The organism is Pseudomonas sp. 91RF, assembly GCF_003576265.1.
Taxonomy (GTDB): domain Bacteria; phylum Pseudomonadota; class Gammaproteobacteria; order Pseudomonadales; family Pseudomonadaceae; genus Aquipseudomonas; species Aquipseudomonas kribbensis.
Map to the genome: position 1 here is coordinate 1 of NZ_QWFC01000044.1, position 55,550 is coordinate 55,550.

Annotated in this window: 54 protein-coding genes, 1 other RNA gene and 1 pseudogene (1 of these 56 running past the window's edge); 30 read left to right on the plus strand and 26 right to left on the minus strand. The window is 61.8% G+C overall.

Annotated features, from left to right (window positions below; all coding sequences use genetic code 11):
* A pseudogene (locus DXT77_RS30435) lies at positions 1 to 641 on the plus strand (transcriptional regulator); the annotation flags it as partial.
* Here the strand turns inward: DXT77_RS30435 and DXT77_RS22530 are convergent.
* Positions 638 to 1,099 (minus strand): TIGR02444 family protein, encoded by a 462-nt coding sequence (locus DXT77_RS22530; protein WP_119429246.1) that lies wholly within the window; start codon positions 1,097 to 1,099, stop codon positions 638 to 640. The pseudogene DXT77_RS30435 and the gene DXT77_RS22530 sit on opposite strands and share 4 nt — an antisense overlap.
* Positions 1,100 to 1,149: 50 nt before the next feature.
* Between DXT77_RS22530 and DXT77_RS22535 the strand changes: the two genes are divergently transcribed.
* From DXT77_RS22535 to DXT77_RS22545, 3 genes are all read left to right on the plus strand, one after another.
* Entirely contained in the window at positions 1,150 to 3,060 is a 1,911-nt protein-coding gene (locus DXT77_RS22535) for an ATP-binding cassette domain-containing protein (RefSeq protein ID WP_085708944.1), read from the plus strand.
* Positions 3,060 to 3,641 carry a mechanosensitive ion channel family protein gene (locus DXT77_RS22540; protein ID WP_119429247.1) on the plus strand — a complete coding sequence of 194 codons (582 nt, stop codon included), beginning with the start codon at positions 3,060 to 3,062 and terminating at the stop codon, positions 3,639 to 3,641. The genes DXT77_RS22535 and DXT77_RS22540 overlap by 1 nt, the downstream gene beginning before the upstream one ends.
* A 157-nt stretch (positions 3,642 to 3,798) precedes the next feature.
* On the plus strand, positions 3,799 to 4,431 hold the full coding sequence (locus tag DXT77_RS22545) for a LysE family transporter (protein WP_085708946.1): 633 nt from the start codon (positions 3,799 to 3,801) through the stop codon (positions 4,429 to 4,431).
* A gap of 60 nt (positions 4,432 to 4,491) precedes the next feature.
* On the opposite strand, the gene DXT77_RS22550 is transcribed toward DXT77_RS22545, so the two are convergent.
* The 5 genes from DXT77_RS22550 to DXT77_RS22570 form a co-directional block, all read right to left on the minus strand.
* Positions 4,492 to 5,235, minus strand: coding sequence for a penicillin-binding protein activator LpoB (locus DXT77_RS22550; RefSeq protein ID WP_119429248.1), 744 nt, complete (start codon positions 5,233 to 5,235; stop codon positions 4,492 to 4,494).
* A gap of 3 nt (positions 5,236 to 5,238) precedes the next feature.
* A complete protein-coding gene (gene lpoB, locus DXT77_RS22555) occupies positions 5,239 to 5,826 on the minus strand; it encodes a penicillin-binding protein activator LpoB (protein WP_007951848.1) in 588 nt (195 codons plus the stop codon).
* 36 nt (positions 5,827 to 5,862) lie between these two features.
* Complete coding sequence (locus DXT77_RS22560; protein ID WP_119429249.1) at positions 5,863 to 6,237, minus strand: YcfL family protein; 375 nt, start codon at positions 6,235 to 6,237, stop codon at positions 5,863 to 5,865.
* Positions 6,238 to 6,252: 15 nt separating this feature from the next.
* Positions 6,253 to 7,647 carry a COG3014 family protein gene (locus tag DXT77_RS22565; RefSeq protein ID WP_119429250.1) on the minus strand — a complete coding sequence of 465 codons (1,395 nt, stop codon included), beginning with the start codon at positions 7,645 to 7,647 and terminating at the stop codon, positions 6,253 to 6,255.
* Positions 7,648 to 7,853: 206 nt separating this feature from the next.
* Positions 7,854 to 9,254 carry a COG3014 family protein gene (locus DXT77_RS22570; RefSeq protein WP_119429251.1) on the minus strand — a complete coding sequence of 467 codons (1,401 nt, stop codon included), beginning with the start codon at positions 9,252 to 9,254 and terminating at the stop codon, positions 7,854 to 7,856.
* 152 nt (positions 9,255 to 9,406) lie between these two features.
* Here DXT77_RS22570 and DXT77_RS22575 point away from each other — a divergent pair, with 152 nt between their 5' ends.
* Entirely contained in the window at positions 9,407 to 11,302 is a 1,896-nt protein-coding gene (locus DXT77_RS22575) for an FTR1 family protein (RefSeq protein ID WP_119429252.1), read from the plus strand.
* A 4-nt stretch (positions 11,303 to 11,306) separates the two neighbouring features.
* A complete protein-coding gene (locus tag DXT77_RS22580) occupies positions 11,307 to 11,762 on the plus strand; it encodes a YaiI/YqxD family protein (RefSeq protein WP_119429304.1) in 456 nt (151 codons plus the stop codon).
* Between the two features lie 117 nt (positions 11,763 to 11,879).
* Here the strand turns inward: DXT77_RS22580 and elbB are convergent, their stop codons facing one another.
* Positions 11,880 to 12,548, minus strand: coding sequence for an isoprenoid biosynthesis glyoxalase ElbB (gene elbB / locus DXT77_RS22585; RefSeq protein WP_085731453.1), 669 nt, complete (start codon positions 12,546 to 12,548; stop codon positions 11,880 to 11,882).
* Positions 12,549 to 12,664: 116 nt separating this feature from the next.
* On the opposite strand from elbB, the gene DXT77_RS22590 reads away from it, so the two are divergent.
* Positions 12,665 to 13,900 (plus strand): sterol desaturase family protein, encoded by a 1,236-nt coding sequence (locus tag DXT77_RS22590; RefSeq protein ID WP_119429253.1) that lies wholly within the window; start codon positions 12,665 to 12,667, stop codon positions 13,898 to 13,900.
* On the opposite strand, the gene DXT77_RS22595 is transcribed toward DXT77_RS22590, so the two are convergent.
* Positions 13,881 to 14,537, minus strand: a complete 657-nt coding sequence (locus tag DXT77_RS22595) for a DedA family protein (protein WP_119429254.1) — start codon at positions 14,535 to 14,537, stop codon at positions 13,881 to 13,883. The genes DXT77_RS22590 and DXT77_RS22595 overlap by 20 nt on opposite strands.
* Positions 14,538 to 14,745: 208 nt before the next feature.
* On the opposite strand from DXT77_RS22595, the gene hemB reads away from it, so the two are divergent.
* Together hemB and ppk1 are read left to right on the plus strand one after the other, a co-directional pair.
* A complete protein-coding gene (hemB, locus tag DXT77_RS22600) occupies positions 14,746 to 15,759 on the plus strand; it encodes a porphobilinogen synthase (protein WP_007951836.1) in 1,014 nt (337 codons plus the stop codon).
* A gap of 18 nt (positions 15,760 to 15,777) precedes the next feature.
* Positions 15,778 to 18,003: a polyphosphate kinase 1 gene (ppk1, locus tag DXT77_RS22605; protein WP_119429255.1), complete on the plus strand. Its 2,226-nt coding sequence runs from the start codon at positions 15,778 to 15,780 to the stop codon at positions 18,001 to 18,003.
* Between the two features lie 66 nt (positions 18,004 to 18,069).
* Here ppk1 and ppx read toward each other — a convergent pair whose 3' ends face one another.
* The 5 genes from ppx to DXT77_RS22630 all read right to left on the minus strand — a co-directional run bounded on the left by ppx (position 18,070) and on the right by DXT77_RS22630 (position 22,640).
* A complete protein-coding gene (gene ppx / locus DXT77_RS22610) occupies positions 18,070 to 19,572 on the minus strand; it encodes an exopolyphosphatase (RefSeq protein WP_119429256.1) in 1,503 nt (500 codons plus the stop codon).
* A 209-nt stretch (positions 19,573 to 19,781) separates the two neighbouring features.
* Positions 19,782 to 20,519 (minus strand): amino acid ABC transporter ATP-binding protein, encoded by a 738-nt coding sequence (locus tag DXT77_RS22615; RefSeq protein WP_119429257.1) that lies wholly within the window; start codon positions 20,517 to 20,519, stop codon positions 19,782 to 19,784.
* Positions 20,506 to 21,156: an amino acid ABC transporter permease gene (locus tag DXT77_RS22620; RefSeq protein ID WP_119429258.1), complete on the minus strand. Its 651-nt coding sequence runs from the start codon at positions 21,154 to 21,156 to the stop codon at positions 20,506 to 20,508. The genes DXT77_RS22615 and DXT77_RS22620 overlap by 14 nt, the downstream gene beginning before the upstream one ends.
* Positions 21,153 to 21,833: an amino acid ABC transporter permease gene (locus DXT77_RS22625; RefSeq protein ID WP_119429259.1), complete on the minus strand. Its 681-nt coding sequence runs from the start codon at positions 21,831 to 21,833 to the stop codon at positions 21,153 to 21,155. Before DXT77_RS22625 ends, DXT77_RS22620 begins: the two co-directional genes overlap by 4 nt.
* Positions 21,834 to 21,854: 21 nt before the next feature.
* Entirely contained in the window at positions 21,855 to 22,640 is a 786-nt protein-coding gene (locus DXT77_RS22630) for a transporter substrate-binding domain-containing protein (protein WP_119429260.1), read from the minus strand.
* 256 nt (positions 22,641 to 22,896) lie between these two features.
* Here DXT77_RS22630 and DXT77_RS22635 point away from each other — a divergent pair, with 256 nt between their 5' ends.
* From DXT77_RS22635 to DXT77_RS22660, 6 genes are all read left to right on the plus strand, one after another.
* The gene (locus tag DXT77_RS22635) at positions 22,897 to 23,604 is read left to right on the plus strand and encodes a FadR/GntR family transcriptional regulator (protein ID WP_119429261.1); all 708 of its coding nucleotides are present in this window, start codon (positions 22,897 to 22,899) and stop codon (positions 23,602 to 23,604) included.
* Positions 23,605 to 23,724: 120 nt separating this feature from the next.
* Complete coding sequence (gene trxA / locus DXT77_RS22640) at positions 23,725 to 24,054, plus strand: thioredoxin TrxA (protein ID WP_003206727.1); 330 nt, start codon at positions 23,725 to 23,727, stop codon at positions 24,052 to 24,054.
* A gap of 250 nt (positions 24,055 to 24,304) precedes the next feature.
* Positions 24,305 to 25,564, plus strand: coding sequence for a transcription termination factor Rho (gene rho, locus DXT77_RS22645; RefSeq protein ID WP_007951825.1), 1,260 nt, complete (start codon positions 24,305 to 24,307; stop codon positions 25,562 to 25,564).
* A 173-nt stretch (positions 25,565 to 25,737) separates the two neighbouring features.
* Positions 25,738 to 27,735, plus strand: coding sequence for an acyltransferase family protein (locus DXT77_RS22650; RefSeq protein ID WP_119429262.1), 1,998 nt, complete (start codon positions 25,738 to 25,740; stop codon positions 27,733 to 27,735).
* Between the two features lie 69 nt (positions 27,736 to 27,804).
* Complete coding sequence (gene ubiD / locus DXT77_RS22655) at positions 27,805 to 29,271, plus strand: 4-hydroxy-3-polyprenylbenzoate decarboxylase (protein ID WP_119429263.1); 1,467 nt, start codon at positions 27,805 to 27,807, stop codon at positions 29,269 to 29,271.
* Positions 29,271 to 30,239 (plus strand): CDP-6-deoxy-delta-3,4-glucoseen reductase, encoded by a 969-nt coding sequence (locus tag DXT77_RS22660; RefSeq protein WP_119429264.1) that lies wholly within the window; start codon positions 29,271 to 29,273, stop codon positions 30,237 to 30,239. Before ubiD ends, DXT77_RS22660 begins: the two co-directional genes overlap by 1 nt.
* Positions 30,240 to 30,255: 16 nt before the next feature.
* On the opposite strand, the gene DXT77_RS22665 is transcribed toward DXT77_RS22660, so the two are convergent.
* Complete coding sequence (locus DXT77_RS22665) at positions 30,256 to 30,732, minus strand: sn-glycerol-3-phosphate transporter (protein ID WP_119429265.1); 477 nt, start codon at positions 30,730 to 30,732, stop codon at positions 30,256 to 30,258.
* A 355-nt stretch (positions 30,733 to 31,087) separates the two neighbouring features.
* Here DXT77_RS22665 and DXT77_RS22670 point away from each other — a divergent pair, with 355 nt between their 5' ends.
* Positions 31,088 to 31,756, plus strand: coding sequence for a gamma-glutamylcyclotransferase (locus DXT77_RS22670; RefSeq protein WP_096817401.1), 669 nt, complete (start codon positions 31,088 to 31,090; stop codon positions 31,754 to 31,756).
* Here the strand turns inward: DXT77_RS22670 and glpT are convergent.
* Positions 31,732 to 33,081 carry a glycerol-3-phosphate transporter gene (gene glpT, locus DXT77_RS22675; protein ID WP_085708965.1) on the minus strand — a complete coding sequence of 450 codons (1,350 nt, stop codon included), beginning with the start codon at positions 33,079 to 33,081 and terminating at the stop codon, positions 31,732 to 31,734. The two genes, DXT77_RS22670 and glpT, sit on opposite strands and share 25 nt — an antisense overlap.
* Positions 33,082 to 33,306: 225 nt before the next feature.
* Here glpT and DXT77_RS22680 point away from each other — a divergent pair, with 225 nt between their 5' ends.
* Positions 33,307 to 33,939 (plus strand): flagellar basal body-associated protein FliL, encoded by a 633-nt coding sequence (locus DXT77_RS22680; RefSeq protein WP_119429266.1) that lies wholly within the window; start codon positions 33,307 to 33,309, stop codon positions 33,937 to 33,939.
* Between the two features lie 15 nt (positions 33,940 to 33,954).
* On the opposite strand, the gene DXT77_RS22685 is transcribed toward DXT77_RS22680, so the two are convergent.
* Positions 33,955 to 34,932, minus strand: a complete 978-nt coding sequence (locus tag DXT77_RS22685) for an NADPH:quinone oxidoreductase family protein (protein ID WP_119429267.1) — start codon at positions 34,930 to 34,932, stop codon at positions 33,955 to 33,957.
* Between the two features lie 150 nt (positions 34,933 to 35,082).
* Here DXT77_RS22685 and DXT77_RS22690 point away from each other — a divergent pair, with 150 nt between their 5' ends.
* Entirely contained in the window at positions 35,083 to 35,490 is a 408-nt protein-coding gene (locus DXT77_RS22690; protein WP_065259922.1) for a flagellar basal body-associated protein FliL, read from the plus strand.
* 140 nt (positions 35,491 to 35,630) lie between these two features.
* On the opposite strand, the gene DXT77_RS22695 is transcribed toward DXT77_RS22690, so the two are convergent.
* Positions 35,631 to 36,083 carry an EVE domain-containing protein gene (locus DXT77_RS22695; protein WP_119429268.1) on the minus strand — a complete coding sequence of 151 codons (453 nt, stop codon included), beginning with the start codon at positions 36,081 to 36,083 and terminating at the stop codon, positions 35,631 to 35,633.
* Between the two features lie 197 nt (positions 36,084 to 36,280).
* Here DXT77_RS22695 and DXT77_RS29945 point away from each other — a divergent pair, with 197 nt between their 5' ends.
* On the plus strand, positions 36,281 to 36,436 hold the full coding sequence (locus tag DXT77_RS29945) for a hypothetical protein (RefSeq protein WP_007911192.1): 156 nt from the start codon (positions 36,281 to 36,283) through the stop codon (positions 36,434 to 36,436).
* Positions 36,437 to 36,473: 37 nt separating this feature from the next.
* Here DXT77_RS29945 and DXT77_RS22700 read toward each other — a convergent pair whose 3' ends face one another.
* The 4 genes from DXT77_RS22700 to DXT77_RS22715 form a co-directional block, all read right to left on the minus strand.
* Complete coding sequence (locus tag DXT77_RS22700) at positions 36,474 to 37,079, minus strand: 5-formyltetrahydrofolate cyclo-ligase (protein WP_085708969.1); 606 nt, start codon at positions 37,077 to 37,079, stop codon at positions 36,474 to 36,476.
* Positions 37,080 to 37,159: 80 nt separating this feature from the next.
* Positions 37,160 to 37,338, minus strand: a non-coding RNA gene (ssrS, locus tag DXT77_RS22705) — 6S RNA.
* A 30-nt stretch (positions 37,339 to 37,368) separates the two neighbouring features.
* Entirely contained in the window at positions 37,369 to 37,686 is a 318-nt protein-coding gene (locus tag DXT77_RS22710) for a cell division protein ZapA (protein ID WP_007967943.1), read from the minus strand.
* Positions 37,683 to 37,892, minus strand: a complete 210-nt coding sequence (locus DXT77_RS22715; RefSeq protein ID WP_007940359.1) for a TIGR02449 family protein — start codon at positions 37,890 to 37,892, stop codon at positions 37,683 to 37,685. Before DXT77_RS22715 ends, DXT77_RS22710 begins: the two co-directional genes overlap by 4 nt.
* 125 nt (positions 37,893 to 38,017) lie before the next feature.
* Between DXT77_RS22715 and DXT77_RS22720 the strand changes: the two genes are divergently transcribed.
* The 9 genes from DXT77_RS22720 (at position 38,018) to gcvH (ending at position 47,704) form a co-directional block, all read left to right on the plus strand.
* Positions 38,018 to 38,578: a YecA family protein gene (locus DXT77_RS22720; protein ID WP_119429269.1), complete on the plus strand. Its 561-nt coding sequence runs from the start codon at positions 38,018 to 38,020 to the stop codon at positions 38,576 to 38,578.
* Positions 38,579 to 38,605: 27 nt separating this feature from the next.
* Entirely contained in the window at positions 38,606 to 39,940 is a 1,335-nt protein-coding gene (gene pepP / locus DXT77_RS22725; protein WP_119429270.1) for a Xaa-Pro aminopeptidase, read from the plus strand.
* Positions 39,937 to 41,124: a 2-octaprenyl-6-methoxyphenyl hydroxylase gene (ubiH, locus tag DXT77_RS22730; RefSeq protein ID WP_119429271.1), complete on the plus strand. Its 1,188-nt coding sequence runs from the start codon at positions 39,937 to 39,939 to the stop codon at positions 41,122 to 41,124. The genes pepP and ubiH overlap by 4 nt, the downstream gene beginning before the upstream one ends.
* Positions 41,117 to 41,602, plus strand: coding sequence for a DUF4442 domain-containing protein (locus DXT77_RS22735; RefSeq protein WP_119429272.1), 486 nt, complete (start codon positions 41,117 to 41,119; stop codon positions 41,600 to 41,602). The genes ubiH and DXT77_RS22735 overlap by 8 nt, the downstream gene beginning before the upstream one ends.
* 9 nt (positions 41,603 to 41,611) lie before the next feature.
* Positions 41,612 to 42,829, plus strand: a complete 1,218-nt coding sequence (locus tag DXT77_RS22740) for a 2-octaprenyl-3-methyl-6-methoxy-1,4-benzoquinol hydroxylase (protein ID WP_178083486.1) — start codon at positions 41,612 to 41,614, stop codon at positions 42,827 to 42,829.
* 222 nt (positions 42,830 to 43,051) lie between these two features.
* A complete protein-coding gene (locus DXT77_RS22745) occupies positions 43,052 to 44,056 on the plus strand; it encodes an extracellular solute-binding protein (protein WP_119429274.1) in 1,005 nt (334 codons plus the stop codon).
* Positions 44,057 to 44,151: 95 nt separating this feature from the next.
* Positions 44,152 to 45,765 carry an iron ABC transporter permease gene (locus tag DXT77_RS22750; RefSeq protein WP_119429275.1) on the plus strand — a complete coding sequence of 538 codons (1,614 nt, stop codon included), beginning with the start codon at positions 44,152 to 44,154 and terminating at the stop codon, positions 45,763 to 45,765.
* A gap of 424 nt (positions 45,766 to 46,189) precedes the next feature.
* Positions 46,190 to 47,272, plus strand: a complete 1,083-nt coding sequence (gene gcvT / locus DXT77_RS22755; RefSeq protein ID WP_119429276.1) for a glycine cleavage system aminomethyltransferase GcvT — start codon at positions 46,190 to 46,192, stop codon at positions 47,270 to 47,272.
* A gap of 48 nt (positions 47,273 to 47,320) precedes the next feature.
* Positions 47,321 to 47,704, plus strand: a complete 384-nt coding sequence (gene gcvH / locus DXT77_RS22760; RefSeq protein ID WP_085708978.1) for a glycine cleavage system protein GcvH — start codon at positions 47,321 to 47,323, stop codon at positions 47,702 to 47,704.
* A gap of 72 nt (positions 47,705 to 47,776) precedes the next feature.
* Here the strand turns inward: gcvH and DXT77_RS22765 are convergent, their stop codons facing one another.
* Positions 47,777 to 48,919 (minus strand): DegT/DnrJ/EryC1/StrS aminotransferase family protein, encoded by a 1,143-nt coding sequence (locus tag DXT77_RS22765; RefSeq protein WP_119429277.1) that lies wholly within the window; start codon positions 48,917 to 48,919, stop codon positions 47,777 to 47,779.
* 156 nt (positions 48,920 to 49,075) lie between these two features.
* On the opposite strand from DXT77_RS22765, the gene gcvP reads away from it, so the two are divergent.
* Positions 49,076 to 51,949, plus strand: a complete 2,874-nt coding sequence (gene gcvP / locus DXT77_RS22770; RefSeq protein WP_119429278.1) for an aminomethyl-transferring glycine dehydrogenase — start codon at positions 49,076 to 49,078, stop codon at positions 51,947 to 51,949.
* Between the two features lie 54 nt (positions 51,950 to 52,003).
* On the opposite strand, the gene DXT77_RS22775 is transcribed toward gcvP, so the two are convergent.
* From DXT77_RS22775 to DXT77_RS22785, 3 genes are all read right to left on the minus strand, one after another.
* Positions 52,004 to 52,321, minus strand: a complete 318-nt coding sequence (locus DXT77_RS22775) for a DUF2388 domain-containing protein (RefSeq protein ID WP_007951791.1) — start codon at positions 52,319 to 52,321, stop codon at positions 52,004 to 52,006.
* 69 nt (positions 52,322 to 52,390) lie between these two features.
* Positions 52,391 to 54,175 (minus strand): GspE/PulE family protein, encoded by a 1,785-nt coding sequence (locus tag DXT77_RS22780; protein ID WP_119429279.1) that lies wholly within the window; start codon positions 54,173 to 54,175, stop codon positions 52,391 to 52,393.
* 90 nt (positions 54,176 to 54,265) lie between these two features.
* Positions 54,266 to 54,604: a hypothetical protein gene (locus DXT77_RS22785; protein ID WP_119429280.1), complete on the minus strand. Its 339-nt coding sequence runs from the start codon at positions 54,602 to 54,604 to the stop codon at positions 54,266 to 54,268.
* Between the two features lie 126 nt (positions 54,605 to 54,730).
* Between DXT77_RS22785 and DXT77_RS22790 the strand changes: the two genes are divergently transcribed.
* Positions 54,731 to 55,201: an Lrp/AsnC family transcriptional regulator gene (locus tag DXT77_RS22790; RefSeq protein WP_007951785.1), complete on the plus strand. Its 471-nt coding sequence runs from the start codon at positions 54,731 to 54,733 to the stop codon at positions 55,199 to 55,201.
* Positions 55,202 to 55,285: 84 nt separating this feature from the next.
* On the opposite strand, the gene DXT77_RS22795 is transcribed toward DXT77_RS22790, so the two are convergent.
* On the minus strand, positions 55,286 to 55,550 hold the 3' end of the coding sequence (locus DXT77_RS22795; RefSeq protein ID WP_119429281.1) for an inorganic triphosphatase. The gene runs 1,106 nt beyond the window's last position; the window shows 265 of its 1,371 coding nt (coding positions 1,107-1,371); the start codon falls outside the window, past its right edge; the stop codon is at positions 55,286 to 55,288.

Sequence of the window (55,550 nt, forward strand, 5' to 3'; positions counted from 1 at the left end):
CTGCTAAACCTGCGGCTAAAACCACCGCTGCAAAACCAGCGGCCGCCAAGCCGGCTGCAGCAAAACCCGCCGCTGCCAAACCTGCTGCGCGAACCGCTGCTGCAAAAGCGGCTCCGGCAAAAACCGCAGCTGCCAAACCGGCTGCTAAACCAGCCGCCAGAACCGCCGCCAAACCGGCAGCAAAACCTGTGGCCAGAACGGCTGCTGCCAAGCCTGCGGCCAAAACCGCTGCCAAACCGGTTGCAGCCAAACCCGCTGCCAAAGCTGCAGCGAAACCAGCGGCCAAGCCTGCGGTAAAAACAGCGGCCAAACCTGCTGCTGCCAAGCCTGCTGCGAAACCAGCCGCCAAACCGGCTGCCGCTGCCAAGCCTGCAACTGCCGCCGCCAAGCCAGCGACCGCTGCTAAACCGGCCGCCAAGCCAGCCGCAAAACCTGCTGCAAAACCAGCAGTGAAAAAACCAGCCGCTGCCAAGCCAGCTGCAGCCAAACCGGCCACCGCTGCTGCTGCCAAACCTGCCGCTCCGGCAACCCCGGCTGCAACCACAGCACCTGCATCGGCCGCCACTACCTCGACCACCGCAACCACGCCATCCTCGGCGCCGGTGTCGAGCGTCGCCAGCAACCCGTCCAGCGCTTCCTAAGCGCCGGTCGCCGCGACGCGCAGCACTTGCAGCGCGTCGCGGTTCAGGTTGGCCGCAGGGCCGGCCAGCACTTCCAGCCAGTCACTCGATTCCTTCGAATTACGCTTCCATTCCTGCGCTACGCCTTCAAGTCGCGACAGCAACGCGCGCTCCGCCTCCAGCTCCAACCCTTTGATCTGCTCACGCATACCCTTGAGCACAGGATCGGTCTCGGCCAGTGTTTTCCATTGCATGCGCATCGCGCGCAGCGGTTGAACCACCTCTTTGTCCCAAGGGATGGTCAGCTCTTGAAGCTGCCTCGTGCGTACCTCGTCGCAAGTCGCATCGCGCTGTTCCAGCCACAAACCACACAGCATCAGGCACACATTGGCCCCCGCCGATTGCAGGCGCAGGCAGGCATCCTCCACGCCGGGACGGGCGTAGACGGCAAGGGCAAAGCTCCACAGGTCAGAGGACATCGTGCTACTCGCGCCAGTTGTGAGCGAAGCTGGTAGACTCCGCCGCCATTATGATCCGACTTCAGAACCTGACTTTACAGCGTGGCCCGCAACGTCTGCTAGAAGACGCCGAGCTGACCCTGCACGCCGGCCACAAAGCCGGCCTCATCGGTGCCAACGGCGCCGGCAAATCCAGCCTGTTCGCCTTGCTCCGCGGTGAGTTGCACCCGGATTCGGGCGACTGCCTGCTGCCGGCCGACTGGCGTATCGCCCACATGCGCCAGGAGGTCGACACCCTCGAGCGTCTGGCGGTCGACTACGTGCTCGACGGCGACCTGCGCCTGCGCGAGGTCCAGCGTGATCTCGCAGCCGCTGAAGAGGCCCACGACGGTGCTGCCCTGGCGCGCCTGCACGCCGAACTCGACAGCGCCGACGGTTACACCGCCGACGCGCGTGCACGCAAGTTGCTGGCCGGTCTCGGTTTCACCAACGAGCAGATGGATCGTCAGGTAGGAGATTTCTCCGGTGGCTGGCGGATGCGTCTGAACCTTGCGCAGGCTTTGATGTGCCCGTCAGACCTGCTGCTGCTCGACGAACCGACCAACCACCTGGACCTCGACGCCATCATCTGGCTCGAAGAGTGGCTGAAAAGTTACCCCGGCACCTTGTTGCTGATTTCCCACGACCGGGATTTCCTCGATGAAGTCGTCGATCACGTGGCCCACGTCGATCAGCGCAAACTGGTGCTCTACCGTGGCGGCTACACCGCGTTCGAACGCGCCCGTGCCGAGCGTCTGGCCCAGCAGCAACAGGCCTACGAGAAGCAGCAGGCGCAGCGTGCGCACATGGAAAGCTACATCGCCCGGTTCAAGGCCCAGGCCACCAAGGCCCGTCAGGCCCAGAGCCGGATCAAGGCCCTTGAGCGGATGGAAGAGCTGTCGGCGGCCCACGTCGATTCGCCGTTCGACTTCGTGTTCCGCGAGTCGACCAAGATCTCCAGCCCGCTGATCGACCTGTCCGATGCACGTTTGGGTTATGGCGAGAAAACCGTGCTGGAGAAGGTCAAGCTGCAACTGACCCCCGGTGCGCGAATCGGCCTGCTTGGTCCCAACGGTGCCGGTAAATCGACCCTGATCAAAAACCTCGCCGGCGAGCTGTCGCCGCTGGCCGGGCGTCTGACCCGTGGCGAGAACACGGTGGTCGGCTACTTCGCCCAGCATCAGCTCGATTCGCTGGATGCCAAGGCCAGCCCGTTGCTGCACCTGCAACGTCTGGCGCCGACCGAACGTGAGCAGACCCTGCGCGACTTCCTCGGTGGTTTCGACTTCCGTGGCGCGCGGATTGACGAGCCGGTACTGAATTTCTCCGGTGGCGAAAAGGCCCGTCTGGCCCTGGCGTTGATCGCCTGGGAACGGCCGAACCTGTTGCTGCTCGACGAACCGACCAACCACCTGGATCTGGAAATGCGCCTGGCGCTGACTATGGCGTTGCAGGAATTCAGTGGTGCGGTACTGGTGGTTTCCCACGATCGGCATCTGCTCAAGAGCACCACCGACAACTTCTTCCTGGTCGCGGACGGTAAGGTCGAAGAGTTCGATGGCGACCTCGAAGACTACGCCCGGTGGCTGGTCGAGTACCGTCAGCGCAACGCCCCGGTCAGCAACACGCCGGTCAACCCGGACAAGACCGACAAGAAGGCCCAGCGCCAGGCCGCCGCTGCATTGCGTCAGCAACTGGCGCCGCACAAGCGCGAAGCCGACAAGCTCGAAGCCGAACTCGGGAAACTGCACGAGAAACTGGCCAAGGTCGATGCCAGCCTCGGCGACAGCGACCTCTATGAGCCGGCGCGCAAGAACGAATTGCGCGACCTGCTGGCCGAACAGGCCAAGCTGAAAGTCCGCGAAGGCGAGCTTGAAGAAGCGTGGATGCAGGCGCTGGAAACCCTGGAAACCATGCAGGCGGAGCTGGAGGCGCTGTCCTGATGGAGGCGTTCAAGCTGCCGCTGCCGGCGGTGTGGATCGAGCCGATCTGGCTGGGTGTGCAGATTCTGCTGATCCTGCTGGCCGGCTACTTCGCCCAGCGCGTCGTCGCGCGGTTCCTGACGCGTCTGGGCGAGAAGTATCCGTTCCCGCCGCAGTTGCTGATGCCGCTGCGTGGTGGTCTGCGCTGGCTGATCATGGGCAGTGCGCTGATCTTCGTGCTGGAGCGTCTCGGTGTTTCTGCCACCGTGCTGTGGACGGCGTTGTCCGGTTTCGTCGCCGTTGCGGCCGTGGCGTTCTTCGCCATGTGGAGCGTGTTGTCGAACCTGCTTTGCGCGATTCTGATCTTCACCGTCGGCCCGTTTCGTCTGGGTGACGTGGTCGAACTGGTCGACACCACCGACAAGCCTGGCGTCAAAGGTCGGGTGGTGGCGATCAATCTGCTCTACACCACACTGATCGAAGCCGAAGAGCTCGGCACCGGCAGCGCCATGGTGCAGGTGCCCAACAGCCTGTTCTTCCAGCGCTCGGTAAGACGCTGGCGCGGGTCGGATATCTTCCCTTCCAGCGGTTTTGAGAAGTAAGCTCCCGGCGTTTGTAATGACGCCTTCGTCGGAACGCCGCCCGGAGCAAGCTCGCTCCCACAGTCGGCAGCCGCAACATCCTGAAAAAAATCGGTAGTCATCCAGCCTGAATCCCATTAGCTTGGACGTTTGTCACGAGTCTGAGTCGAGGTGTGCGATGGAGCTTCAAACATGGCTGGCGTTTTTTGCCGCGTGTTGGGTAATCAGCCTTTCTCCGGGCGCCGGCGCGATTGCGTCGATGTCCAGCGGTCTGCAATACGGTTTCTGGCGCGGTTACTGGAACGCCCTGGGCCTGCAACTGGGTCTGGCCCTGCAGATTGCCATCGTCGGCGCCGGTGTCGGCGCCATCCTCACCGCTTCGGCCACTGCGTTCCATGCGATCAAATGGTTCGGTGTCGCGTACCTTGTGTATCTGGCGATCAAGCAGTGGCGCGCACTGCCGATGGACATGAGCGATGACGCTGCGGTACGCCCGATCGGTCGGCCGATGGCGCTGGTGTTCCGTGGATTCCTGGTCAACATCAGCAACCCCAAGGCGCTGGTGTTCATGCTGGCGGTGCTGCCGCAGTTCATCAATCCTCACGCACCGCTGCTGATCCAGTACGTGGTGATCGGCGTGACCATGATCTGCGTCGACCTGATCGTCATGGCCGGCTACACCGGGCTGGCGTCGAAGGTGCTGCGCCTGCTGCGCACACCGACCCAGCAAAAACGCATGAACCGTACGTTTGCCGGGCTGTTCATCGGTGCGGCGGCGTTCATGGCGACGTTGCGCAAAGCCGCCGCGTAAAGCAGGCAGGCATAAAAAAGGCGACCTTTTCAGGTCGCCTTTTTCGTTTGCGGCTGCCGGTCAGCGCAGAATCACTGGCGCCGTATCACGCGGCAGATTGTTGCGCTGCTGCGGTTCACGCGGTTGCTCGTAGCCACCACCGCCGAGCTGCTGGCTCAGCTGTCCGGCCACGTCTTCACCCAGCGCCTTCGAGACATCACGTACCACCCGTGGGCGGTTCAGCGAGATCTTGATGTCGCGGTGGTTCACCAGTTTGGTGTCCTGCGCTTCACCCATGGCCGTGAAGGCCGAGGTGATTTCGTAGGTCTTGGTGTTGATCAGGCTGAAATCCGCCACCAGCGTCAGGCCCAGTACGGCTGAATAGCTGTCGGTGTTGGCCAGCTCGTTCATGTCCTGGGTGAAGTCGATGTCGGACACCGTACCGAACAGCACATAGTCGGCGCCCTTGAAGTTACCGGCCTTGATCCGCTTGATCACATCGTAGATGTCACCCTTGGACGAGGCGGTGTAAGGCGTGCCCTGAATCAACTGAAACATGCCGGTGCGCAGGATTTCACCCTTGATGTCGCCGGTGAATTTGCGCAGCTCGGCCTGCTCGATGTAACTGGTGTTGGATTCGAACTCGTCGTAGCTCGAAGAACCGCTGGAGCTGTAGTAGCCCTCGCGGTAATTGTTCTTCGACGAAACGACGTGGATGTACTGCTCCACGCGTTCCTGGTACGCCAGATCCGTTACCGCGACTTTCGGGGCCGCTTGCGCGCTGAACGCGCAAGCCAGGGCCATCATGCCAATCCATGCGCGCATCGATTAACGCTCCGTGGTTTTGCGGATCTCTTTCTCGTCCATCCACTCGGCCAGACCGCTTTCAACGTCGATCAGTTGCAGGCTGAATTTGTAGAAGACGTCCTTGTAGTCGCTGCTGCGCTTGACGATCGAGCTGATCGAACCTTCAAGACGGTATTTGGCGGCAATCATGTTGCCAGTCTTGGCCACGGTGCTCTTCTTGTACAGGCCGCTCTGGTTTTGCAGCTTGAGCTGGTCGACCTGGCTCTGCATCGCGGTGTTGTCGCTGGCGAAACGGGCGGTGCCGGACTTCATCAGCTGGGTCTTGATGCTGGTGGTGATTTCGCGGGTGTCGATGTATTCGCTGGTCTTGTTCTTCACGTCGTAGACCTGCACCACCGGGCGTCCCTGCAGAATGCCGGACTGGGCCAGGGAGCGGGTCATCGATTCGGCGATCATCTGCAGGTCGGTCGAGCCGAACTCGTTGGTCACGGTTTCAACGGCCTTGGTGTCGCCGTAGCTGATGTTCTTGCTGCCCAGAGTCGGCGAAGTGTTGGCGCAACCGGAGGCCAGCAGGGCGAGGACAGCGATGAAGGAAAAGCGTGCAAACATGGGAATGCTCTCTGAATCGGGAATAGGGTGTCGGGCTTAAGGCGTCTTCATTTCAAGACGGAAGTCCACGGCTTTCGGCGTCGGGGCTATGCCCTGGATGAAGCTGGTCTGGGCGCCGTACATCATCTGGCTCTTCCAGACTTCTTCTTCGGCAATCGGGAAGCCTTCCGGGCCGAGCCAGGCGAAGCGGTAGTAGAACGTCTTGTTGCTGTTGAGGGTGTTGGTCAACTGCACATTGACGGTCATGAAGCCGTTCTCGCGGGCGACACGCATGGCGCCGACCGCGATGTGTTTCTGCGGGCCCATGGCCACGACCTTGCTCGCGGCGCTGCCCGGCTCCGGCGGTGGCGGGGTGGCGCAGCCGCTGGCCAGCACGGCGAGGGCGGCGACGGCGAAGAGTTTGAAACGCATGCAAAGACTCCGTTCTTAAGGTTGTTTGAGGCTGGCTACGGCGGTGGTGCCGGCGCTCGGGGTCACGTGGGCGGCGAGGCCTGCGGCGAAAACCTGATTGCCGACGGCGCGCAGGGTGATGACCTGATAACGCTGATCGACGGTGAGCTTGACCTGCGTGCCACCTACGGCGCTCGGCAAAGTAACCTGGTGCTCACCCTTTTTCAGGCGCAGACGTACCACTTGAGTGGTGTCCGGCAGGGTACGCCACGTACGGGTATCGGCACCTTCGAGCACCGCTGAAGAGATACCCACGGCCAGACCCGCCAGCGGGTTGGTTTCGTTGATCTTCTTCTGCGCCACGCCTTTGGTGATTGCCCGCACCATGGTGCGCACGATGATCCCTGGCATGTCATCGCGCAGGGCGCGGCGGGACATGGCGGTGGTGCTGTTGAGAGCGGTCAGGTTCAGTTGCTGGCCGTCGACGCCGATCTGCGCGAAGGTCGCGGTCGAGGTGTCAGGCTTGATGATCGGGAACGACAGCGGGGTGATCACCACGTTGTTGGAGATCGGCAACGGCAGCGGCACGCGGATCGAGTCGCGGGCCGGTGCCAGGCCGCTTTGCACCACGATCAGGACGTCGCTGTCATCGCTCTTGACCGGTTTGTCGAGGTTGACCAGCGCCTGTTCCAGCAGCGGCGTGTTCGGACGCAGTTCGGCCGCTTTGCGGTAACCCGGCGCGGCCAGGTCTTTTTCATCCAGGGCTTCGTAGACGAAACCGGCCAGATAGTGGCTGAACGCACTCTGGTAGCTGTTCTTCAGGCCGACCACTTCCGGGGCGTCGAGACTGGCGACCGGGTAGCCTTGCAAGTCCTTGTACTGGGTCTTGATGCCTTCTTTCTCGGCTTCCTCTTCGCTCTTGAGGTATTCCTTGTCGCGCAGGTCGGCGATCACGGCTTCACGTTCGTGAGTCTTCTTGATCGCGGTGCGGGCGCCATCGAAGTCGTTGACCGCCAGCAGGTTCAGGGCCATCTGCGTGGTCAGCATGACTTTTTCGTAGTCGTAGCCTTCGTAGCGACGGACCTTGTCATTGACCAGGAAGCTGCCGAACTGGGCCAGGTACTTGTCGGTGTCGAGCTTGACCGAATCTTCCCACTTGCCCACCACCTGGTCGGCGCTGGTCCAGGCGTTCTGGCTGCCGGACAGGTCGCCCTTGGCGCGCAGCAGTTCACCTTTCTCGAAGTAATAGAGCAGGTCCTTGTCCGGGCCGGTGTTGTTCTTTTCCAGCAGGGTCAGGGCGGCGTCGACGTTGCCGGTGGCCAGTTGCTGGTTGGTCTGGGCCAGTTCGGAATCGTAGTTGCGAAACGCCGAACAGCCGGACAGCAGAGTGACTGCGCCAAGCGCGATCAGAGTGGGAGCGCGGAATGCCATGGGGTACTTCTTCCATGAGTAGCGACAGCCTCGGGTGCGGGTCGGGCTGCTGGGACCTATCGGCAGTGGCGCTGGCCTCCTGCCAAATCCTCATAAACAGAGGAGCTTTAATGCCGCGTCGCGATAACGAGGGCGCGGCATTATAAGCGGGCGATGCTGGCTATGTAATAGCTTTTTAATTGCACCGGTTAGTTAGATGCCATTACTTATTTCAGGCCGGATACCACGCGGCTTTCCGCTGAAACGGGCGCCTGGAAAGCACTGCCGTTGGCATAAATTCGGTCGCCCAGGGCTCGCAGGCCGATGATCTGGCGATCCTGATCAATGCGGATTTTCAGCGGGGCGACACCGGGCGCGGTTGGCAGGCTGATCGAGTGTTCGCCTTTCTTCAGACGCAGGCGTAGCACTTGCGTGAGGTTGGGCAGGGTGCGCCAGGTGCGGGTGTCTGCGTGCTCGAATCCATCGTAATGGGTGACGTAGGACGCTTTGGCCGGATTGCGCCGATTGTCGGTGCCCTGGACGTCTGCAGCGAGGAACGCTCGATACGTGGTGCGTTGAATGATCCCGGGCATGTCGTCACGCAGGGTGCGCAGGGACATGTCGGTGATGTTGTTGACGGTGATCAGCTTCTTCTGGCGGCCGTCGAGGCTTATCTGATTGAAAGGCTGGGTGGAGGTGTCGGGCACCATTACCGGAAACGACACATTGGCGACGATCACCTGACCGTCTTCAAGCTTCACCGGATACGGCACGCGCACCGAGCTGCGAGCCGGTGCCAGCCCGCTTTGCACGATGATCAGCACGTCGCTTTCGCCGGCCTTGAGTCCGGGGCTGTCGAGGTCACGCAAGGCCTGTTGGAAGAACGGCATGTCAGGGCGCAGTTCAATGGCCTGACGATAACCCGGGGCCGCCAGATCCTTTTCGCCCAGGGCTTCATACGTGAAGCCGGCCAGATAGTGGCTGAACGCACTTTGATAGCCGTTCTTCAGGGCGATGACCGCCGGCGAGTCCAGCATGACCACCGGGTAACCTTGCAGGTCCTTGTAATGCACGCGGGCGCCCCGGTCCTTGGCGGCGTTTTCAACACGCTCGTATTCCAGCTCTCGCTGCCGGGCGATCAGTGTTTCGCGCTCGTGGGTCTTCTTGATGTCCGCACGGGCGCCATCGAAATCATTCACGGCCAACTGATTCAGGGCCATTTGCGTGGTCAGCATGACCTTTTCATAGTCATAGCCATCGTAGCGACGAATCTTGTCGTTGATGATGCTGCCCCATTGATTGCCCAGGGCGGAAAGCAGCTTGTCGCCAGTGGTTTCAATGGCGTCCTGGCGCTGGATCACCATCTGTTCGGCACTGCGCCAGGCCACCTGGCTTTGTGGCAACTCGCCGGCGGCGCTGAGTACCGCACCTTTCTCGAAGTAATACAGCAGGTCTTTTTCTTCATCCGGGTTATGCGCCTCGATCAGGGCCAGCGCACCTCCGGTGTTGCCTGCTTTCAATTGATCGGTGGTTTGTTGCAGTTCCAGGTCGTAATTGCGGTAGGCCCCGCAACCGCTCAGTTGCAGGAGCGCACTCAACAGCAAGGGAAACAGCAGGCAATGGCGCATGACCACAAGATCTTCCTTAATCGAAAGGGGCGAAAGGCGACGCAGTATAGGGGCGAGCGATGGCCAAGTGCCGGGGATTGGAGAGAAAGCTTGAGTCAGGCTCCCCCGACGTGAACAATGTGTTACTTCGCATTTCCAATTGAGACCCCTTCATGACTGCCTCGTCCCGATTCCTGGCCTGGCTGGTGTTCCCGTTGTTTGCCCTGAGCAGCTTCAATCTGCTGGCCGATACCGTGGAAGGCGCGCCGCAAGCGCTGCACCTGCTCGATTACATCAGCGCCGATTACCCGCCAACGGTAGAGGCAGGCAAGGTCATCGACGATGCCGAATACCGTGAACAACTGGAGTTCACCCGCGCGCTGCAAGGCTTGATTGCCGGCATGCCGGCCAAACCGGAGAAGGCCGGCCTGGAGCAGGGCATCGACGCGCTGCTGGCTGCGATCACCGCGAAGCAGGACGGCGCGGACGTCGCCCGTCAGGCCCGGCAACTGGGAGCGAAACTGGCGGTGGCCTATGAAGTCAGCCAGGCGCCGATCATCACCCCGGACCCGACCCGTGGTGCGCCGCTCTATGCCCAGCACTGCTCGGTGTGTCATGGCGCCAACGGGGCCGGCGATGGCCCTGCGGGTGTCGGCATGGAGCCTGCGCCGGCCAACCTGCGTGATGCCAAGCGTCTGGATCACCTGAGCCTCTACGCGATCTACAACACCCTCGGCCAGGGCGTCGAAGGCACCGACATGCCGGCCTTCGCCGATCAACTGGACGACCGTCAGCGCTGGGACCTGGCGACCTATATCGCTCAGTTCAGCGCCGATCCGGCCACGGCCAAATCCGAAAAGACCTACAACATCGCCGACCTCGCCCGTCAGACGCCGGCCGAAGTGCAGGCCGCCGAAGGCGCCGAAGCCGCCGCGACCTTCCGCGCACAGCGAGCGCAACCGCCGCAGGTCAAGCGTGGCCCGGCGCAGTTGCTCGACTACACCGCCGCGACGCTGGACAAGAGCCTTGCCGCTTACCGCGCTGGTGAACGCGATCAGGCTTATGACTTGTCCGTTGCCGCGTATCTGGAAGGCTTCGAACTGGTCGAAAGCTCGCTGGATAACGTCGACGCCAACGTGCGCAAGGACACCGAAAAATCCCTGATGGCCTACCGGCAATCGCTGCAGGACGGCTTGCCGGTGGAGCAGGCCGAGCAGCGTCTCGACGCGGCCAAGGCCAAGCTCAAGGAATCTGCCGATCTACTGGGCAGCGATGGTCTGAGCTGGTCGCTGAGCTACATCTCCGGGCTGCTGATTCTGCTGCGCGAAGGCCTGGAAGCGATTCTGGTGCTGGCGGCGATCCTCGCGTTCCTGCGCAATACCGGCCAGCAATCGGCGGTGCGCAGCGTCAACGTCGGCTGGGGCCTGGCACTGTTGGCCGGTCTGGGGACCTGGGCGCTGGCCGCGTATGTGATCGATGTCAGCGGTTCCCAACGTGAACTGCTGGAAGGCGCCACGGCGCTGTTCGCCAGTGTCATGGTGCTGTGGTTGGGGGTGTGGATGCACGACCGTCGCCACGCAGCGGCCTGGCAGGATTACATCAAGCAGAGCCTGGTCGGTGGCGGCGGGCGTTTCGGCTTCGCGATCCTTGCGTTCTTCTCGGTGTACCGCGAATTGTTCGAAGTGATCCTGTTCTATGAAACCCTGTGGCTGCAGGCCGGTCCTGCCGGGCATGACGCGGTACTGGCCGGTGGTGCGACGGCGCTGGTGCTGCTGTTCGGTCTGGCGTGGGTGATCCTGCGCGGCTCGGCGAAATTGCCGTTGGCGCTGTTCTTCAGCATCAACGCGGGGCTGCTGTGCGCGCTGTCGGTGGTGTTTGCCGGTCATGGTGTGAAGGCGTTGCAGGAGGCCGGGATCTTCGGCACCCGGCCGGTGGCGTTCTTCGATTTCGAATGGCTGGGCATTCACGCCGACGCCTACTCGCTGACGGCGCAGGCCGTGGCCATTGCAGCGATCGTCGTGCTGTATGGTCGCAGCCGGGTGGCGGAAAAGCGCCGAGTGGCGGCCTGAGATGATGCGCGTATGGATCGATGCCGACGCCTGCCCGAAGATGGCCAAGGAACTGGTGGTCAAGTTCGCCCTCAAGCGCCGCTTCGAGGTGGTGTTGGTGGCGGGGCAGCCGCAGAGCAAACCGGCACTGGCGATCGTCAAGCTGATCGTGGTGCCGAGCGGCCCGGATGCAGCGGACGATTATCTGGTGGAGCACGCGGTGCCGGGCGAACTGGTGATCTGCAGCGACATCCCGCTGGCCGACCGGCTGGTGAAGAAGGGCGTGGCAGCGCTGGACCCGCGAGGCAAGGAGTTCGACGCGCAGAACATGGGTGAACGGCTGGCGACACGCAACCTGTTCACCGATCTGCGTGAGCAGGGCCAGGTCAGCGGCGGCCCGGCTCCGATCGGCGACCGGGAGAAGCAGGCGTTCGCCAATGCGCTGGACCGGATCCTGACGCGGCTATCCCGCCAATCCTGAGCAAAACTCTTTACCCTGTGGGAGCGAGCCTGCTCGCGATGAGGCTCGTACATTCAACATAACGGTTGCCTGTAAAGCAGCCATCGCGAGCAGGCTCGCTCCCACACTGGATTTAGATCAGGCGTCATTTTCGTGGGTCAGCTCAAGGACGCGATCCACCAGTTTGTTGATCCCCGAAGCCGCCTCACTGATCGACTGCGCCAGCATGTAGGCCGGGGTGGTCACCAGTTTGCGTGCCTTGTCTTCGATGATGTCGGTCACGGCGCAGTCTTCGTGGGTGGCGCCCATCTTGCCGATGGCCTTGGCCGTCTCCGCGTCGTTGCCGATGGTGCAGGTCACGCCCGGGCCGTAGATCTTCGCGGCCAGCGCCGGCGAAATGCACATCAGGCCCACCGGTTTGCCCGCTTCGGCAAACGCCTCGGTCAGCGCCAGCACGTCCGGCTGAACGCAGCAGCCAGCGCCGTCGACGGCGAAGTTCGACAGGTTCTTGGCTGCACCAAAACCGCCGGGCACGATCAGCGCATCGAAATCATCGACATCGGCTTCACGGACATCCTTGACGTTGCCCCGGGCGATGCGCGCCGATTCCACCAGCACGTTGCGCGACTCGGGCATTTCCTTGCCGGTGAGGTGGTTGATCACATGCAATTGCGCGATGTCCGGGGCGAAGCACTGCACCTGGGCGCCGCGCTGATCCAGGCGCAACAGGGTGATGACACTTTCGTGGATCTCTGCGCCGTCGTACACGCCGCAACCGGACAGGATCACTGCAACTTTTTTGCTCATGGGTTTCTCTCCAGATTCATGGCGCTAAATGTCCACTAATTTGTCGTTCGTTGCCATAGGGCCAGGCCGTGGCTACACCTAGGATCTGTGCACACGGATCTCGATCAGGGCGCGTCATGAACTTCATTCTGTATGCGGTGCCGTTTTTCTTCGTATTGATTGCGGCCGAGTTGATCGCCGACCGTTGGCGCGGGGTGAGCAACTATCGCCTGGCCGATGCGGTGAACAGCATCAGCACCGGGGTGTTGTCGACCACCACCGGCCTGCTGACCAAAGGCGTGGGGCTGGTGACCTACGGCTTTGCCCTGGAGCATCTGGCGCTGCTCAGGTTGCCGGCGGACAGCGTCTGGACGTGGGGCTTCGCTTTTGTCCTCTACGACTTCTGCTACTACTGGCTGCACCGGTTGGGGCACGAGCGGAACATTCTCTGGGCGGCGCATTCGGTGCATCACCAGAGCGAGGATTACAACCTTTCCACCGCCTTGCGCCAGACCAGCACCGGGTTTCTGCTGGGCTGGATCTTTTACCTGCCGATGGCCGTGCTCGGTGTGCCGCTGCTGGTGTTTGTCAGTGTCGCGGCGATGAACCTGCTGTATCAGTTCTGGGTGCATACAAAGCACATTCCCAAGCTCGGCTGGTTCGAATGGATTTTCGTCACGCCGTCCAATCATCGGGCCCACCATGCACAGAACGCTCTCTACATGGATCGCAACTACGGCGGGGTGTTCATTATTTGGGACCGGCTGTTCGGCTCGTTTCAGGAAGAAGACGACAACGAACCGGTGATTTTCGGCGTGACCACGCCGTTGGCGAGCTGGAATCCGCTGTGGGCCAACCTGCAGTTTTACGCGCAGTTGTGGGACGACGCGCGGCGCGCCGGGAGCAAACGGGACAAGCTGCGGATCTGGTTCATGCGTACCGGATGGCGTCCGGCGGACGTGGCGGCGAAGTACCCGATGCACAAGCCGGACTTGAGCCGGTTCCGTAAATTCGAAGTACCGTTGGCCGCCCGACAGCAGTGGTACGTGCTGCTGCAATTCGGCGTGTATGTGGCGCTGGGCAGTTACCTGATGAACCAGGAGCGCAGCCTGTCGACCGGCGCCCTGGTACTGGGCTGGGGCGCAGTGGCGTTCGGTTTGTTCGTGTTGGGCGTTGCCCTGGAGAATCGCCCCTGGGCGTTGAGGCTGGAGCTGCTGCGGTTGGCGGCGAATCTGCCGCTGGTGTGGCTGGCGCCGCAGGTCGGTCTATGGCCGGCCAGCCCCGTGGTCTGGGCCGGCCTGCTCGGTTACAGCCTGCTCAGTGGCATCGGGCTGTATTACTGCCGCCAGCGGTTTACTCGGCTGGCGTCTTAGGTTCGGCGGATTTGGCCTGTTCGGCTTTGTGCCGTTCGGCCTTGGCCTGTTGCTCGGCCTGCTCGTCTTCGTAGACCTTCCTGGCCAGCCGGGCATTCTTGAACCGGCGGCGCAGCCACAGGCCGACGCCCAGCACCAGCAGCGCACCGAGTACCCACAGTTCATATTTCTTGATGCTGCCCAGCATGCCTTCGAGCACCGCACCGAAGTGGTACGCGGCCGCGGCCAGGGCGGCGGCCCAGATCGCCGCACCAATACCGTTCAGCAGCAGATAGCGTCCCGGCGGGTAGCCCGACAGGCCGATCGCCACCGGCATCACCGTGCGCAGGCCGTAAACGAAGCGGAAGCTCAGGACCCAGATGTCCGGGTGCTTGCGGATATGCTCCAGCGCGCGGTCGCCCATCATTTGCCAGCGCGGTTTGCGCGCCAGCAACTTGCGCCCGTGCTTGCGGCCCAGGAAGTACCACAGCTGATCGCCGGCATAGCTGCCGAAGAACGCCACGACCACCACCAGGTTGATATCCATGTAACCACGGAACGCGAGGAAGCCCGCGAGCACCAGGATGGTTTCGCCTTCGAAGAACGTGCCGAGAAACAGGGCAAAGTAGCCGAAGTCATGCAGAAATTGTTGGAGCATTGTCTGGGTGCTGGCGAAATGAACGCGCAGCCTAACCCTTCGGACACATTCAGGAAAGTGTCGAAATGTGTCTCGACGTTAACATTTCCTACAACGACAATGGATTGCGGCTACATGTCACAGGGGTGCACATAACTGTAATACGACCGTCATAATGGCCGCTTATAACTGCCACACTCGCCCGTCTGCGCGGGCTCAGGAGTCTGCCGTGAGCTTTACCCCAGCCAACCGCCTGTTCCCTGCCACCCGCCTGCGTCGCAATCGCCGTGATGATTTTTCCCGGCGGCTGGTGCGTGAGAACGTGTTGACGGTCGATGACCTGATCCTGCCGGTGTTCGTGCTGGACGGTGAAAACCGTCGCGAAGCCGTGGCCTCGATGCCGGGTGTCGAGCGCCTGACCATCGACCTGCTGCTTGAAGAAGCGGCGAAATGGGTCGAACTGGGGATTCCGGCGCTGGCGCTGTTCCCGGTCACGCCACCTGAACTCAAATCCCTCGATGCCGCCGAAGCGTGGAATCCCGAAGGTATCGCCCAGCGCGCCACCCGCGCCCTGCGTGACCGCTTCCCGGAGCTGGGGGTGATCACCGACGTCGCCCTCGATCCGTTCACCACTCACGGTCAGGACGGCATTCTCGACGAAGAAGGCTACGTGCAGAACGACATCACCGTCGATGCACTGGTCAAACAGGCGTTGTCCCACGCCGCCGCTGGCGCCCAGGTGGTTGCTCCGTCGGACATGATGGACGGTCGCATCCAGGCGATCCGTGAGGCGCTGGAGCTGGCCGGTCACGTCAACGTGCGGATCATGGCCTACTCGGCCAAGTACGCCAGCGCCTATTACGGCCCGTTCCGCGATGCCGTGGGTTCGGCCGCGAACCTGGGCAAGGCGAACAAGGCTTCCTACCAGATGGACCCGGCCAACAGCGACGAAGCGCTGCACGAAGTGGGCGCGGACTTGTCTGAAGGCGCGGACATGGTCATGGTCAAACCCGGCATGCCGTACCTGGATATTTTGTTCCGGGTAAAAGATGCCTTCAAAGTGCCGACGTTCGTCTATCAGGTTAGCGGCGAATACGCCATGCACATGGCGGCGATCCAGAATGGCTGGTTGAGCGAAGGCGTGATCCTCGAATCCCTGACCGCCTTTAAACGTGCCGGCGCTGATGGCATCCTGACTTACTTTGCTGTCCGTGCCGCTCAATTGTTACGAGAGCAGAAATAGCCCTCCCAGGAACATTCGATGAATACCGAAGGACTCACTGAAGTTGCCGTAAAAGAAGCTCAACCCGTGGTCGAGCAGATTACCGAAACCCCGCCGGAACTGGAGCCTGCGCCACCCGCGCCGACGTCAGAGCCCGCAGCGGCGGCGCCGGTGATCGCGATTCCCGGCCTGGATGACAGCAGCCTGTATATCCACCGGGAATTGTCGCAACTGCAGTTCAACATCCGCGTGCTGGAACAGGCGCTGGATGAGTCCTACCCGTTGCTGGAGCGGCTGAAGTTCCTGCTGATCTTCTCCAGCAACCTCGACGAGTTCTTCGAGATCCGCGTCGCCGGCCTCAAGAAACAGATCACCTTCGCCCGTGAACAGGCCGGCGCCGACGGTCTGCAACCGCATCAGGCCCTGGCCCGCATCAGCGAGCTGGTGCACGGTCATGTAGACCGCCAGTACGCGATCCTCAACGACATCCTGCTGCCGGAGCTGGAAAAGCATCAGATCCGCTTCATCCGTCGCCGCTACTGGACGACCAAGCTCAAGACCTGGGTGCGCCGTTACTTCCGCGACGAGATCGCGCCGATCATCACCCCGATCGGCCTCGACCCGACGCACCCGTTCCCGTTGCTGGTGAACAAGAGCCTGAACTTCATCGTCGAGCTCGAAGGCATCGACGCCTTCGGTCGCGACTCCGGTCTGGCGATCATTCCGGCGCCGCGTCTGCTGCCACGGATCATCAAGGTGCCGGAAGAGGTCGGCGGCCCTGGCGACAACTATGTGTTCCTGTCGTCGATGATCCACGCTCACGCCGATGACCTGTTCCAGGGCATGAAGGTAAAGGGCTGCTACCAGTTCCGCCTGACCCGGAACGCCGACCTGGCGCTCGATTCCGAAGACGTGGAAGACCTGGCCCGCGCCCTGCGTGGCGAGTTGTTCTCCCGTCGTTACGGCGACGCCGTGCGCCTGGAAGTCGCCGACACCTGCCCGAAACACCTGTCGGACTACCTGCTCAAGCAGTTCAACCTGAGCGAGACCGAGCTGTATCAGGTCAACGGCCCGGTCAACCTGACCCGTCTGTTCAGCATCACCGGTCTGGACAGCCATCCGGAGCTGCAATACACGCCGTTCACCCCGCAGATCCCGAAACTGCTGCAGAACAGCGAGAACATTTTCAGCGTCGTCAGCAAACAGGACATCCTGCTGCTGCACCCGTTCGAGTCGTTCACCCCGGTGGTCGACCTGCTGCGTCAGGCCGCCAAGGATCCGCACGTTCTGGCCGTGCGCCAGACCCTGTACCGCTCCGGCGCCAACTCGGAAATCGTCGATGCGCTGGTAGATGCCGCGCGTAACGGCAAGGAAGTGACGGCGGTTATCGAGCTGCGGGCGCGCTTCGACGAAGAATCCAACCTGCAACTGGCCAGCCGTCTGCAGGCGGCCGGTGCGGTGGTGATCTACGGCGTAGTCGGCTTCAAGACCCACGCCAAGATGATGCTGATCCTGCGCCGTGAAGCCGGCGAGATCGTGCGTTACGCGCACCTCGGCACCGGTAACTACCACGCCGGCAACGCCCGTCTGTACACCGACTACAGCCTGCTGACCTCCGACGACGCCTTGTGCGAAGACGTCGGCAAACTGTTCAGCCAGTTGATCGGCATGGGCAAGACGCTGCGCATGAAGAAGCTGCTGCATGCGCCGTTCACCCTGAAGAAGGGCATGCTCGACATGATCACCCGCGAGACGCAATTCGCGCTCGACGGCAAGCCTGCGCACATCATTGCCAAGTTCAACTCGCTGACCGATCCGAAGATCATCCGCGCGCTGTACAAGGCCAGCCAGTCCGGCGTGCGCATCGACCTCGTGGTGCGCGGCATGTGCTGCCTGCGTCCGGGCATCGCCGGGGTTTCGCACAACATTCACGTGCGCTCGATCATCGGCCGCTTCCTGGAACACACCCGGGTGTTCTACTTCCTCAACGGTGGCGAGGAGCAGATGTTCCTGTCCAGCGCCGACTGGATGGAGCGCAACCTCGACAAGCGCGTCGAGACTTGCTTCCCGGTGGAAGGCAAGAAACTGCTGACCCGGGTCAAGAAAGAGCTGGAGCTGTACCTGACCGACAACACCCACAGCTGGAGCCTGCAGTCGGACGGCCGCTACATCCGCAACACGCCGACCGGCAACCAGAACCCGCGCAGTGCGCAGGCGACGTTGCTGGAACGGTTGGGCAGCCCGATTTTGCCGGTGAGCAGCTGACCGCAAGTCTAAAAGCAATAAAAAAGGCGATCCATCCGGATCGCCTTTTTTGTGCCTGCCCGTTACTCAATGAACGGTCAGTACAATCCCCACCCGAGTCAGCCACTCCGCCTCAAGCGCAAAATCCGCCTGAGTCAGCTGGTTTTCATCCAGCCAGTTCTCCGGGAATTCCACGTCGAGGTTGTCGCCATTGGCGTGCAACGCGACCTGCGGCATGGTCTGGGTGCCGCGAATGTGGTGGAACAGGATCGCGAAGCGCAGCAGCACGCACAGGCGGATCAGCTTGTCGCCGTCTTCGCCGAATTCGGCGAACTTGTCCTTGGGGATGTTGCGGCGGTGGCCGCGCACCAGCAGGGCGAGCATTTGCTGGTCTTCGCGGGAGAAGCCGGCGAGGTCCGAGTGCTCGATCAGGTAGGCGCCATGCTTGTGGTAGTGGTAGTGAGCGATGTCGAGCCCGACTTCGTGCACTTTCGCCGCCCAGCCCAGCAGTTCGCGCCAGATGCCGTCGTCCAGTTGCCAGTCGACAGCCACTTGATCGAAGGCGTGCAGGGCTTTGCGTTCGACCCGTGCGGCCTGTTCCAGGTCGACGTGGTAGCGCTCCATCAGCGAGGTCAGGGTGCGTTCGCGCACGTCTTCGTGATGATGGCGGCCGAGCAGGTCGTAGAGCACGCCTTCACGCAGCGCGCCTTCGCAGTGATCCATGCGTTGCAGTTCGAGGGCGTCGAAGATCGCTTCAAGGATCGCCAGACCGGCCGGGAAGATCGCCCTGCGGTCAGGCTTGATGCCTTCGAAGTCGATCTTGTCGACATCGCCGAGCTTGAACAGGCGACGCTTGAGCCACGCCAGACCTTCGGCGTTCACTTCGCCGGTGCCATGTCCGCCGGCCTTCAGTGCCAGGCCGATGGCACGGATGGTGCCCGAGGAGCCGATGGCTTCATCCCAGGTCAGGCGATGCAGGGCGTGTTCGATGCTCATGATTTCCAGCCGCGCCGCCGTGTAGGCCTGGGCGTAGCGGGCCGGGGTGATCTTGCCGTCCTTGAAATAGCGCTGGGTGAAACTCACGCAGCCCATTTGCAGGCTTTCGCGCAACAACGGTTCGAAACGCTGGCCGATGATGAATTCGGTACTGCCGCCGCCGATGTCGGCGACCAGGCGTTTGCCCGGGGTGTCGGCGAGGGTGTGGGACACGCCGAGGTAGATCAGGCGCGCCTCTTCACGGCCGGAGATGACTTCCACCGGGTGGCCGAGGATTTCTTCGGCGCGGTGGATGAACTCCAGGCGGTTGCGCGCTTCGCGCAGGGCGTTGGTGCCGACGATCCGCACGGCGCCCAGCGGCATACCGTTGATCAGTTGGGCAAAACGCTTCAGGCAATCGAGCCCGCGCTGCATGGATTCTTCGTTGAGATGGCGCTCATCGTCGATGCCGGCGGCCAGCTGAACCTTCTCCCCGAGACGTTCGAGAATACGGATTTCGCCGTTCTGGGCCTTGGCCACGACCATGTGGAAGCTGTTGGAGCCCAGGTCGATCGCGGCGATCAGGGACAGATTCTTGGCTTGGGATTGCGGCATGGTCTGGGGGTCTCGGTCGATAACCCTGACATCGTGCCACGATCAAAGGCTGCCGCCAACGCGCATGGTACAAACCCTTGATTCAGCGCATAAAGTCTCAAGACCGCGGCGCGGCCATTCGCTAGCAGGCTAGCTCCCACATTGAAATGCGCTGCCCTGTGGGAGCTAGCCTGCTAGCGATGAGGCCTTTACCGGCGCTGAGAGTATTTTCAGGCAGTCGCTTCCACAGTTCCGATGAAGTTCGCCAGCTCCGGCGTCTGCGGATCGGCAAACAGCACCTTCGGGTCGCCCACCTCATGCACCTTGCCCTGGTGCATGAACACCAGTTTGTCCCCGACCTCCCGGGCGAAGCGCATTTCGTGGGTGACCATGATCAGGGTCATGCCTTCCTTCGCGAGCTGGCGGACCACGCTGAGCACTTCGTTGACCAGTTCCGGGTCCAGCGCCGAGGTGATCTCGTCGCACAGCAGCACTTTGGGCGACATCGCCAGCGCCCGGGCAATCGCCACGCGCTGTTGCTGGCCCCCGGAAAGCCGATCCGGGAACGCATCGAATTTTTCACCCAGGCCGACGCGTTCCAGCATCTGCCGCGCCAGTTCCTGCGCCCTGGCCTTGGGCACTTTCTGCACCACTTGCGGCGCGAGCATCACGTTTTCGCCCACCGTCAGGTGCGGGAACAGGTTGAACTGCTGAAACACCATCCCGACTTTCTGCCGCAGGCTGCGCAGGTCGGCGCGGGCGGCGTCGAGGTATTCGCCGTCGACTTCGATCACGCCGTCATTGATCGATTCCAGGCCGTTGAGGGTGCGCAACAGGGTGGATTTGCCCGAGCCGCTGCGGCCGATGATCGCCACCACCTGACCTTCCTCGACGCTCAGGTCGATGCCTTTGAGCACGTGGTGATCGCCGTAGTATTTATGCAGGGCGGAAATTCTAAGCAGAGGCATGCAGTCTCCTTTCCAGGTAGCGCGCACTGAGGGACAGGGGGTAGCAGAGCAGGAAGTAGCCGGCGGCGACGAGGCCGTAGACCATGAACGGTTCGAAGGTGGCGTTGGCGAGCATGCCGCCGGTCTTGGTCAATTCGGTGAAGCCGATGATCGAGGTCACGGCGGTGCCCTTGACCACCTGCACCGAAAAGCCCACGGTCGGCGCCACGGCAATACGTAACGCCTGCGGCAGGATCACGTAGCGCAGTTGCTCCAGCGGATTCATCGCCAGACTCGACGAAGCTTCCCACTGGCCATTGGGAATCGACTCGACGCATCCACGCCAGATCTCCGCCAGGTAGGCGCTGGTGAACAGGGTCAGGGCAATCGCCGCCGCCATCCACGGCGAAATCTCCACCCCGGCCAGCGCCACGCCGAAGAACACCAGAAACAGCTGCATCAACAGCGGCGTGCCCTGGAACAGTTCGATCCAGGTGCGGGCAATGCTGCTGGGCAGCGGGTTTTTCGAAATGCGCATGATCAGGATCAGCAACCCGACGATCCCGCCGCCGATGAACGCCACCAGTGACAGCGCCAGCGTCCATTGCAGGCCGGTCAGGAGGTTGCGCAGGATGTCCCAGAACGTGAAATCGCTCATTGGCTGCTCCTTGCGCTGCTTTTCGACAGGTAGCGCCGGCCGAGCCAGTTCAGCGACTGACGGATCAGTAGCGCCATGCACAGATAAATGAGGGTGGTCAGGGCATAGGTTTCAAAGGCACGGAAGTTGCGCGACTGAATAAAGTTAGCGGCAAAGCTCAACTCCTCGGTGGCGATCTGTGAACACACTGCCGAACCGAGCATGACGATGATGATCTGGCTGCTCAGGGCCGGCCAGACCTTGCCCAGCGCCGGCAGCAGCACCACGTGGCGGAACGCTTCGAAACGGCTCATCGCCAGTGCAGCCGCGGCTTCCAGTTGCCCGCGCGGAATCGCCTGGATGCCGGCGCGGATAATCTCGGTCGAGTACGCGCCGAGGTTGATCACCATCGCCAGCACCGCCGCCTGCCACTCGGAAATCTGCACGCCGAGGGACGGCAGGCCGAAGAAGATGAAGAACAGTTGCACCAGGAACGGCGTGTTGCGGATCAACTCCACATACACGCCGAAAATCGCCGAGAAGGGGCGGATGTTCCACGCCCGCACCAGCGCCCCGACGATGCCCACGCCTACGCCAAACAGCGCGCCGATGGCCGTCAGCTCAAGGGTGAACAACGCCCCGCGCAGCAGCAGGTCGGTGTTTTCCACCACCGGCAAGAAATCGAACTGATAGGCCATGAAAGTCTCCCGCGTCGCCGGTCAGAGGTCCGCCGGCAGCGGCTCTTTGAGCCAGGTCTGCGCGTTCTTTTCCAGCGCACCGTCAGCCTTGGCGCTGGTCAGAATTTCGTTGACCTTGCCCAGCAGCGCCGGCTCGTTCTTGTTCACGCCGACGTAGACCGGGGAATCCTTGAGCTTCACCTTCAGCGCCGGCACGCGTTTCGGGCTCTTTTCGCTGATTGCGACCATCACCACGTTGCCGCTCGCAATCAGATCGACCTGGCCTGCGAGGTAGGCGGCGATGGTCGAGTTGTTGTCTTCGAAGCGCTTGATGGTCACGCCTTCGGGGGCGACCTTGGTCAGCTCGATATCTTCGATGGCGCCCCGGGTGACGCTGATGGTCTTGCCCTTGAGGTCGTCCAGGGTGCTGACGGCTGCATCCGGCGGACCGAACACGGCGAGGTAGAACGGCGCGTAGGCGCGGGAGAAATCGATGACCTTCTCGCGCTCGGGGTTCTTGCCGAGACTGGAAATCACCAGATCGACCTTGCCGGTGGTGAGGAACGGGATGCGGTTGGTGCTGTTGACCGGGGTCAGCTCGAGTTTGACCTTGAGCTGGTCGGCCAGCAGCTTCGCGGTGTCGATATCGAGGCCGCGCGGCTTCATGTCCGGGCCGACCGAGCCAAAGGGCGGGAAGTCCTGAGGCACGGCGACTTTCAAGGTGCCGCGTTTGACCACGTCGTCCAGACCGTCGGCATGGGCGGGGGCCTGGCTCAGCATCAGACCGGCAAACAGGGCGGCGAGGAGGGCGCTGTAACGCTTCGTCATGGACAATCTCCGGATCGGCGGGAAGTGAAATCTGCGATCGGACAGAGCACGGGCCGTGCCAAGCCAGCGGTCTGGCCCCGCAAAGCCACGGGTTTAGCGGGTTTGTTCGGTCTTACTGGTCTGAACAGTCAAGTTGTGTTTCGCACTGCGATAGCGCATCCATGCGCACTGTCGAACCCCGCTGGGGCACGACTTGCCTGATGCCTCGAATAGCTTTACAACTGGCCGCACCTTGGCCTGGTCCGTCTGGAAAAACATGAACTCGATCTCCCGCGCGGTACCCGAAGTGGCGCTGCAAGCGATCCGCAAACTGATTACCGAGCAGGGTTTCGGCCCCGGCGATGCGCTGCCCTCGCAACGGGATCTGGCGGTGCAGCTGGGGGTCAGCCGGGCGTCGTTGCGCGAAGCGTTGTCGTCCTTGAGTGCGCTGGGCGTCGTCAGCATCCAGCCGGGCAAGGGCGTATTCGTGCAGTCGCCGGTGGAGTTGCCGCGCGGGGAGGGCACCCCGGCCTGGCCGTTCGCAGCTCAGGCCTCGCCGCTGGAAATCTTTCAGCTGCGCTATGCGCTGGAAGGCTTCGCGGCCGGGCTGGCGGCGGTGACGCTGAGCACGATCGATCTGGACGAACTGGAAGACAACGTGGCCGCCATGCGTGAGCAACTGCGTTCCGGCGACTTCGAGGCGGCGGCGAAACTGGACTTCGAATTCCACCAGCGGATCCTGCGGGCCAGCGGCAATCAGGCGATGCTGAGCATCCTCACCGCCAGCGCCGAGATCTTTCTGGAGAGCCAGAAGCTACCGTTCATCCGCGCCGAACGGGCCATGGAAACCTGGCAGGAACACCGCAAGATTCTCCGCGCCCTGGCCCGCCGGGCCTCCGCTGCCGCCCAGAAAGCCATGCAGGAGCACGTGCGCAACGCGGCGCTGCGCACCGGAATTTCCTTCATCGCCCCCGCCGGCGCGTGACTTGAGCTATACCCAAACTCATCGAGTGCCATAGCAAGACTCAATCATCTGCGGCTTCCTGAACAAGGGAAGGGCGGCTATGATGGGCCACGTTTTTTTGCTTACAACCTGGAGAATTCCATGAGCAGCGATCTGATCAAACACGTTAGCGACGCTAGCTTCGAAGCCGACGTACTCAAGGCCGAAGGCGCTGTCCTGGTCGACTACTGGGCTGAATGGTGCGGCCCTTGCAAAATGATCGCTCCGGTTCTGGACGAGATTGCAGAGACCTACAAAGGCAAGCTGACCGTTGCCAAACTGAACATCGACGAGAACCAGGAAACCCCGGCCAAGCACGGCGTACGTGGTATTCCGACCCTGATGCTGTTCAAGAACGGCAACGTGGAAGCGACCAAGGTCGGCGCTCTGTCGAAGTCGCAACTGGCTGCTTTCCTCGACGCCAACATCTAAGCGTCGCGGTAAAGATTGTCCTCAAAAAGCCCCGCAAATTGCGGGGCTTTTTGCGTATTCAGGGCTAGACGCTCCGAAACTCAGGTGATACATTCGGCCCCGCACTGGTTTCTCCACTGCCCCCTGCTAGCCGTCGCCGACGCACTCCTTTTCGAACAAGTACGCGATCCTGTCGCCTTCTCCGCGGCGCGGCCTCATTAAGCCAAAAGCTTAATTTCCCCCCCTCCATAAATGATTACGTCATTCCTATATGAATCTGACTGAACTCAAGCAAAAGCCGATTACCGAACTGCTCGAATTGGCCGAACAGATGGGCATAGAAAATATGGCCCGTTCGCGCAAGCAGGACGTGATTTTCTCCCTGCTGAAAAAGCACGCTAAAAGCGGTGAGGAAATCTCCGGTGATGGCGTGCTGGAGATTCTCCAGGACGGCTTCGGCTTCCTGCGCTCCGCTGACGCTTCCTACCTCGCCGGCCCTGACGACATCTACGTCTCGCCGAGCCAGATCCGCCGTTTCAACCTGCGCACCGGTGACACCATCGTTGGCAAGATCCGGCCGCCGAAGGAAGGCGAGCGTTATTTCGCCCTGCTCAAGGTCGACACGATCAACTTCGATCGTCCTGAGAACGCGAAGAACAAGATTCTCTTCGAGAACCTGACCCCGCTGTTCCCGAACGTGCGCATGAAGATGGAAGCCGGCAACGGTTCCACCGAAGACCTGACCGGTCGTGTGATCGACCTGTGCGCCCCGATCGGCAAAGGCCAGCGTGGTCTGATCGTTGCACCGCCGAAAGCCGGTAAAACGATCATGCTGCAGAACATCGCAGCGAACATCGCCCGTAACAACCCTGAAGTTCACCTGATCGTGCTGTTGATCGACGAACGTCCGGAAGAAGTGACCGAAATGCAGCGTACCGTGCGCGGCGAAGTGGTTGCCTCGACTTTCGACGAGCCGCCGACCCGTCACGTGCAGGTTGCTGAAATGGTGATCGAGAAGGCCAAGCGCCTGGTCGAACACAAGAAGGACGTGGTGATCCTGCTCGACTCCATCACTCGTCTGGCCCGTGCCTACAACACCGTGATCCCGAGCTCCGGCAAGGTGCTGACCGGTGGTGTCGATGCCCACGCCCTGGAGAAGCCGAAGCGTTTCTTCGGTGCCGCGCGCAACATCGAAGAGGGCGGCTCGCTGACCATTATCGCCACCGCGCTGGTTGAAACCGGCTCGAAGATGGACGAAGTGATCTACGAAGAGTTCAAGGGTACCGGCAACATGGAACTGCCTCTGGACCGTCGCATCGCCGAGAAGCGTGTGTTCCCGGCCATCAACATCAACAAGTCCGGCACTCGCCGTGAAGAGTTGCTGACCGCCGACGACGAACTGCAGCGTATGTGGATCCTGCGCAAGCTGCTGCACCCGATGGACGAAGTGGCGGCCATCGAGTTCCTGGTCGACAAGCTGAAAACGACCAAGACCAACGACGAATTCTTCCTGTCGATGAAGCGCAAGTAACATCGTCGGTCGAGTCCGGAAAAAAAGGCGTCCCCCAGGGGGCGCTTTTTTTTGCCTGTTTTTTGTCCTGGCTGCGGGAGGTTCACGATCTGGTAAGGTCAGTGAGTTGGCAAAACAAGACGCAGCGACTGAGGCTGTACAAAAAACAACCATCTGATTGGCATCAAGGATTTATGAGCACACTTGCTTATCGAAGGGATATCGACGGCTTGCGCGCAGTCGCAGTGATGGCCGTGGTGCTGTTCCACTTTGGCGTCCCGGGGTTCACCGGCGGATTTGTCGGCGTGGACGTGTTTTTCGTGATTTCCGGCTACCTGATCACCTCGATCATCTGGAACCAGCGCCAGGCCGGGCGCTTCAGCTTCGTCGAGTTCTGGGCCCGGCGTGCCCGGCGGATCCTGCCGGCGCTGTTTGCGATGATCATCGCGGTGCTGGCGGTGGGCTGGTTCTTGCTGGCGCCCAAGGACTACGAAGAGCTCGGGCGCTCGGTGCGTTACCAGGTGACCTTCGTCTCGAACATCCTGTTCATGCGTCAGGACGGCTATTTCGACGTCGCGTCGGATCTCAAGCCGCTGCTGCACACCTGGTCGCTGGCGGTGGAAGAGCAGTTCTACATCCTTTTTCCGCTGTTGCTGACCTTGCTGTCGAGCCGATTGAAACACTGGCGGCTGGCGCTGTCCGGCGTATTGCTGCTGTCCTTCGGGCTGAGTGTGTGGGCGGTCCAGCATTATCCGGAGAAGGCGTTCTTCCTGTTGCCGATGCGGGCGTGGGAGCTGCTGGCCGGTGCGATGCTCGCCGTCGCGCCCCGACATTCATGGCGTCTCAAACCGATGGCCGCGCAGTGGCTGAGCCTGTTCGGTATGGCGCTCATCCTGCTGGCCGTCTTCGGGTACGACAAGCGCACGCCATTTCCCGGTGTCGCCGCGCTGCTGCCGGTGCTGGGCGTGGTGGCGCTGATCCTGGCCAACGGTCATCGAGAGACGCTGATCGGTCAATTCCTGAGCAGTCGGGTGATGGTCGGCCTCGGCCTGATTTCCTATTCCTGGTACTTGTGGCATTGGCCGGTGTTTGTGTTTTCCAGCTATGCCAGCGTCGAGGAGCCGGGTGTGCCGGACATCGCAGGGTTGATCCTGTTGACGCTGGTGCTGGGTTACCTGTCATGGAAGTTCGTTGAAACGCCGTTCCGCGAGCGTCGCCTGCTGGCCGGGCGTCGACAGGTTCTGCTGGCAGGTTTCTGCGGCATCCTGGTGCTCGGACTGGCCGGGCAAGCCCTGCGCTGGACCGATGGCTTGCCGTCCCGTCTGTCCGAACAGGCGCTGCAATATGCCAGGGGCCACGAGTGGAGGCCGGAGCTGATGGCGTGCCTGACGGATGACAAGGCACCGGACGACAAGTTGTTCTGCCATTACGGCGTGGAAAACCTGCCAGCCCAGGCAATGGTCTGGGGCGACAGCCACGCTACAGCATTCATTCCAGTGCTGGAGGACGGTGCGCAAGCCCATGGCGTCAGCGTGATCCTCGCCAGCTCTGCCGGTTGTATTCCGGTCGAAGGGCTGGAAACCGATGCGGCCTGTACACGGTTCAATCGGCGTGTCGAGCAGCGGTTGAGCGCGCAACGTATCAGCGATGTGGTACTGGTCGCGCGTTGGAGCCTCTATCTGTATGGCGATGCCAAAGGCGATCTCGACCATGCGCTCAGAAAACCGGACGGCAAATACGACCGGGCCGTCGCTGAGCAGCGCCTGGCCGAAGGCCTGCGTGCGCAGCTTGCTCAATTGCGCGAGAGCGGGCATCGGGTCTGGCTGGTGAAAGAGGCGCCATTGCAGCCGTTCAGCCCTCCGTATCGCCTGACACGCCTTGCAATGCTGGGCCACCCGGTGGATAGCGTCGGTCTGGCCATCGGCGAGCATGACAAGCGCCAGGCATTCATCAGCCGCTTGTTCGCCCGACTGGCGCAGGATCCGATGGTGCGGGTGATCGATCCGGCGCCACGGCTGTGTGATGAACACGGTCTGTGTCGCGCCGAACTCGACGGCTATTCGCTGTACAAGGATGACAATCACCTGTCGGAAGTCGGCGCGCGATTCGTGGCGCCGATCCTCGAACCGCTGTTTGTCAGCCTGCAGGCCGGCAAAAATCCGGGTAACGGCCAGGTGAATGCAGCCAAGTAAGCAGTGACGGGCTGCCAGCGACCGGCATAGCAGGTAGGATGTACGCCTATTTTGAGGGTGCCATCGTCAATGAAATTCAAGGATCTTCGGGATTTCGTGCAGCAGCTTGAGCAGCGCGGAGAGTTGAAACGCATCCAGATTCCCGTCTCGCCGGTGCTGGAAATGACTGAAGTGTGCGACCGCACACTGCGGGCCAAGGGCCCGGCGCTGCTGTTCGAGAAACCCACCGGCTACGACATTCCGGTGCTCGGTAACCTGTTCGGCACCCCCGAACGCGTCGCCATGGGCATGGGCGCCGAGTCAGTCAGCGAACTGCGCGAGATCGGCAAGCTGCTGGCGTTCCTCAAGGAGCCGGAGCCGCCGAAGGGCTTGAAGGACGCGTGGTCGAAGCTGCCGATCTTCCGCAAGATCATTGCGATGGCGCCGAAAGTCGTCAAAGACGCCCCGTGCCAGGAAGTGATCATCGAAGGCGATGACGTCGATCTGGCGATGTTGCCGGTGCAGACCTGCTGGCCGGGCGACGTGGCCCCGCTGATCACCTGGGGTCTGACCGTCACCAAGGGCCCGAACAAGGACCGGCAGAACCTCGGCATCTACCGTCAGCAAGTGATCGGCCGCAACAAGGTCATCATGCGCTGGCTCAGCCACCGTGGCGGTGCGCTGGATTTCCGTGAGTGGTGCGAGAAGCATCCGGGCCAGCCATTCCCGGTGTCCGTGGCCCTCGGCGCGGATCCGGCGACCATTCTCGGTGCGGTCACCCCAGTGCCGGACAGCCTCTCCGAATACGCCTTCGCCGGCCTGTTGCGCGACAGCCGCACGGAACTGGTCAGGTGCCGTGGCAACGACCTGCAAGTGCCGGCCACTGCCGAGATCATCCTTGAAGGCGTGATCCATCCGGGCGAGATGGCCGACGAAGGCCCGTACGGTGACCACACCGGCTACTACAACGAAGTCGACAGCTTCCCGGTGTTCACCGTCGAGCGCATCACTCACCGGATCAAACCGATCTACCACAGCACCTACACCGGCCGTCCGCCGGATGAGCCGGCGATTCTCGGCGTGGCGCTGAACGAAGTGTTCGTGCCGATCCTGCAGAAGCAGTTCCCGGAAATCACCGATTTCTACCTGCCGCCGGAAGGCTGCTCGTACCGCATGGCCGTGGTGACGATGAAGAAGTCGTATCCGGGCCACGCCAAGCGCGTGATGCTGGGTGTCTGGTCGTTTTTGCGACAGTTCATGTACACCAAGTTCGTTATCGTCACCGACGACGATATCAACGCACGGGACTGGAACGACGTGATCTGGGCCATCACCACGCGCATGGACCCCAAGCGCGACACGGTGATGATCGACAACACGCCGATCGACTACCTCGACTTCGCCTCGCCGGTGTCGGGTCTTGGCTCGAAGATGGGCCTGGACGCCACCCACAAGTGGCCGGGTGAAACCACTCGCGAGTGGGGCCGTGTCATCGTCAAGGATGATGCCGTCACCCAACGGATCGATGCCATCTGGAATCAGTTAGGAATAGATTGATGCGTGTAACCCTGCAGCCCTCCGGAGCGGTGCTCGAGATACGGCCCGGAGAGCGGATTCTCGATGGTGCGCGGCGCCTGGGCTACGAATGCCCGCAAAGCTGCCGTAACGGTAATTGTCATGTATGCGCAGCGCTGCTGGTGGAAGGCCGGGTCGAACAGGCCGGCAAGGTGCATGACCACGGCGAGTTCTACACTTGCATAGCGCAGCCGCTGGAAGACTGCATCCTGCTGTGGGATGGCGTGCTCGCGCTGGGAGAACTGCCGGTGCGCAGCCTGTCGTGTCAGGTCATCGAATGCCGGGACGTCGGTGGCGATACCTGGCGCGTGCGCCTGCGGGCGCCGGCCGGCAAGCCGCCGCGTTATCATGCCGGTCAGTACCTGATGATCGAGCGCGAAAGCGGCGAGAAATCAGCCTTTTCCATGGCCTCGGCGCCCCACGGCGGGCGAGATCTGGAAATCCACGTTCTGGCGCGTGAAGCCAGTGCCCTCAGCCTGATCGAGCAGTTGCAACGCAATTCGATGGTGCGGGTCGAGCTGCCGTTCGGCGACACCCATCTCGCGGAACTGCCGGACGGGCCGCTGGTGCTGATCGCCGCCGGCACCGGCATGGGCCAGATTCACAGCCTGATCGAACATTGCCGGGCCAACGGCTTCAAGCATCCGGTGCATTTGTACTGGGGCGTGCGACGTCCGGAAGATTTCTACGAAATCGAGCATTGGGACGAATGGCTGAAGCTGCCCAACCTGTTCCTGCACAAGGTCGTCAGCGACCAGTGCGGCTGGGAAGGCCGCTGCGGGATGTTGCATGAGGCGGTGTGCGATGACTTCCCGGATCTGAAATCCCTGCACGTTTACGCCAGCGGCTCGCCGGCGATGGTCTACGGCACTCTGGATGCGCTGGTGGAAGCCGGGATGGATGCCCACCAGATGCGCGCCGACGTGTTTGCCTACGCGCCGCGCTCTTGAGCCGCGCTGTACCTTTCTAGAACCGCACGCCCGTTGTCACCATGGCCGCGTTGGCGCCGAGTAACACCAGCTCGGCGCCCAGCGGGCCATAGTGGGCGCCGACCGACGGGATGATCACCGGTGCAACGCCGAAGTGATTGAGCGGGATCTTGTCCTTGTAGTCACCCCGATAGCCCTGTAGCAACCCGCCCGTGAGTTTCACGTACACCGGATAATCGGCGCTCTCGAAGCGTTTGCCGGCATAGGCGTAATTGGAACGCTGGCTGAACGAGTTACGGAAAGTTGCCCCGCCAAATACCCAGCCGGAAGCCTGATTGCGTTCAATGCCGATCAAGTCCTGATGATTGTTGTGTTCGGGGTCGGGTGAGTAGTGTTTGGTGTAGACACTGGTTTGTGCGTACCAGAAACCTTTGTCTTCTTGCGAGTCATCCGTGGCCAGTGCCTGGCCGGTCTGAATCAATAAAAGTGCGGCCAAAAGCCTGGTTGTGTTCATCGTGCAGCCTCGGTTGAACGGGTTGGCTTGCGCCAGAGGAAAGCCGTTTTACGCAGGCATTCAGCGACGGTAAATATGGGAAGTCCGAAATTTTAGTAGGAAAAATCCCGGCACTTCATGAACGAATCCTGAACGAAGAGAGGGCTTAACGATATTTCATTCGGGTATTTAAGATATCTGCGCCATGGTATTAGGCTATATCAAACAAGATAGACCTCGCGGATAACCGCGAATTAGCGCTATCAAAGGTGTCATACATCCTTTAGCACTTTTCGTTTTACAGTTACTGCTATATGTTCTATCAAGCGAACTGTGCTTACATCTTGTAATACTTGCGGGGCCGAACACTTCCGTCATGACAGCCATAGAATCTGCTTTTCTGAATCTGGCTTACCCTCCGCGGCTCGACCTGGGGCCGCAGCTGACGCACGAACAACTTCTCGCTTCCATGCAATCGACCATGGCACGTCACAAGGGCGGTCCGGTATGGCTGTTCGCGTATGGTTCGCTGATCTGGCGGCCGGAGTGTTCGGCGGTGGAGCGGGTGCGCGGGCGGGTGCATGGCTACCATCGCGGCTTGTACCTGTGGTCCCACGAACATCGCGGCACGCCGGAAATGCCGGGGCTGGTGTTCGGTCTGGATCGCGGCGGTTCGTGCAGCGGCTTTGCCTACCGGTTGCCGGAAGACAACCTCGACAGTGCGCTGTATGCGCTGTGGAAACGCGAGATGCCGTTTCCGTCCTATCGCCCGCACTGGCTCAACTGCCGTCTCGAAGATGGCAGCCAGGTTCAGGCTTTGGGATTCGTGTTGGAGCGACACCTGCCCAGCTATGCCGGTAATCTGCCGGATCATGTGCTGAGCCAGGTGTTCGAAAGCGCTTGCGGGCGTTACGGTACGACTCGCGATTATGTCGAGCAGACCGCTCACGCCCTGCGCAGCCACGCCATGCCAGACCGGAATCTGGAGGCGCGACTCAAGCGCTGCAAGTCAAAGACCGATCAGGCGACTGCTTCGCGGCTCTGACTGGCGACTTGCTTGTGCCACAGGGTCGGGGCCAGGAAGGCCATCGACAGCAGGCAAGCGCCCACCAGCAGCACGAAACCGCCATCCCAGCCGAAATGGTCCACGGTGTAGCCCATCGCTGCGCTCGCTGCGACCGAACCACCCAGATAACCGAACAGGCCGGTGAAGCCTGCGGCAGTGCCGGCAGCTTTCTTCGGTGCCAGTTCCAGTGCCTGCAGGCCGATCAGCATCACCGGGCCGTAGATCAGGAAGCCGATGGAGAACAGCGCGATCATGTCGATGGTCGGGTTGCCGGCCGGGTTCAGCCAGTAAACCAGGGTCGCCACCGTCACCAGGGCCATGAACACCATGCCGGTCAGGCCACGGTTGCCACGGAAGATCTTGTCCGACATCCAGCCGCACAGCAGCGTGCCCGGAATACCCGCCCACTCATAGAAGAAGTACGCCCACGAAGTCTTGTCGACGTCGAAGTGCTTGGCTTCCTTGAGGTAGGTCGGTGCCCAGTCCAGTACGCCGTAGCGCAGCAGGTAGACAAAGACGTTGGCCATGGCGATGTACCAGAGCATTTTGTTGCGCAGCACGTATTTGACGAAGATTTCCTTGGCGCTGAATTCGTCTTCGTGGCTGGCGTCGTAGCCTTCCGGGTAGTCGTTCTTGTACTTCTCGATCGGCGGCAGGCCGACCGATTGCGGGGTGTCGCGCATGGTGATGAAGGCAAAAGCCGCCACCGCCAGGGCTACCGCCGCCGGTACATAGAACGCGGCGTGCCAGTCATTGAACAGGCCCATGCCGATCAGGAACAGCGGGCCGATCAGACCACCGCCGACGTTGTGCGCCACGTTCCACACGGACACCACGCCGCCGCGCTCCTTCTGCGACCACCAGTGCACCATGGTCCGTCCGCTCGGCGGCCAGCCCATGCCCTGGGCCCAGCCGTTGATGAACAGCAGGATGAACATCATGGTCACGCTGGACGTTGCCCAAGGTGCGAAACCGAAAATGAACATCACCCCCGCCGAGACCAGCAGGCCGAACGGCAGGAAGTAGCGCGGGTTGGAACGGTCGGAGACCAGGCCCATGAGGAACTTGGAAAGACCGTAGGCGATTGCGATGGCCGACATCGCCAGACCCAGTTCGCCGCGGGTGTAACCCTCGTCGATCAGGTACGGCATGGCCAGGGAGAAGTTCTTGCGCAGCAGGTAGTAACCCGCGTAGCCAAAGAAGATACCGGCGAAGATCTGCCAGCGCAGGCGTCGGTAGGTACTGTCTATTTTTTCTTCAGGCAATGGAGCCTGATGTGCGGCAGGTCGAAAGAAAGCAAACATTCAAGAGCTCCAGATTTCTTGTTTTGACTGCGGATGCGAATGTTACAGTTTCGTTACCGAAAATAGCACCGGTTCCCATCGGCAAAACAGCGGAAAATGTTGGAAGTCGCATGTTCTTTTACGAACCTGTCGCTCTGCTGTAAGAACAGGGCGTTTTCACCACTTATGAACATGGGCTGGCATAGACTCGCGATCCGTCGATCGACTGATCAGCAGAGATGAATGATGGCTTTGAAGGTTCGCATGCTCATGCGCCGATTATTGGCGGCGGCGGTTATCGCCGCTGCGGTGCTGGGATTGATTTATGCCGATCACCCTGCCCAGTCCGGGTTGCGCAATGCCACGGTGCTGATCATCCGCCATGCGGAAAAGCCGACTGAAGGATCGGTGCTCAATGCCCGGGGCGAAGAGCGGGCCCGCGCCTATGCCGACTATTTCAATCCATTGAAGCTCGACGGCCAGACGCTGACCCCGGAACGGCTGATTGCCGCCGGCGACACTCACGAGAGCTCCCGCTCACGTTTGACCCTGACGCCGCTGGCCGAGCGTCTGAACCTGTCTATCGAGCAGCCCTACATCAATGGCGACGTACATGAGCTGGTCAAACTGTTGCGCAAGAGCAATCAGGCGCCGGTCATCCTGATCGCCTGGCACCAAGGGCGCATCAACAAGCTGATCAGTGCGTTCGGTGGCGACAGCACGGCCCTGATGGGTCAGAAAAAATGGCCGGACGAGGTTTACGACTGGATGCTCGTACTGCGCTTCGATGACAAGGGCCGGATTATCCAGGCTGATAGCCGGAAGGTTCTGGAGCACTTGTTGCCGGGCGATGCTGTGGATTCTCCCGGCAACAAATGACGGCTCCGAGGTGCTTCAGCGCAACTGCACCACAACCTTGCCCACCGCCTTGCGTTGCCCAAGATCATTGATCGCTTGTGCCGACTCACTCAGCGGATAGACCTGCGACACCAGCGGCTTCAGCTTGCCTTCGGCGAACCAGCCGAACAGTTGCTGGAAGTTCGCCGCGTTGTCCTGTGGCTGGCGTTGGGCGAAAGAGCCCCAGAACACACCGAGCACCGCTGCACCCTTGAGCAGGGCGAGGTTGACCGGCAGTTCGGGGATACGGCCGCTGGCGAAACCGACCACCAGCAGGCGGCCGTTCCAGGCGATGGCGCGAATGGCCTGGTCGAACAGATCGCCGCCGACCGGGTCGTAGATCACGTCGGCGCCCTGGCCGTCGGTCAGGCGTTTGATTTCGTCCTTGAGGCTGGTTTCGCTGTAGTTGATCAATTCGTCTGCACCGGCAGCTTTGGCCACGGCGAGTTTCTCGGCGCTGCTGGCGGCGGCGATAACCCGGGCGCCCATGGCTTTGCCGATCTCCACGGCTGCGAGCCCGACGCCGCCGGAGGCACCGAGCACCAGCAGGGTTTCGCCCGGTTGCAGGTTGCCGCGCTGTTTGAGGGCGTGCATCGAGGTGCCGTAGGTCATGCTGAACGCGGCGGCGGTGTTGAAATCCATCGACGGCGGAATCGGCAGCACGTTATAGCCCGGCACCGCGACCTGCTCGGCAAAGCTGCCCCAGCCGGTCAGGGCCATGACCCTGTCGCCAATCTTGAGGTGACTGATCTTTTCGCCGACTTCGCGGACCACGCCAGCCGCTTCGCCACCCGGCGAGAACGGGAAGGGCGGCTTGAACTGGTACTTGCCCTCGATGATCAGCGTGTCCGGGAAGTTGACCCCGGCGGCGTGCACGTCCAGCAGGATTTCATTCTTCTTCGCGACAGGACTGGCGACGTCTTCCAGCACCAGCGATTCGGCAGGGCCGAAGGCTTTGCACAGCACGGCTTTCATCAGGGCTATTCCTTTGGGAGTGATGGCCGATAAGTGTAGGTGTGGCAGTCAACGGGTCAACGAGCATGCCCGGCCCTGATAGTCCGCCATAAGCTTGTGCTTGCGCGGCGGGTCGTTATGCTAGGCCGCAAACCGGATAAGGAGCGAATTGTGAAAGCGTGGATCATGTTGTTGCTGGCCCTGTCTCTGCCTGTGGCAGCGCTGGCCGAAGAAGCCAAAGAAGGCGAGGCGCCGAAGGTCAACTACATCACCCTGAGCCCGCCGTTCGTGGGCAACTACGGACTGGACGGCACGCCGAAGCTCAAGGTCTACAAGGCCGACGTGGCGTTGCGGGTGACCGGTGACGAGGCAACCAAACTGGTCAAGGCCAACGAGCCGCTGATCCGCAATCAACTGGTGGCGCTGTTCACTCAGCAGACCACCGACGCAATGGGCAGCATCGAAGGCAAGGAAAAGCTGCGTCAGGAAGCCTTGAAGCAGACCCAGCAAGTGATGAATGACGAGACCGGCAAGCCAGTGGTTGAAGATCTGTTGTTCAACAACCTGATCATTCAATAACAAGTTTGCTGTCCGGGCTGGCCCAATCGCGAGCAGGCTCGCTCCCACAGGGTTCATGTTGATCACAACGTTGTGATTCAACAAAGATCCATTGTGGGAGCGAGCCTGCTCGCGATGGCATTTACAGCGGCGCCAACCTACTACGGTTTCAACGCCATCACCGTCGCCCATTGCTCGGCCGTCACCGGCATCACCGACAGCCGCGAGCCCTTCTGCACCAGTGGCATCTCGGCCAGCGCGGTCTGCTGCTTCAGATATTCCAGCTTCAACACTCGGGCAAACGTCTCGACATGGGCGACATCGATCGCGCTCCAGGCGTTTTTCTCCGGCGTGGCTTTGGGGTCGAAGTAATGGCTCTCCGGTTCCAGTGCGGTGGGATCCGGGTACGCGGCTTCGATGATCCTGCCGATTCCGGCAATCCCCGGCTCCGGGCAGCTGGAGTGATAGAAAAAGAACTCATCCCCCACTGCCATGGCCCGCAGGAAATTGCGCGCTTGATAGTTGCGCACCCCGTCCCAGCGCGCCTTGCCGAGTTTTTCCAGACCCTTGATCGAGAGTTCGTCGGGCTCGGATTTCATCAGCCAATAGGCCATGGTGTGTGCTCCTGAAACGGTCATTGGGCAGGTTGTCGGGCAATTTTATGACAAACCGACAGTCGGTTGACGCCAGCATTTGCGCAGAGGTTCACGTTGTCGCAAAATGCCGGCCTTTAAAGCTTGACGCTGCTGCACGGCCTACGAATGGAAACCGCTGCTGTCATCGTGATGATGTGCCTTGAGGGGGGCAATCGATGAAACGCAAACCGGATTTGCTGTGGACTTTGGTGATTTTGTTCGGCCTTGGCGTCGTGACCACCGGTTATGCGCAAAGTCTGTGGGCCAACAAGGCCGATGCTCCGATTGAAGTGGCGCAACAAGTACAGCAGTCGACAGCGTTCAAACGCTGATCCCGTTCTCCCGACGCCGCTGATTCCCTCGCGGCGTCTACCCTGCGAAATACCACGCCTTGTCGGTCACCGTTCCCTGCAACGGTACATCCCAGCTGGCCTGCGCCAGTCGTTCCACTTTCTGACATTCATGGGCCAGGCCCAATAGCGTCGGCTTGCGCCAGTTCTGGCGTCGGGCCAGGTACGCGAGGCTGCGGTCGTAGAATCCGCCGCCCATCCCCAGGCGTCCGCCGACATCGTCAAATCCCACCAATGGCAACAACACCAGATCCAGGGCCCAGATCTTGCGCTGACGGGCGACATTGACCCGAGGTTCGAGAATACGAAAACGGTTGGGCCGCAGCTTTTCGCCGGGGCGGATCTGCTGAAAGACCATTTTGGTCCGCGGCCAGGCACTCAACACCGGCAGGTAGGTTTTCTTGCCGCGACGCTGGGCAGCGCGCAGCAACAGGCGCGGATCGATTTCACCGTCGGTGGGCAGGTACAGGGAAATGTGTTTCGCCCGACGAAATTGCGGGTCCTGCGCGAGTTGTTTGTACAGACCTTCGGCGGCCGCGCGTTGCTGACTTGGTGTCAGGGAGCGGCGGGCCTTGCGCAGCAGGCGGCGCAGTTGGGGACGGGGCAGCAGCGCGGGTTCGGTCATGGTCGGCTTCGGCAGGGTGGGGACGAAAACGTACGCATAAAAAATCCGATGCCGGCATGCACCGGCATCGGATTCGAATCAGGCTCCCCGGATGAGCCGCTGTCGACTTAGCCCTTGAACCCGAGAGTTCAAGGTGGAGGATGCAGTAGGCTTTAAGGCTTTCCGTCTGGCGGACATGCACACCAGCCCAACGTGCAACCCCCAGGGTAGTGCAAATCGGCTCAGGGACATCGTCAACTGGCAAGCACCCCAGGGAGTGCGGCGAGTATACCTCAAGCGGCCTGGCGAATCAGCCCTTGCTGATGTCCGGATCGTCGGCGAGCACCAGATCGACACGATCGAGCAAGTCACGCACCTGTTCACGGGTCGAGCCGCTGGCCTGGATGTCCGGGCGCTCTTCTTTGTGCAAGAGATCGTGGGTGATGTTCAGGGCGGCCATCACGGCGATGCGGTCGGCGCCGATGACTTTGCCGCTGCTGCGGATCTCGCGCATCTTGCCGTCCAGGTAACGCGCGGCACTGACCAGATTGCTGCGTTCTTCCTGGGGACAGATGATCGAATATTCTTTGTCGAGGATCTGCACGGTAACGCTATTGCTTGAACTCATGAGTCTTGCTCCAGGGCCTTGAGGCGCGAAATCATCGACTCGACCTTACGCCGGGCGATTTCGTTTTTTTCAATGAGGTGCGCGCGTTCCTCGCGCCAGGTCTTTTCCTGAGCTAGTAAGAGTGCGTTTTGACTCTTTAGTTGCTCGACCCGAGTAATCAGCAGTTCGAGTCTGGCCATCAGCGCTTGCAGGTCGGTGTCTTCCATTGTGTCCACTGATTCGGTCTGATGGGTTTGGCTGAGGGACAGCCTTTAATGGTCTTGGCGAGTCTGTCGATGTAGGATACAAGGCCTTCATTCTAGACATAGCGCCGTCTGGCGCCTAGCTGCCCATGCCCATTCAGAATTCTCCGTACCAAGCCTTCGCCACCCTGCTGACTGCCAGCGGTCACAACGTCTCGCCTGCCGAACTGCATGGCCTGCTGCTCGGCCGCAGCTGCGCCGGTGCCGGCTTCAATGCCGAAGAATGGCTGATCGACGCCGCCGAGCTGCTCGAAAGCGAGCCGCAGGACAACGTCCGCAACGCGCTCATCGGCCTGCAGGAAATGGTCAAGGGCGAGCTCACCGGCGACGACGTGACCGTCGTGCTGCTGTTGCCGACCGATGACGTGCCACTGACCGATCGCGCTGCCGCACTGGGCCAGTGGTGCCAGGGCTTCCTCACCGGTTTCGGGCTGAACTGCCGCGACAGCAGCATGCTGAGCACCGAGGCCACCGAGGTGTTGCAGGATCTGGCAGCGATCTCCCAGGTGCAAGATGCACTGGAAGAATCCGAAGACGGCGAAAGCGACTATATGGAAGTCATGGAGTACCTGCGTGTAGCGCCGCTGCTGCTGTTTTCCGAAACCAAGAAAGCCGACGTGCCGCCAGCCGCCAAGCCGTCGCTGCACTGATCGCGTGCCAGGGAAAGCCATCTGCCCATGATCCATATCCCGAAAGCGGAATACGCCCGTCGCCGCAAGGCACTCATGGCGCAGATGGAACCCAACAGCATCGCCATCCTGCCCGCCGCCGCAGTTGCCATCCGCAACCGTGACGTCGAGCACGTCTACCGCCAGGACAGCGACTTCCAGTACCTGAGCGGTTTCCCCGAGCCACAGGCGGTCATCGTCCTGATGCCCGGTCGCGAGCACGGCGAATACGTGCTGTTCTGCCGTGAACGCAATGCCGAACGGGAACTCTGGGACGGCCTGCGCGCCGGCCAGGAAGGCGCGATTCGCGACTTTGGCGCCGACGACGCCTTCCCCATCACCGACATCGACGACATCCTGCCGGGCCTGATCGAGGGCCGCGACCGGGTGTATTCGGCCATGGGCAGCAATCCGGAATTCGACCGTCACCTGATGGACTGGATCAACGTGATCCGCTCCAAGGCGCACCTCGGCGCCCAGCCGCCGAACGAATTCGTTGCCCTGGATCACCTGCTGCACGACATGCGCCTGTATAAATCGGCGGCAGAAGTGAAGGTGATGCGCGAAGCGGCGCGGATTTCCGCCCAGGCTCACATCCGGGCGATGCAGGCCAGTCGTGCCGGCCTCTACGAATACAGCCTCGAAGCTGAACTCGATTACGAGTTCCGCAAGGGCGGGGCGAAGATGCCGGCCTATGGCTCGATCGTCGCTGCCGGGCGCAATAGCTGCATCCTGCATTACCAGCAGAATGATGCGTTGCTCAAGGACGGTGACCTGGTGCTGATCGACGCCGGTTGCGAAATCGACTGCTACGCCAGCGACATCACGCGGACGTGGCCGGTCAACGGCAAGTTTTCCGCCGAGCAGAAAGCGATCTACGAATTGGTATTGGCCTCGCAGGAAGCCGCGTTCGCCGAAATCGCCCCGAACAAGCACTGGAACCAGGCGCACGAAGCCACGGTTCGGGTCATCACCACGGGGCTGGTGAAGCTGGGGTTGTTGCAGGGCGAGGTGGACGAGTTGATAGCCTCCGAGGCCTACAAGGCGTTTTACATGCACCGCGCCGGCCACTGGCTGGGGATGGATGTGCATGACGTCGGTGAATACAAGGTCGGTGGCGAATGGCGAGTGCTGGAAGTCGGCATGGCGCTGACCGTGGAGCCGGGCATCTACATCGCCCCGGACAATCAGAAAGTAGCGAAGAAATGGCGCGGCATTGGCGTGCGCATCGAGGACGACGTGGTAGTGACCAAGAGCGGTTGTGAAATCCTGACGGGTGGTGTGCCGAAAACCGTCGCCGAGATCGAAGCCCTGATGGCGCAAGCACGGACACACGCGGCATGAGTCGGGTCAATCTGGCAATCATCGGTGGCGGTCTGGTCGGCGCCAGTCTGGCGTTGGCGCTGCAGGCCGGGGCCAAGGCCCGGGGCTGGAAGATCGTGCTGATCGAACCTTTCGCTCCCGGCGACAGCTGGCAGCCGAGCTACGACGCACGTTCGTCGGCGCTGTCCTTTGGCTCGCGGCAGATTTATCAGCGGCTGGGCGTGTGGCAGGAAATCTCCCGCCGCGCCGAGCCGATCAAGCAGATTCATGTGTCCGACCGTGGACGTTTTTCCACCGCCCGACTGTCGGCGATGGAAGAGGGCGTCCCGGCGCTCGGCTATGTCGTGGAAAACGCCTGGCTCGGCCACAGCCTTTGGCAACACCTCGACAAAGACGTGATCAGTTGGCGCTGCCCGGCGGAAGTCACCCACATGGAACCGTTGCCGGACGGCTATCGTCTGACCCTCAACGATGAGACTACGGTCGAATGCGATCTGGCGGTGCTCGCCGATGGCGGCCGCTCCGGTCTTCGTGAGCAACTGGGCATCAACGTGCGCAAGCGCCCGTACAACCAGAGCGCGCTGATCGCCAACATCACCCCGAGCGAAGCGCACAACGGCATGGCTTTCGAGCGCTTCACCGATGAAGGCCCGATGGCGCTGCTGCCGCTGCCGGAAAACCGCTGCGCGCTGGTCTGGACCCGTCTGGGCATGGACGCGCAACGGCTGGCGGACCTGAGTGATCGTGATTTCCTCAGCGAGCTGCAAGGCGTGTTCGGTTACCGCCTCGGCACGTTGAAGCAGGTCGGCGCGCGGCATCTGTATCCGCTGTCGCTGGTGGAGGCCGAAGAGCAGGTGCGTTCGCACCTCGCCGTACTCGGCAACGCCGCCCACAGCCTGCATCCGATTGCCGGTCAGGGTTTCAACCTGTCCCTGCGCGATGCCGATGCGTTGGCTGCCGCGCTGCTGGCCAGCGACAAACCGCTGGGAGATTTCGCCACGCTGCAGGCCTATCGCGAGCGCCAGCGCCTCGATCAGGACCTCACCGTGGGCTTCTCCGATCAGGTGACGCGCCTGTTCGGCAGCACTCAGCCGCTGGTGTCGCTGGGGCGCAACATCGGCCTGCTCGGCCTCGATCTGCTGCCGCCGGCCAAACGCTGGTTCGCCCGTCAGGCCATGGGGCTGGGGACGCGGCCGGATGCGTGAGTGGCTGATCAAACAGTTTGGCAAGGCGCGGCTGATGCGCTGGATCATGACGTTCTACCCGCCGTACTTCGGAGCCGGTGTCCGGGTGAAGCACATCAGCGATGACTTTCGTGACATCCAGGTCTCGATGGGCCTGGGCTGGTACAACCGCAATTACGTCGGCACCCAGTTCGGCGGCAGTCTGTATTCGATGGTCGATCCGTTCTTCATGTTGATGCTCATGGAGAACCTCGGCTCGCGGTACATCGTCTGGGACAAGGCCGCTGACATTGATTTCATTGCGCCGGGCAAAGGCCCGGTGTTCGCCCGGTTCAACATCGACGACACCCTGCTCGACGAGATCCGTCGGCAGACCGCCAGTGGCGAGAAATACCTGCCGCAGTTGCAGGTCGACATTCATGATGGCGCCGGCAACCTGGTGGCGCGGGTCGGTAAAACCCTTTACGTGCGGCTCAAGCCGCAAGCGAGACAGGCTTAAAGCATGGAAATGCGCGCAGATGTGCTGATTGTCGGAGCCGGAATGGTCGGCAGCGCCCTGGCGCTGGCGTTGCAGGACAGCGGGCTGGAAGTCCTGCTGCTCGACGGCAGCCCGCTGAGCGTCAAACCCTTCAATGGCGATGCGCCGTTCGAGCCGCGAGTCAGCGCGTTGTCGGCAGCCAGTCAGCGAATCCTTGATCGCCTCGGCGTGTGGGACGGCATCGTCAACCGTCGCAGCAGCCCGTACACCGACATGCATGTCTGGGATGGCAGCGGCACCGGGCAGATCCATTTCTCGGCCAGCAGCGTGCACGCCGAAGTGCTCGGCCACATTGTCGAAAACCGCGTGGTACAGGATGCCTTGCTCGACCGTCTGCATGATTGCGATCTGGGCCTGCTGGCCAATGCGCGGCTGGAGCAGATGCGCCGCTCCGGTGACGACTGGCTGCTGACCCTGGCCGACGGCCGCACCCTGCGCGCGCCGCTGGTGATCGCGGCGGACGGTGCCAATTCCGCCGTGCGCCGTCTGACCGGCGTCGCCACTCGCGAATGGGATTATCTGCATCACGCCATCGTCACCAGCGTGCGCAGCAGCAAGCCGCACCGCATGACCGCGTGGCAGCGCTTCACCGATCACGGGCCGCTGGCGTTTCTGCCGCTGGAGCGTGATGGTCAGCAGGACTGGTGCTCGATCGTCTGGTCGACCACGCCGAGCGAAGCCGAGCGGCTGATGGCGCTGGATGAAGCGGATTTCTGCCGTGAACTGGAGCGTGCCTTCGAAGGTTGCCTCGGCGACGTCATCAGCGCCGACCCGCGGCTGTGCGTGCCGCTGCGTCAGCGTCACGCCAAGCGCTACGTGGCCGAAGGGCTGGCGTTGATCGGCGATGCCGCGCACACCATTCACCCGTTGGCGGGGCAGGGCGTAAACCTCGGTTTCCTCGACGCTGCCGTGCTGGCTGAAGTGCTGCTGCAAGCCAACGAACGCGGCGAGCGTCTGGCGGACGTGAAAGTGCTGAGTCGCTACGAGCGCCGGCGCATGCCACATAACCTGGCGCTGATGGCGGCGATGGAAGGATTCGAACGGTTGTTCCAGGCCGATCCGCTGCCGCTGCGCTGGTTGCGCAACACCGGACTGAAAATCGTCGAGCAGATGCCTGAGGCAAAGGCTCTCTTTGTGCGTGAGGCCCTCGGATTGACCGGTGATCTTCCGGCACTCGCCAAACCCTGAGATCTTCATCGCGGCTGATAACCTCTTCGCGAGCAGGCTCGCTCCCACAGTTTGTAATGCATTCCAATGTGGGAGCGAGCCTGCTCGCGAAAGCGGCAGTCCAGCCACCGGGACATTCGCCCCGTGCAACATCTGGTAACTCCTTGGGAAAGTGATCGATTGAGCTGGTAAATGTGAGTCCTTATCATTTGGACCACTTTTCCCGACCGAGAGATCACTCCCATGTTGGCACCCCAGCGTCTTCTGACCGCACTGGCCCTGACCCTGATTGGCAGCACCGCCGCCCAGGCCGCCGATGAGGTGGTGGTCTACTCGTCGCGCATCGATGAACTGATCAAACCGGTGTTCGATGCCTATACCGCCAAGACCGGGGTGAAGATCAAGTTCATCACCGACAAGGAAGCGCCGCTGATGCAGCGGATCAAGGCCGAAGGCGAGAACGCCACCGCCGACCTGCTGCTGACCGTCGATGCCGGCAACCTCTGGCAGGCCGAGCAGATGGGCATTCTCCAGCCGTTCACTTCGAAAACCATCGACGCCAACATTCCTCTGCAATATCGCTCGTCCAGCCACGCCTGGACCGGTCTGAGCCTGCGCGCGCGGACCATCGCCTACTCCACTGAGCGTGTGAAACCGGGCGAGCTGACCACCTACGAAGCGCTGGCCGACAAGAACTGGGAAGGCCGCCTGTGCCTGCGCACGGCGAAGAAGGTCTACAACCAGTCGCTGACCGCCACCATGATCGAAGTCCACGGCGCCGAGAAAACCGAGAAGATCCTCAAGGGCTGGGTCAACAACCTGTCCACCGACGTGTTCTCCGACGACGTCGCGGTGCTGGAGGCGATCAACGCCGGCCAGTGCGACGTCGGCATCGTCAATACCTACTACTACGGTCGCCTGCACAAGCAGAAGCCGGATCTGCCGGTGAAACTGTTCTGGCCGAACCAGGCGGATCGCGGTGTGCACGTCAACCTGTCGGGCATCGGTTTGACCAGGCACGCACCGCACCCGGAAGCGGCCAAGGCACTGGTGGAGTGGATGACCACGCCTGAGGCGCAGAAGATCTTCGCTGACGTGAACCAGGAATTCCCGGCGAATCCGGCGGTGAAACCTTCGGAAGAAGTAGCGGCGTGGGGGCAGTTTGTCGCCGATACGCTGCCGGTTGAGGTGGCAGGGAAGCGACAGGCTGAAGCGATCCGGATGATGGATCGGGCGGGTTGGAACTGACGCTGCGAGCCGAATCGCCGCAAGCGTGACGCGTAGCGTCACACGATAAGTGCCCACGCCATGCGTGGGCACAATCATTCAACGAGAGTTTTTCCTTGGCCCACCCCGCCCAGCGCCGCTGGTACCCCATCGTCTTCGCCATCGCCGCGTTGGTGTTGCTCCCTCTCAGCGTCCTGCTGTTGTCGTGGCAGACCATCGACCAGCAGATCTGGTCGCACCTGTGGGAAACCCAGATGCCACGCCTGCTGGGCAACACACTGACGCTGGTCTTCGGCGTAGGTGTCGGTGTGACGCTGATTGGCGTAAGTCTCGCCTGGCTCACCAGCCTCTGCGAATTCCCCGGCCGGCGCTGGCTCGACTGGGCGTTGATGCTGCCGTTCGCGATCCCGGCCTACGTGTTGGCATTCGTGTTCGTTGGCCTGCTGGACTTCGCCGGTCCTGTGCAAAGCCTGCTGCGCGAATGGTTCGGAACCGGTCTGCGCCTGCCAAGGGTGCGCTCCACCGGTGGGGTGATCCTGGTGTTGGTGCTGGTGTTCTACCCCTACGTTTACCTGCTGGCCCGCACTGCGTTTCTTGCTCAAGGCAAAGGCCTGATGGAAGCGGCGCGGGTGCTCGGCCAGTCACCGTGGCAGGCGTTCTGGCGCGTGGCATTGCCGATGGCGCGACCGGCCATCGGCGCCGGGGTGGCGCTGGCGTTGATGGAAACCCTGGCGGATTTCGGCGCGGTGTCGGTGTTCAACTTCGATACCTTCACCACCGCGATCTACAAGACCTGGTATGGCTTCTTCAGCCTGTCGAGCGCAGCGCAACTGGCCAGCCTGTTGTTGCTGGTGGTGATGCTGGTGCTGTACGGCGAACGCCGCGCCCGGGGTGCCAATCGGGCGAGTAACGAGCGGCCGCGGGTGAAGGCGCTGTATCACCTGCGCGGGCCCAAGGCCTGGGCGGCAACCGGCTGGTGCGCTCTGGTGTTCGCCTGTGCGTTTGTCATCCCGGTGTTGCAACTGGTGGTGTGGTTCTGGCAGCGCGGGCGTTTCGATCTGGATGAGCGTTACGCCGGGCTGATTCTGCACACCCTGTATCTGGGCGGCATGGCGGCGTTGATCACGGTCAGCGTGGCAATGTTGCTGGTATTCGCCCGACGTCTGGCACCGAATCCGGCAATCCGTTCCGGCGTCAGTCTGGCCAACCTCGGCTACGCGTTGCCGGGCTCGGTGCTGGCGGTGTCGATCATGCTGGCGTTCAGTTATCTGGATCGTGAGTTGGTGATTCCGCTGTCCGGCTGGCTCGGCGGTGCAGGCAAACCGTTGCTGCTGGGCAGTCTGGCGGCGTTGCTGATGGCTTATCTGGTGCGCTTCGTGGCGGTGGCCTACGGGCCGCTGGAAAGCAGTCTGGCGCGTATACGGCCTTCTTTGCCTGAAGCGGCACGTAGCCTGGGTGTCAGTGGGCCGCGACTGTTTTTCAAAGTGTATCTGCCGTTGTTGCTGCCCGGCACGCTCAGCGCCGCGTTGCTGGTGTTCGTCGATGTGCTCAAGGAAATGCCCGCCACCCTGCTGATGCGCCCGTTTGGCTGGGACACGCTGGCCGTGCGCATCTTCGAGATGACCAGCGAAGGCGAATGGGCGAGGGCGTCGTTGCCGGCGCTGACGCTGGTGCTGGTCGGTCTGTTGCCGGTCATCGGACTTATCCGCCGCTCGGCGCACAGAAACTAGGGGGCGTTCTCAATTGGTTTCCCCTCCGCGCCGGGTCTGCTGTTGTGCAGGGCAAGGCGCGAGAAGCGTGGTTTGGTTGTTCCAAATAAGCTTCGAGCAACGCAGCCCTGCACAACAGCAGGCCCGGCCCTTCGGGTTGTGCCTTAAAGCGAGCCAGCCTGCGTTGCAGGCCTTGAAAAGGGAACACCATTCTCTGCGGCCTGCGCCTTGCCTGGCTCGCTTTAAGGCGACAACGCGGAGAGGAAACCAATTGAGAACGCCCCCATAGTCGTCAGTCCTGAATCATGCGGCTACAATGCGCGGCATTCGGTGCGGTCCGTCTGACAGACCCTGTCGCTGAAATCGGCTGAAAGCCTTCTCTTTCGGGGCTTTCAAACCGTCCAGCAGCGCTCCGCACCTTCGCCACGCCCGGAAGGAGAAACCCATGGGACAGCGTACGCCTCTGTATGACCTGCATCTCGCCCTTGGCGCGAAGATGGTCGATTTTGGCGGTTGGGACATGCCACTGCATTACGGCTCGCAGGTCGAGGAGCACCACGAGGTGCGTCGCGATTGCGGGGTGTTCGATGTATCCCACATGACCGTGATCGATGTCGCCGGTAACCAGGCCAAGGCCTGGCTCCAGCATTTGCTGGCCAATGACGTCGAACGCCTGCACAGCCCCGGCCGTGCGTTGTACAGCACCATGCTCAACGAGCGCGGCGGCATCGTCGACGACATGATCGTCTATCGCCTCGAGGACGGTTACCGACTGGTGGTCAACGCCTCGACCCGAGATCAGGACCTGGCCTGGATGCAGGCCCATCTCACCGGCTTCGACGTGCAGCTGCAAGAGCGCACGGATCTGGCGATGCTCGCCATTCAAGGCCCCCATGCCCGGCACAAGATTGCCGAACTGGTGACCCAGTCCCGCGCCAATCTGATCCAGATGCTCAAGCCGTTCGAAGGTCAGGTCGATGGCGACTGGTTCATTGCCCGTACCGGTTACACCGGTGAGGACGGACTGGAAATTGCCCTGCCGGCCGATCAGGCCCCCGGATTCTTCAACGATCTGGTGGGCGCCGGCATTTCTCCCATCGGGCTCGGCGCTCGCGACACCTTGCGGGTGGAAGCGGGGATGAACCTCTACGGTCAGGACATCCATCAGGATGTTTCGCCACTGGCCTCGAACATGGCCTGGAGCATCGCCTGGGAGCCGGCCACGCGCCGGTTCATCGGCCGCGATGCGCTGGAAGCGGAAAAAGCCGCCGGCGTGCAGCACAAACTGGTGGGCCTGGTGCTTGAGGAACGCGGGGTTTTGCGTGCGCATCAGGTAGTTCGTATCGCTGATGTTGGCGAAGGAGAGATCACCAGTGGTAGTTTCTCTCCTACGCTTAGCAAGTCGATTGCCCTGGCGCGTGTACCGATGGCGACTGCCGACCGCGCCGAAGTGGAAATCCGTGGCAAGTGGTATCCGGTGCGAGTGGTCAAACCGACCTTCGTCCGTCACGGCAAAACCTTGATCTAACCTTTTCCGGCGGGCACGACCGCTGACAATTTCTTGAGGACACCGAGCATGAGCAATATCCCCGCCGACCTGCGTTTTGCCGAAAGTCATGAATGGGCGCGCCTGGAAGCCGACGGCACCGTCACCGTGGGCATCAGCGATCACGCACAGCAAGCGCTGGGCGACGTGGTGTTTGTCGAGCTGACTGAAGTCGGCAAGGTGTTTGCTGCCGGTGATGCGGCGGGTGTTGTCGAGTCGGTGAAGGCCGCTTCCGACATCTACTCCCCGGTCGGCGGTGAAGTCATTGCGGTCAACGAAGAGTTGGCGGATTCGCCGGAGCTGCTGAACGAAGAACCGTACAGCTCGTGGATCTTCAAGCTCAAGCCAAGCGACAAGTCCGAGCTGGACAAGCTGCTCGACGCCGCGGCCTACAAGCAGTCCATCGGCGAGTAAGCTTCAAGCAATTCCGCAAAGCCCCGATCCGTCGGGGCTTTTTTGTGGGTGCAGTTTCTTATCGGGGATGACTCAGGCGTTGCCCAGTACCGCTTTGACCGCCGCCACCGAGCGCTCGACATCGGCCTTGGTCATGGCCGTGAACATCGGCAACGACACGATCAGCCGTCCGACCCGTTCGGCCACCGGCAACATGCCTTCCTTGAAACCGCGCTCGCGGTACAGGCTCAGCAAATGGATCGGCGGGTAGTGATAACCGATGCCGATGCCCAGCGCCTGAATCTGCTCCATGAACGTGGCCCGCGCCGGCAAGCCGTCCTTGCGCTCCGGCAGCACCAGCTGGAACAAGTGCCAGTTGCTGTTGGTGAAGTCGGCGGGCGGCAGTTGCGCGCCGTACGTGGCTTCGAAGTCATCGCCAAAGCATTTGAAGTAATGGCGAGCCAGTTCCTGACGATGGGCCGTGAGGGCATCGATGTGGGCGAACTGGCCGAGGCCGATGGCCGCTGCGATGTCGGTCATGTTGAACTTGCCGCCCAGCACATCGACATCCAGGCCGTCGAAACCGGTGCGGGTGACGCCCTGCAGGCGATATTTCTCCGCCAGACGCGCTTCCTCGGGCGTGTTCAGCACCAGGCAGCCACCCTCGGAGCAGGTCACGTTCTTGTTGGCCTGGAAGCTGAACGACACGAAGTCGCCGGTGGCGCCGATGCGCTGGCCGTTCCAGCTCGAACCCAGGGCCTGGGCGGCGTCTTCGATGATGCGCAGGTTGTGCTTTTTGGCGATGGCGTACAGGCGCTCCATGTCCACCGGCAGCCCGGCGAGGTAGACCGGAATGACGGCTTTGGTGCGCGGGGTGATGGCCGCTTCCAGTTTATCCAGGTCGATGTTGCGGGTGACCGGGTCGATGTCGGCGAACACCGGGGTGGCGCCCACTTCAAGAATCACGTTGGCCGTGGCCACCCAGGAGATCGGCGTGGTGATCACTTCGTCTCCCGGCCCGATGCCGGCGATGCGCAGGGCAATCTCCATGGTGCAGGTGCCGGAGTTGAAGGTGCGTACCGGACGCCCGCCGAAATACTCCGACAGTTGCGCTTCGAAGGCCTGGACCTTCGGCCCGCTGGTGATCCAGCCGGAACGCAGGACATCGCCGACGGCGGCGATGGTGGCTTCGTCGATAACAGGTTTGGAAAACGGCAGAAACGGCAGTTGGCTCATGAGGATTCGATCATCCAGGGGTTGGGCGCGTGTTACAGGTGCCACAGCATGCCCCGTTCGACCACCTGCCGCCAAGCCGTCCGCGACGGTATCGACTGCTATGCTGGTTTGACCGTGTTGCATTGACGCCGAGCGCCAGCCAAGAGAGAGCCCGTCATGTCCCAGTTGCCATCCTTGAGCCAGTTACGCGACCCCCATGCCTTCCTGCGCCGTCACCTCGGCCCCGATGCCGCCGAGCAGCAGGCCATGCTCGACAGTCTGGGCCTGGGCAGCCGGATCGAACTGATCGAGCAGACTGTCCCGCCCGCCATTCGCCTCAACCGTGAACTGGATCTGCCGCCCGCGCTGGACGAGCAGGCCGCGCTGGCGAAACTGCGCGGGTACGCCGAACAGAATCAGGTCTGGACCAGCCTGATCGGCATGGGTTACCACGGCACCCTCACGCCGACGGTCATTCTGCGCAACGTGCTGGAAAATCCCGGCTGGTACACCGCGTATACGCCGTATCAACCGGAAATTGCCCAGGGCCGGCTCGAAGCGTTGCTCAATTTTCAGCAACTGACCATCGACCTCACCGGTCTGGAGCTGGCCAACGCTTCGCTGCTCGATGAAGCCACAGCGGCCGCCGAGGCCATGGCGCTGGCCAAACGTGTGGCGAAGTCGAAGAGCAATCTGTTTTTCGTCGATGAAAACTGTCACCCGCAAACCATTTCCGTGGTGCAGACCCGCGCCGAAGGCTTCGGCTTCGAGCTGATCGTCGGCGCTGTGGATAACTTGAAGCAGCACCAGGTGTTCGGCGCACTGCTGCAATACCCCGATACCCATGGCGAGGTCCGTGACCTGCGTCCTTTGATTGATCACTTGCATGCGCAACAGGCGCTGGCCTGTGTCGCGGCCGATCTGCTGAGTCTGTTGTTGCTGACACCGCCGGGTGAACTGGGCGCCGATGTGGTGTTCGGCTCGTCCCAGCGTTTCGGCGTGCCGATGGGGTACGGCGGGCCGCATGCGGCGTTTTTCGCCAGTCGCGAGGAGTACAAGCGGGCGATTCCCGGGCGCATCATCGGTGTCTCGAAAGACGCGCGGGGCAACGTTGCGCTGCGCATGGCCCTGCAGACCCGCGAGCAGCACATCCGTCGGGAGAAGGCCAATTCGAACATTTGCACGGCCCAGGTGCTGCTGGCCAACATCGCCAGTTTCTATGCCGTGTACCACGGCCCGGAAGGTCTGAAGCGCATTGCCCAGCGAGTCCATCGGCTGACCTGCATCCTCGCTGCCGGCCTTGAGCGGCATGGCATCAAACGCATCAACCAGCAGTTTTTCGACACACTGACCCTGGACGTCGGCGGCGCGCAGACGGCGATCATCGAAAGCGCTCAGGCTGCGCAGATCAACCTGCGAATTCTCGGTCGCGGCCACTTGGGCCTGAGCCTCGATGAAACCTGTGACGAGAGCACCGTCGGCAAACTGTTCGATGTGCTGTTGGGTGTCGATCATGGGCTCAACGTCGAAGAACTCGACGCCGAAGTGTTGGTATCCGGAATTCCTGACAATTTGCAACGCAGCTCGCCGTACCTGCGCCATCCGGTGTTCAACGCCCATCACAGCGAAACCGAGATGCTGCGCTACCTCAAGCAGCTGGAGAACAAGGATCTGGCGCTCAACCAGTCGATGATCCCGCTCGGCTCCTGCACCATGAAACTCAACGCCACCAGCGAGATGATCCCGATCACCTGGCCGCAGTTCGCCAACTTGCACCCGTTCGTGCCTCGAGAGCAGGCCGTCGGTTACACGCTGATGATCGAGGAGCTGGAGCGCTGGTTGTGCGCGATTACCGGGTTCGACGCGATCTGCATGCAGCCCAACTCCGGCGCCCAGGGCGAATACGCCGGGTTGCTGGCGATCCGCAAATATCACGAAAGCCGCCACCAGGGCGGGCGCGACATCTGCCTGATTCCGTCATCGGCCCACGGCACCAACCCGGCCTCGGCGCAGATGGCCGGGATGCGCGTGGTGATCGTCGAGTGCGACGAGGCGGGCAACGTCGATCTGGATGATCTGAAATCCAAGGCATCCGAGGCGGGAGACAAGTTGTCGTGCCTGATGGCGACGTATCCGTCGACCCACGGCGTGTACGAGGAGGGCATCAGCGAAATCTGCGAAGTTATCCACAAGCACGGCGGTCAGGTGTACATGGACGGTGCCAATCTCAATGCCCAGGTCGGGCTGACGCGGCCGGCGGACATCGGCGCCGACGTCTCGCACATGAACCTGCACAAGACCTTCTGTATTCCCCACGGCGGAGGCGGGCCGGGCATGGGACCGATCGGCATTCGCGCGCATCTGGCACCGTTCGTCGCCAATCACCCGGTGGTGCCGATCGACGGCCCGCAGCCGCAGAACGGCGCGGTGAGCGCGGCACCCTGGGGCAGTGCGAGCATTTTGCCGATCAGCTGGATGTACATCGCGATGATGGGGCCGCAACTGGCGGACGCCAGCGAAGTGGCGATCCTTGCGGCGAATTACCTGGCGCAGCATCTGTCCGGCGCCTTTCCGGTGCTCTACACCGGGCGCAATGATCGGGTGGCCCACGAGTGCATTCTGGATCTGCGGCCGCTGAAAGCGCAGACCGGCATCAGCGAGGAAGACATCGCCAAGCGCCTGATGGATTACGGCTTCCATGCGCCGACCATGTCGTTCCCGGTGCCGGGTACCTTGATGGTCGAGCCGACCGAGAGTGAATCCAAGGCTGAACTGGACCGCTTCATCGGCGCCATGTTGAGCATCCGCGCGGAAATCACCGAAGTGCAGAACGGTAACTGGCCGGCCGAGGACAACCCGCTCAAGCGGGCGCCGCATACGCTGGCCGATGTCACCGGCGTCTGGGAACGGCCCTACAGCATCGAGCAGGGCATTACCCCGGATGCGCACACCAAGGCGCACAAGTACTGGCCGGCGGTGAACCGGGTGGACAACGTTTATGGCGACCGCAATCTGTTCTGCGCCTGCGTGCCGGTGGACGACTACCGCTGATTGGCGGACAAAAAAATGCCGCTCAAATGAGCGGCATTTTTGTGGGCGACAGATTTATTCCGAGGCCACGGCGTTCTTCGCCAGGATCGCGTTCGCCAGTTCCATGTCCGTCGCCTGCAGGCCCGGGTTGTCGGCACGGACTTTCTGCATGGCGGCTTCCAGGTACGGGCCACGAATGCCGCCATCGCTGGCAACGAAACTGCCGGCGTCGTCCTGGGCGGCGACGATCAGCTTGTGATCCTTGAAGGTCAGGTACGTCGAGCCGGTGGTGGCGCCGGACGAAATGACGTTACGCCAAAAGCTGTCAGCCATTGCCGAACCGACGGGCAGAGACAGCAGGGCAAGGGTGGCGACAGCAAGTTTGAGACGCATGAGGGATGACTCCACTGGTGTTGAATAACGGCTTGGATCGTCATTTCGACGATCCGGTTCCGTGACGGGCTATTTCTGCTCGCTCTGCGGCGTCACCCGCAGCACCTCCTCGATGGTCGTCAGCCCCGCCGCGACTTTCTGCGCGCCGGACAGCCGCAGGCTGCGCATGCCTTCCTTGAAAGCCTGTCGCCGGAGCGCCGTCAGATCGGTATCCGGGCTGATCAGCCCCTTGAGACTGTCGGTCAGCTGCATGATTTCGTAGACCCCGGCGCGGCCGTGATAGCCGGTGTCGCGGCATTCCAGGCAGCCGATGGCCCGTTGCGCGTTGCCCGGCAGCGGCGCCTGCCACGGCCGGGTCAGGGTTTGCCAGTCCTCTTCGGCGACAGGCAACGGCGCCTTGCAGTGCGGGCACAGTGTGCGCACCAGACGCTGGGCCATGACCCCGAGCACCGTGGCCTTGATCAAATAATGCGGCACGCCGAGTTCCAGCAGACGGCTGATGGCGCTCGGCGCGTCGTTGGTGTGCAGGGTCGAGAGCACCAAGTGCCCGGTCAATGCGGCCTGGATCGCCATTTCGGCGGTCTCCAGGTCGCGGATCTCGCCGATCATGATGATGTCCGGGTCCTGCCGCATCAGCGCTCGCACGCCGGCGGCGAAGGTCAGGTCGATGTTGTGCTGCACCTGCATCTGGTTGAAGGCCGGCTCGACCATCTCGATCGGGTCCTCGATGGTGCAGAGGTTGACCTCCGGGGTCGCCAGTTTTTTCAGGGTGGTGTAGAGCGTGGTGGTCTTGCCCGAACCGGTCGGGCCGGTCACCAGAATGATGCCGTTGGGCTGCCGGGTCATGTCCTGCCAGCGCCGCAGGTCGTCGGCGGAAAACCCGAGTTGGTCGAAATCCTTGAGCAGCACTTCCGGGTCGAAGATCCGCATCACCATTTTTTCGCCGAACGCGGTGGGCAGGGTCGACAGGCGCAACTCGACCTCGCCGCCGTCCGGGGTCTTGGTCTTGACCCGGCCGTCCTGGGGTTTGCGCTTCTCGGCGACGTTCATCCGGCCGAGGCTTTTCAGGCGGCTGACGATGGCCATCGTCACCTGTGGCGGAAACTGATAGACGTTGTGCAGCACGCCGTCGATGCGAAAGCGCACCGTGCCTTGCTCGCGCCGTGGCTCGATGTGGATATCGCTGGCCCGCTGCTGGAAGGCGTACTGGAACAGCCAGTCGACGATGTTGACGATGTGCGCGTCGTTGGCGTCCGGCTCCTGATCGCTGGCGCCGAGGTTGAGCAGTTGTTCGAAGTTGCCGAGGTTGCTGCCCGGCTGGCCGGCGTTGCTGGCACCGCTGACCGACTTGGCGAGGCGAAAGAACTCGACGCTGAAGCGCTGGATGTCCGCCGGATTGGCCACCACCCGTTTGACCGGCAGTTTCAGCACGTGGGTCAGATCGGCTTCCCAGCCCCTGACGTAAGGCTGGGCGCTGGCCACGGTCACCGCATCGCGATCAACCGATACCGCGAGGATCTTGTGGCGCTGGGCGAAGGCGTAGGACATCAGCGGCGTCACGGCGGCGACATTGATCTTCAGCGGATCGATGCGCAGGTACGGCTGGCCGGCCTGCTGCGCCAGCCACAGGGTCAGGCTTTCCAGGTCCAGGTGTTTGCCCGGACGGCTGAGGTCGTCCAGTTGCTGGCCGGCGATGAATTCCAGCGGATGCATCTGACCGTGGGTCGCCTGCCGACGACGGGCATTCAGCGCGTGTTCGGCCGAGTCCTGGCTGATGAAGCCCTGGGCGACCAGCTCACGCAAGACATCATTGAGATCCAGCCAGCGGTCCTGAGTGGCGAGTTGAACGGACATGCGGGCTCCTTTTGAACGACAGTCCGCAAAGGATAGTCGTGGCCCCGCCGACCGTTGGGCCACTACCCGACAAAGGCGTTTCCGCTTTTGTCAGCCAGCCGCCTGAGCCGGCGCATCCCACGCCGCATCGGGGTTTTGCAGATTCACCGAACAGACGCTGATCAGGTTACGAAGTTTTTCCGCGATCACCTGGGCGCGATGCCAGCTCAGGCCACCCATGACGATGTCGATGGACAGCAGGTCGTCCAGCCGCTGGACATTGACCTGTTCCGGGGTGAGGAACTGCAAGGCGAACAGGTTCAGCACCCGCACCAGCAGATCCGGCTCGGCCTCGGCCAGAATCTGGTACTGCGCAATGCAATGGGCATTGCTGACGTTCCACACATCGGCACGGAGCGCTGGGGTGTTAACGGCTTCGAGGTGCGGCATGGCAGGTCTCCGGAATCAGTGGAGAAATTTTTACATTCGATGCCGGGCATTTCTTGTCTAAGATGAGCCGATTGGCCGGTTGATAGGGTGGATCAATTCGGTATTGGCTGCTTTTGAGGATTATTTATGCACAGTGAACTGGACAGCTATGACCGGCGCATTCTCGCCCTGCTGCAAGAGGACGCTTCCTTGTCCAGCGCACAGATCGCCGAACAGGTGGGTTTGTCGCAGTCGCCGTGCTGGCGGCGGATTCAGCGGATGAAAGAGGAGGGGATCATTCGCGGCCAGGTGACTTTGCTCGATCGCAAGAAAATCGGCCTGAACACGCAGATCTTCGCCGAAATCAAACTCAACGCCCACGGTCGTTCGAACTTCACCGAATTCACCGAGGCGATTCGCGGCTTTCCGGAGGTGCTGGAGTGTTACGTGTTGATGGGGGCGGTGGATTTCCTGCTGCGGATCGTCGCGGCGGACATCGAGGCGTATGAGCGGTTCTTCTTCGAGAAGCTGTCGCTGGTGCCGGGGATTCAGGAAGTGAACTCGATTGTGGCGCTGTCGGAGATCAAGTCCACGACGAGTTTGCCAGTACTGCGCTGAAAGTACTGGCCTCATCGCTAGCAGGCTAGCTCCCACAGTTGGAATGCATTTCTCTGTGGGAGCGAGCCTGCTCGCGAAGGGGGGTTACATGCGCAGCAGCATTTTCCAGGCGCGATTCTGGTAAACCGCAATCGCCTGATGCTTGCGTGCATCAAGCAGTTCATCGCTGATGGTCGGCTCGTTGGCCAGTTGCGCCAGTTTGTTCAGCTCGCCGTACAGACGATCCATTTCCGGGATCTCCAGCACGTTGCGCGCGTGGTGCAGCCAGACCTGGATGCGTTCGATGCGCGGCAGTTGCTCGGCCAGATCTTCCGGCTGCTGCTGATAACGCTGCAATTGCAGGGAAGTG

Coding starts and splice junctions, on each gene's coding strand:
- DXT77_RS22530 (WP_119429246.1), bottom strand. CDS start 1,099: ATGTCCTCTGACCTGTGGAGCTTTGCCCTTGCCGTCTACGCCCGTCCC.
- DXT77_RS22535 (WP_085708944.1), top strand. CDS start 1,150: ATGATCCGACTTCAGAACCTGACTTTACAGCGTGGCCCGCAACGTCTG.
- DXT77_RS22540 (WP_119429247.1), top strand. CDS start 3,060: ATGGAGGCGTTCAAGCTGCCGCTGCCGGCGGTGTGGATCGAGCCGATC.
- DXT77_RS22545 (WP_085708946.1), top strand. CDS start 3,799: ATGGAGCTTCAAACATGGCTGGCGTTTTTTGCCGCGTGTTGGGTAATC.
- DXT77_RS22550 (WP_119429248.1), bottom strand. CDS start 5,235: ATGCGCGCATGGATTGGCATGATGGCCCTGGCTTGCGCGTTCAGCGCG.
- lpoB (WP_007951848.1), bottom strand. CDS start 5,826: ATGTTTGCACGCTTTTCCTTCATCGCTGTCCTCGCCCTGCTGGCCTCC.
- DXT77_RS22560 (WP_119429249.1), bottom strand. CDS start 6,237: ATGCGTTTCAAACTCTTCGCCGTCGCCGCCCTCGCCGTGCTGGCCAGC.
- DXT77_RS22565 (WP_119429250.1), bottom strand. CDS start 7,647: ATGGCATTCCGCGCTCCCACTCTGATCGCGCTTGGCGCAGTCACTCTG.
- DXT77_RS22570 (WP_119429251.1), bottom strand. CDS start 9,254: ATGCGCCATTGCCTGCTGTTTCCCTTGCTGTTGAGTGCGCTCCTGCAA.
- DXT77_RS22575 (WP_119429252.1), top strand. CDS start 9,407: ATGACTGCCTCGTCCCGATTCCTGGCCTGGCTGGTGTTCCCGTTGTTT.
- DXT77_RS22580 (WP_119429304.1), top strand. CDS start 11,307: ATGCGCGTATGGATCGATGCCGACGCCTGCCCGAAGATGGCCAAGGAA.
- elbB (WP_085731453.1), bottom strand. CDS start 12,548: ATGAGCAAAAAAGTTGCAGTGATCCTGTCCGGTTGCGGCGTGTACGAC.
- DXT77_RS22590 (WP_119429253.1), top strand. CDS start 12,665: ATGAACTTCATTCTGTATGCGGTGCCGTTTTTCTTCGTATTGATTGCG.
- DXT77_RS22595 (WP_119429254.1), bottom strand. CDS start 14,537: ATGCTCCAACAATTTCTGCATGACTTCGGCTACTTTGCCCTGTTTCTC.
- ppk1 (WP_119429255.1), top strand. CDS start 15,778: ATGAATACCGAAGGACTCACTGAAGTTGCCGTAAAAGAAGCTCAACCC.
- ppx (WP_119429256.1), bottom strand. CDS start 19,572: ATGCCGCAATCCCAAGCCAAGAATCTGTCCCTGATCGCCGCGATCGAC.
- DXT77_RS22615 (WP_119429257.1), bottom strand. CDS start 20,519: ATGCCTCTGCTTAGAATTTCCGCCCTGCATAAATACTACGGCGATCAC.
- DXT77_RS22620 (WP_119429258.1), bottom strand. CDS start 21,156: ATGAGCGATTTCACGTTCTGGGACATCCTGCGCAACCTCCTGACCGGC.
- DXT77_RS22625 (WP_119429259.1), bottom strand. CDS start 21,833: ATGGCCTATCAGTTCGATTTCTTGCCGGTGGTGGAAAACACCGACCTG.
- DXT77_RS22630 (WP_119429260.1), bottom strand. CDS start 22,640: ATGACGAAGCGTTACAGCGCCCTCCTCGCCGCCCTGTTTGCCGGTCTG.
- DXT77_RS22635 (WP_119429261.1), top strand. CDS start 22,897: ATGAACTCGATCTCCCGCGCGGTACCCGAAGTGGCGCTGCAAGCGATC.
- trxA (WP_003206727.1), top strand. CDS start 23,725: ATGAGCAGCGATCTGATCAAACACGTTAGCGACGCTAGCTTCGAAGCC.
- rho (WP_007951825.1), top strand. CDS start 24,305: ATGAATCTGACTGAACTCAAGCAAAAGCCGATTACCGAACTGCTCGAA.
- DXT77_RS22650 (WP_119429262.1), top strand. CDS start 25,738: ATGAGCACACTTGCTTATCGAAGGGATATCGACGGCTTGCGCGCAGTC.
- ubiD (WP_119429263.1), top strand. CDS start 27,805: ATGAAATTCAAGGATCTTCGGGATTTCGTGCAGCAGCTTGAGCAGCGC.
- DXT77_RS22660 (WP_119429264.1), top strand. CDS start 29,271: ATGCGTGTAACCCTGCAGCCCTCCGGAGCGGTGCTCGAGATACGGCCC.
- DXT77_RS22665 (WP_119429265.1), bottom strand. CDS start 30,732: ATGAACACAACCAGGCTTTTGGCCGCACTTTTATTGATTCAGACCGGC.
- DXT77_RS22670 (WP_096817401.1), top strand. CDS start 31,088: ATGACAGCCATAGAATCTGCTTTTCTGAATCTGGCTTACCCTCCGCGG.
- glpT (WP_085708965.1), bottom strand. CDS start 33,081: ATGTTTGCTTTCTTTCGACCTGCCGCACATCAGGCTCCATTGCCTGAA.
- DXT77_RS22680 (WP_119429266.1), top strand. CDS start 33,307: ATGGCTTTGAAGGTTCGCATGCTCATGCGCCGATTATTGGCGGCGGCG.
- DXT77_RS22685 (WP_119429267.1), bottom strand. CDS start 34,932: ATGAAAGCCGTGCTGTGCAAAGCCTTCGGCCCTGCCGAATCGCTGGTG.
- DXT77_RS22695 (WP_119429268.1), bottom strand. CDS start 36,083: ATGGCCTATTGGCTGATGAAATCCGAGCCCGACGAACTCTCGATCAAG.
- DXT77_RS29945 (WP_007911192.1), top strand. CDS start 36,281: ATGAAACGCAAACCGGATTTGCTGTGGACTTTGGTGATTTTGTTCGGC.
- DXT77_RS22700 (WP_085708969.1), bottom strand. CDS start 37,079: ATGACCGAACCCGCGCTGCTGCCCCGTCCCCAACTGCGCCGCCTGCTG.
- DXT77_RS22710 (WP_007967943.1), bottom strand. CDS start 37,686: ATGAGTTCAAGCAATAGCGTTACCGTGCAGATCCTCGACAAAGAATAT.
- DXT77_RS22715 (WP_007940359.1), bottom strand. CDS start 37,892: ATGGAAGACACCGACCTGCAAGCGCTGATGGCCAGACTCGAACTGCTG.
- DXT77_RS22720 (WP_119429269.1), top strand. CDS start 38,018: ATGCCCATTCAGAATTCTCCGTACCAAGCCTTCGCCACCCTGCTGACT.
- pepP (WP_119429270.1), top strand. CDS start 38,606: ATGATCCATATCCCGAAAGCGGAATACGCCCGTCGCCGCAAGGCACTC.
- ubiH (WP_119429271.1), top strand. CDS start 39,937: ATGAGTCGGGTCAATCTGGCAATCATCGGTGGCGGTCTGGTCGGCGCC.
- DXT77_RS22735 (WP_119429272.1), top strand. CDS start 41,117: ATGCGTGAGTGGCTGATCAAACAGTTTGGCAAGGCGCGGCTGATGCGC.
- DXT77_RS22740 (WP_178083486.1), top strand. CDS start 41,612: ATGCGCGCAGATGTGCTGATTGTCGGAGCCGGAATGGTCGGCAGCGCC.
- DXT77_RS22745 (WP_119429274.1), top strand. CDS start 43,052: ATGTTGGCACCCCAGCGTCTTCTGACCGCACTGGCCCTGACCCTGATT.
- gcvT (WP_119429276.1), top strand. CDS start 46,190: ATGGGACAGCGTACGCCTCTGTATGACCTGCATCTCGCCCTTGGCGCG.
- gcvH (WP_085708978.1), top strand. CDS start 47,321: ATGAGCAATATCCCCGCCGACCTGCGTTTTGCCGAAAGTCATGAATGG.
- DXT77_RS22765 (WP_119429277.1), bottom strand. CDS start 48,919: ATGAGCCAACTGCCGTTTCTGCCGTTTTCCAAACCTGTTATCGACGAA.
- gcvP (WP_119429278.1), top strand. CDS start 49,076: ATGTCCCAGTTGCCATCCTTGAGCCAGTTACGCGACCCCCATGCCTTC.
- DXT77_RS22775 (WP_007951791.1), bottom strand. CDS start 52,321: ATGCGTCTCAAACTTGCTGTCGCCACCCTTGCCCTGCTGTCTCTGCCC.
- DXT77_RS22780 (WP_119429279.1), bottom strand. CDS start 54,175: ATGTCCGTTCAACTCGCCACTCAGGACCGCTGGCTGGATCTCAATGAT.
- DXT77_RS22785 (WP_119429280.1), bottom strand. CDS start 54,604: ATGCCGCACCTCGAAGCCGTTAACACCCCAGCGCTCCGTGCCGATGTG.
- DXT77_RS22790 (WP_007951785.1), top strand. CDS start 54,731: ATGCACAGTGAACTGGACAGCTATGACCGGCGCATTCTCGCCCTGCTG.